At 67.7% G+C, this 54,101-nt stretch carries 61 protein-coding genes (2 of these 61 cut by a window edge); 27 read left to right on the top strand and 34 right to left on the bottom strand.

What is annotated here, in order from left to right:
• On the top strand, window positions 1-138 hold the end of the coding sequence (locus KZ810_RS10395) for a pyrroline-5-carboxylate reductase family protein (RefSeq protein WP_219768996.1). It extends 663 nt beyond the left edge of the window; only the last 138 of its 801 coding nucleotides appear in the window; its start codon lies off the left edge, out of view; the stop codon is at window positions 136-138.
• An 18-nt stretch (window positions 139-156) separates the two neighbouring features.
• Here KZ810_RS10395 and KZ810_RS10390 read toward each other — a convergent pair whose 3' ends face one another.
• Window positions 157-660 (bottom strand): MarR family winged helix-turn-helix transcriptional regulator, encoded by a 504-nt coding sequence (locus KZ810_RS10390; protein ID WP_219768995.1) that lies wholly within the window; start codon window positions 658-660, stop codon window positions 157-159.
• 73 nt (window positions 661-733) lie between these two features.
• Here KZ810_RS10390 and KZ810_RS10385 point away from each other — a divergent pair, with 73 nt between their 5' ends.
• Together KZ810_RS10385 and KZ810_RS10380 are read left to right on the top strand one after the other, a co-directional pair.
• Entirely contained in the window at window positions 734-1,813 is a 1,080-nt protein-coding gene (locus KZ810_RS10385) for a branched-chain amino acid aminotransferase (RefSeq protein ID WP_219768994.1), read from the top strand.
• Window positions 1,814-1,888: 75 nt separating this feature from the next.
• Window positions 1,889-2,767 (top strand): MBL fold metallo-hydrolase, encoded by an 879-nt coding sequence (locus KZ810_RS10380; protein ID WP_219768993.1) that lies wholly within the window; start codon window positions 1,889-1,891, stop codon window positions 2,765-2,767.
• Window positions 2,768-2,805: 38 nt separating this feature from the next.
• Here KZ810_RS10380 and KZ810_RS10375 read toward each other — a convergent pair whose 3' ends face one another.
• Window positions 2,806-3,993 (bottom strand): acetyl-CoA C-acyltransferase, encoded by a 1,188-nt coding sequence (locus tag KZ810_RS10375; RefSeq protein WP_219768992.1) that lies wholly within the window; start codon window positions 3,991-3,993, stop codon window positions 2,806-2,808.
• 101 nt (window positions 3,994-4,094) lie between these two features.
• Here KZ810_RS10375 and KZ810_RS10370 point away from each other — a divergent pair, with 101 nt between their 5' ends.
• From KZ810_RS10370 to KZ810_RS10360, 3 genes are read left to right on the top strand one after another with little or no spacing between them, the layout of a single operon-like run.
• Window positions 4,095-4,844 (top strand): prepilin peptidase, encoded by a 750-nt coding sequence (locus KZ810_RS10370; protein ID WP_308461533.1) that lies wholly within the window; start codon window positions 4,095-4,097, stop codon window positions 4,842-4,844.
• On the top strand, window positions 4,841-5,287 hold the full coding sequence (locus KZ810_RS10365; RefSeq protein ID WP_219768990.1) for a hypothetical protein: 447 nt from the start codon (window positions 4,841-4,843) through the stop codon (window positions 5,285-5,287). The genes KZ810_RS10370 and KZ810_RS10365 overlap by 4 nt, the downstream gene beginning before the upstream one ends.
• Window positions 5,288-5,313: 26 nt before the next feature.
• Window positions 5,314-6,723 (top strand): coniferyl aldehyde dehydrogenase, encoded by a 1,410-nt coding sequence (locus KZ810_RS10360; protein WP_219768989.1) that lies wholly within the window; start codon window positions 5,314-5,316, stop codon window positions 6,721-6,723.
• Window positions 6,724-6,794: 71 nt separating this feature from the next.
• Here KZ810_RS10360 and KZ810_RS10355 read toward each other — a convergent pair whose 3' ends face one another.
• A complete protein-coding gene (locus tag KZ810_RS10355) occupies window positions 6,795-6,953 on the bottom strand; it encodes a YdcH family protein (RefSeq protein WP_219768988.1) in 159 nt (52 codons plus the stop codon).
• A 184-nt stretch (window positions 6,954-7,137) separates the two neighbouring features.
• Between KZ810_RS10355 and KZ810_RS10350 the strand changes: the two genes are divergently transcribed.
• Entirely contained in the window at window positions 7,138-7,332 is a 195-nt protein-coding gene (locus KZ810_RS10350) for a YdcH family protein (RefSeq protein ID WP_219768987.1), read from the top strand.
• Between the two features lie 81 nt (window positions 7,333-7,413).
• Window positions 7,414-7,875, top strand: coding sequence for a DUF1465 family protein (locus KZ810_RS10345; RefSeq protein ID WP_219768986.1), 462 nt, complete (start codon window positions 7,414-7,416; stop codon window positions 7,873-7,875).
• A gap of 13 nt (window positions 7,876-7,888) precedes the next feature.
• Here KZ810_RS10345 and KZ810_RS10340 read toward each other — a convergent pair whose 3' ends face one another.
• Together KZ810_RS10340 and KZ810_RS10335 are read right to left on the bottom strand one after the other, a co-directional pair.
• On the bottom strand, window positions 7,889-8,866 hold the full coding sequence (locus KZ810_RS10340) for an NAD(P)H-dependent flavin oxidoreductase (protein WP_219768985.1): 978 nt from the start codon (window positions 8,864-8,866) through the stop codon (window positions 7,889-7,891).
• A gap of 40 nt (window positions 8,867-8,906) precedes the next feature.
• Window positions 8,907-9,431 carry a gamma carbonic anhydrase family protein gene (locus tag KZ810_RS10335; protein WP_219768984.1) on the bottom strand — a complete coding sequence of 175 codons (525 nt, stop codon included), beginning with the start codon at window positions 9,429-9,431 and terminating at the stop codon, window positions 8,907-8,909.
• 103 nt (window positions 9,432-9,534) lie between these two features.
• Here KZ810_RS10335 and KZ810_RS10330 point away from each other — a divergent pair, with 103 nt between their 5' ends.
• Entirely contained in the window at window positions 9,535-9,702 is a 168-nt protein-coding gene (locus KZ810_RS10330; RefSeq protein ID WP_219768983.1) for a hypothetical protein, read from the top strand.
• Between the two features lie 7 nt (window positions 9,703-9,709).
• Here KZ810_RS10330 and KZ810_RS10325 read toward each other — a convergent pair whose 3' ends face one another.
• Window positions 9,710-11,029 (bottom strand): MFS transporter, encoded by a 1,320-nt coding sequence (locus KZ810_RS10325; protein WP_219768982.1) that lies wholly within the window; start codon window positions 11,027-11,029, stop codon window positions 9,710-9,712.
• Between the two features lie 368 nt (window positions 11,030-11,397).
• On the opposite strand from KZ810_RS10325, the gene pgsA reads away from it, so the two are divergent.
• From pgsA to KZ810_RS10310, 3 genes are read left to right on the top strand one after another with little or no spacing between them, the layout of a single operon-like run.
• Entirely contained in the window at window positions 11,398-11,964 is a 567-nt protein-coding gene (pgsA, locus tag KZ810_RS10320) for a CDP-diacylglycerol--glycerol-3-phosphate 3-phosphatidyltransferase (protein WP_219768981.1), read from the top strand.
• Window positions 11,965-11,968: 4 nt separating this feature from the next.
• Entirely contained in the window at window positions 11,969-12,220 is a 252-nt protein-coding gene (gene moaD, locus KZ810_RS10315; RefSeq protein WP_219768980.1) for a molybdopterin converting factor subunit 1, read from the top strand.
• Window positions 12,221-12,231: 11 nt separating this feature from the next.
• Window positions 12,232-12,663 (top strand): molybdenum cofactor biosynthesis protein MoaE, encoded by a 432-nt coding sequence (locus KZ810_RS10310; RefSeq protein ID WP_219769086.1) that lies wholly within the window; start codon window positions 12,232-12,234, stop codon window positions 12,661-12,663.
• A 1-nt stretch (window position 12,664) separates the two neighbouring features.
• On the opposite strand, the gene KZ810_RS10305 is transcribed toward KZ810_RS10310, so the two are convergent.
• Window positions 12,665-13,567, bottom strand: a complete 903-nt coding sequence (locus KZ810_RS10305; RefSeq protein ID WP_219768979.1) for a hydrogen peroxide-inducible genes activator — start codon at window positions 13,565-13,567, stop codon at window positions 12,665-12,667.
• Window positions 13,568-13,639: 72 nt separating this feature from the next.
• Window positions 13,640-14,410, bottom strand: a complete 771-nt coding sequence (locus KZ810_RS10300) for a sulfite exporter TauE/SafE family protein (protein WP_219768978.1) — start codon at window positions 14,408-14,410, stop codon at window positions 13,640-13,642.
• Between the two features lie 144 nt (window positions 14,411-14,554).
• Here KZ810_RS10300 and epsC point away from each other — a divergent pair, with 144 nt between their 5' ends.
• Entirely contained in the window at window positions 14,555-15,235 is a 681-nt protein-coding gene (gene epsC / locus KZ810_RS10295) for a serine O-acetyltransferase EpsC (protein WP_219768977.1), read from the top strand.
• Window positions 15,235-15,579 carry a DUF2794 domain-containing protein gene (locus KZ810_RS10290; RefSeq protein WP_219768976.1) on the top strand — a complete coding sequence of 115 codons (345 nt, stop codon included), beginning with the start codon at window positions 15,235-15,237 and terminating at the stop codon, window positions 15,577-15,579. Before epsC ends, KZ810_RS10290 begins: the two co-directional genes overlap by 1 nt.
• Window positions 15,580-15,706: 127 nt before the next feature.
• Here KZ810_RS10290 and KZ810_RS10285 read toward each other — a convergent pair whose 3' ends face one another.
• From KZ810_RS10285 to KZ810_RS10245, 9 genes are all read right to left on the bottom strand, one after another.
• Window positions 15,707-16,606 (bottom strand): SDR family NAD(P)-dependent oxidoreductase, encoded by a 900-nt coding sequence (locus tag KZ810_RS10285; RefSeq protein ID WP_219768975.1) that lies wholly within the window; start codon window positions 16,604-16,606, stop codon window positions 15,707-15,709.
• Between the two features lie 80 nt (window positions 16,607-16,686).
• Window positions 16,687-17,202, bottom strand: a complete 516-nt coding sequence (locus KZ810_RS10280; protein WP_219768974.1) for a hypothetical protein — start codon at window positions 17,200-17,202, stop codon at window positions 16,687-16,689.
• A 127-nt stretch (window positions 17,203-17,329) separates the two neighbouring features.
• Complete coding sequence (gene phoB, locus KZ810_RS10275) at window positions 17,330-18,022, bottom strand: phosphate regulon transcriptional regulator PhoB (RefSeq protein ID WP_219768973.1); 693 nt, start codon at window positions 18,020-18,022, stop codon at window positions 17,330-17,332.
• Between the two features lie 6 nt (window positions 18,023-18,028).
• Complete coding sequence (gene phoU / locus KZ810_RS10270) at window positions 18,029-18,733, bottom strand: phosphate signaling complex protein PhoU (protein ID WP_219768972.1); 705 nt, start codon at window positions 18,731-18,733, stop codon at window positions 18,029-18,031.
• Between the two features lie 11 nt (window positions 18,734-18,744).
• Window positions 18,745-19,512, bottom strand: a complete 768-nt coding sequence (gene pstB / locus KZ810_RS10265; RefSeq protein ID WP_219768971.1) for a phosphate ABC transporter ATP-binding protein PstB — start codon at window positions 19,510-19,512, stop codon at window positions 18,745-18,747.
• Window positions 19,512-20,807: a phosphate ABC transporter permease PstA gene (gene pstA / locus KZ810_RS10260; protein ID WP_219768970.1), complete on the bottom strand. Its 1,296-nt coding sequence runs from the start codon at window positions 20,805-20,807 to the stop codon at window positions 19,512-19,514. Before pstA ends, pstB begins: the two co-directional genes overlap by 1 nt.
• A complete protein-coding gene (gene pstC / locus KZ810_RS10255) occupies window positions 20,800-22,176 on the bottom strand; it encodes a phosphate ABC transporter permease subunit PstC (RefSeq protein ID WP_219768969.1) in 1,377 nt (458 codons plus the stop codon). Before pstC ends, pstA begins: the two co-directional genes overlap by 8 nt.
• The gene (locus tag KZ810_RS10250; RefSeq protein ID WP_219768968.1) at window positions 22,176-23,243 is read right to left on the bottom strand and encodes a substrate-binding domain-containing protein; all 1,068 of its coding nucleotides are present in this window, start codon (window positions 23,241-23,243) and stop codon (window positions 22,176-22,178) included. Before KZ810_RS10250 ends, pstC begins: the two co-directional genes overlap by 1 nt.
• 108 nt (window positions 23,244-23,351) lie before the next feature.
• Window positions 23,352-24,557: a sensor histidine kinase gene (locus KZ810_RS10245; RefSeq protein WP_219768967.1), complete on the bottom strand. Its 1,206-nt coding sequence runs from the start codon at window positions 24,555-24,557 to the stop codon at window positions 23,352-23,354.
• A gap of 187 nt (window positions 24,558-24,744) precedes the next feature.
• Here KZ810_RS10245 and KZ810_RS10240 point away from each other — a divergent pair, with 187 nt between their 5' ends.
• The 4 genes from KZ810_RS10240 (at window position 24,745) to KZ810_RS10225 (ending at window position 27,317) form a co-directional block, all read left to right on the top strand.
• On the top strand, window positions 24,745-25,155 hold the full coding sequence (locus tag KZ810_RS10240; RefSeq protein WP_219768966.1) for a hypothetical protein: 411 nt from the start codon (window positions 24,745-24,747) through the stop codon (window positions 25,153-25,155).
• Between the two features lie 97 nt (window positions 25,156-25,252).
• Window positions 25,253-25,435, top strand: coding sequence for an HPr-rel-A system PqqD family peptide chaperone (locus KZ810_RS10235; protein WP_258044699.1), 183 nt, complete (start codon window positions 25,253-25,255; stop codon window positions 25,433-25,435).
• Window positions 25,432-26,286, top strand: a complete 855-nt coding sequence (locus tag KZ810_RS10230; RefSeq protein WP_219768964.1) for an HprK-related kinase A — start codon at window positions 25,432-25,434, stop codon at window positions 26,284-26,286. Before KZ810_RS10235 ends, KZ810_RS10230 begins: the two co-directional genes overlap by 4 nt.
• Window positions 26,283-27,317, top strand: coding sequence for a nucleotidyltransferase domain-containing protein (locus KZ810_RS10225; RefSeq protein ID WP_219768963.1), 1,035 nt, complete (start codon window positions 26,283-26,285; stop codon window positions 27,315-27,317). The genes KZ810_RS10230 and KZ810_RS10225 overlap by 4 nt, the downstream gene beginning before the upstream one ends.
• On the opposite strand, the gene KZ810_RS10220 is transcribed toward KZ810_RS10225, so the two are convergent.
• Both KZ810_RS10220 and KZ810_RS10215 read right to left on the bottom strand, forming a co-directional pair.
• Window positions 27,277-27,636 carry a VanZ family protein gene (locus tag KZ810_RS10220; protein ID WP_219768962.1) on the bottom strand — a complete coding sequence of 120 codons (360 nt, stop codon included), beginning with the start codon at window positions 27,634-27,636 and terminating at the stop codon, window positions 27,277-27,279. The two genes, KZ810_RS10225 and KZ810_RS10220, sit on opposite strands and share 41 nt — an antisense overlap.
• On the bottom strand, window positions 27,633-28,301 hold the full coding sequence (locus KZ810_RS10215; RefSeq protein WP_219768961.1) for an HAD hydrolase-like protein: 669 nt from the start codon (window positions 28,299-28,301) through the stop codon (window positions 27,633-27,635). The genes KZ810_RS10220 and KZ810_RS10215 overlap by 4 nt, the downstream gene beginning before the upstream one ends.
• A gap of 105 nt (window positions 28,302-28,406) precedes the next feature.
• Between KZ810_RS10215 and glmU the strand changes: the two genes are divergently transcribed.
• Both glmU and glmS read left to right on the top strand, forming a co-directional pair.
• Window positions 28,407-29,774, top strand: a complete 1,368-nt coding sequence (gene glmU, locus KZ810_RS10210) for a bifunctional UDP-N-acetylglucosamine diphosphorylase/glucosamine-1-phosphate N-acetyltransferase GlmU (RefSeq protein ID WP_219768960.1) — start codon at window positions 28,407-28,409, stop codon at window positions 29,772-29,774.
• Between the two features lie 121 nt (window positions 29,775-29,895).
• Window positions 29,896-31,719, top strand: coding sequence for a glutamine--fructose-6-phosphate transaminase (isomerizing) (gene glmS, locus KZ810_RS10205; protein WP_219768959.1), 1,824 nt, complete (start codon window positions 29,896-29,898; stop codon window positions 31,717-31,719).
• 45 nt (window positions 31,720-31,764) lie between these two features.
• Here the strand turns inward: glmS and KZ810_RS10200 are convergent, their stop codons facing one another.
• Window positions 31,765-32,676: an alpha/beta fold hydrolase gene (locus tag KZ810_RS10200; protein WP_219768958.1), complete on the bottom strand. Its 912-nt coding sequence runs from the start codon at window positions 32,674-32,676 to the stop codon at window positions 31,765-31,767.
• Between the two features lie 105 nt (window positions 32,677-32,781).
• Here KZ810_RS10200 and KZ810_RS10195 point away from each other — a divergent pair, with 105 nt between their 5' ends.
• The 4 genes from KZ810_RS10195 to KZ810_RS10180 all read left to right on the top strand — a co-directional run bounded on the left by KZ810_RS10195 (window position 32,782) and on the right by KZ810_RS10180 (window position 37,946).
• Window positions 32,782-33,225: a MarR family winged helix-turn-helix transcriptional regulator gene (locus KZ810_RS10195; protein WP_219768957.1), complete on the top strand. Its 444-nt coding sequence runs from the start codon at window positions 32,782-32,784 to the stop codon at window positions 33,223-33,225.
• Window positions 33,222-34,139, top strand: a complete 918-nt coding sequence (locus KZ810_RS10190; RefSeq protein WP_219768956.1) for an ROK family protein — start codon at window positions 33,222-33,224, stop codon at window positions 34,137-34,139. Before KZ810_RS10195 ends, KZ810_RS10190 begins: the two co-directional genes overlap by 4 nt.
• Before the next feature lie 67 nt (window positions 34,140-34,206).
• Window positions 34,207-36,090, top strand: a complete 1,884-nt coding sequence (locus tag KZ810_RS10185; protein ID WP_219768955.1) for a putative bifunctional diguanylate cyclase/phosphodiesterase — start codon at window positions 34,207-34,209, stop codon at window positions 36,088-36,090.
• Entirely contained in the window at window positions 36,090-37,946 is a 1,857-nt protein-coding gene (locus KZ810_RS10180) for a sensor histidine kinase (RefSeq protein WP_219768954.1), read from the top strand. Before KZ810_RS10185 ends, KZ810_RS10180 begins: the two co-directional genes overlap by 1 nt.
• 24 nt (window positions 37,947-37,970) lie before the next feature.
• Here the strand turns inward: KZ810_RS10180 and KZ810_RS10175 are convergent, their stop codons facing one another.
• The 10 genes from KZ810_RS10175 to cyoA form a co-directional block, all read right to left on the bottom strand.
• The gene (locus KZ810_RS10175; RefSeq protein ID WP_258044698.1) at window positions 37,971-38,333 is read right to left on the bottom strand and encodes a hypothetical protein; all 363 of its coding nucleotides are present in this window, start codon (window positions 38,331-38,333) and stop codon (window positions 37,971-37,973) included.
• 202 nt (window positions 38,334-38,535) lie between these two features.
• Complete coding sequence (locus KZ810_RS10170) at window positions 38,536-39,666, bottom strand: SET domain-containing protein (RefSeq protein WP_219768953.1); 1,131 nt, start codon at window positions 39,664-39,666, stop codon at window positions 38,536-38,538.
• A 113-nt stretch (window positions 39,667-39,779) separates the two neighbouring features.
• On the bottom strand, window positions 39,780-40,355 hold the full coding sequence (locus KZ810_RS10165; protein WP_308461532.1) for a cysteine hydrolase family protein: 576 nt from the start codon (window positions 40,353-40,355) through the stop codon (window positions 39,780-39,782).
• Between the two features lie 76 nt (window positions 40,356-40,431).
• Window positions 40,432-40,962 (bottom strand): response regulator transcription factor, encoded by a 531-nt coding sequence (locus KZ810_RS10160; RefSeq protein ID WP_219768952.1) that lies wholly within the window; start codon window positions 40,960-40,962, stop codon window positions 40,432-40,434.
• Window positions 40,959-42,251, bottom strand: a complete 1,293-nt coding sequence (locus KZ810_RS10155) for an ATP-binding protein (protein ID WP_219769083.1) — start codon at window positions 42,249-42,251, stop codon at window positions 40,959-40,961. Before KZ810_RS10155 ends, KZ810_RS10160 begins: the two co-directional genes overlap by 4 nt.
• An 8-nt stretch (window positions 42,252-42,259) precedes the next feature.
• The gene (locus tag KZ810_RS10150) at window positions 42,260-42,967 is read right to left on the bottom strand and encodes an SURF1 family protein (RefSeq protein WP_219768951.1); all 708 of its coding nucleotides are present in this window, start codon (window positions 42,965-42,967) and stop codon (window positions 42,260-42,262) included.
• Window positions 42,964-43,395, bottom strand: coding sequence for a cytochrome o ubiquinol oxidase subunit IV (gene cyoD / locus KZ810_RS10145; RefSeq protein WP_373369149.1), 432 nt, complete (start codon window positions 43,393-43,395; stop codon window positions 42,964-42,966). Before cyoD ends, KZ810_RS10150 begins: the two co-directional genes overlap by 4 nt.
• Window positions 43,392-44,027, bottom strand: a complete 636-nt coding sequence (gene cyoC, locus KZ810_RS10140) for a cytochrome o ubiquinol oxidase subunit III (protein ID WP_219768950.1) — start codon at window positions 44,025-44,027, stop codon at window positions 43,392-43,394. Before cyoC ends, cyoD begins: the two co-directional genes overlap by 4 nt.
• Window positions 44,028-44,030: 3 nt before the next feature.
• Window positions 44,031-46,037 carry a cytochrome o ubiquinol oxidase subunit I gene (cyoB, locus tag KZ810_RS10135; protein ID WP_219768949.1) on the bottom strand — a complete coding sequence of 669 codons (2,007 nt, stop codon included), beginning with the start codon at window positions 46,035-46,037 and terminating at the stop codon, window positions 44,031-44,033.
• A 5-nt stretch (window positions 46,038-46,042) separates the two neighbouring features.
• Window positions 46,043-47,188, bottom strand: coding sequence for a ubiquinol oxidase subunit II (gene cyoA / locus KZ810_RS10130; RefSeq protein ID WP_219768948.1), 1,146 nt, complete (start codon window positions 47,186-47,188; stop codon window positions 46,043-46,045).
• Window positions 47,189-47,299: 111 nt separating this feature from the next.
• Between cyoA and KZ810_RS10125 the strand changes: the two genes are divergently transcribed.
• Both KZ810_RS10125 and KZ810_RS10120 read left to right on the top strand, forming a co-directional pair.
• Window positions 47,300-48,628, top strand: coding sequence for an MFS transporter (locus tag KZ810_RS10125; protein ID WP_219768947.1), 1,329 nt, complete (start codon window positions 47,300-47,302; stop codon window positions 48,626-48,628).
• A 180-nt stretch (window positions 48,629-48,808) separates the two neighbouring features.
• Window positions 48,809-50,104 carry an MFS transporter gene (locus tag KZ810_RS10120; RefSeq protein ID WP_219768946.1) on the top strand — a complete coding sequence of 432 codons (1,296 nt, stop codon included), beginning with the start codon at window positions 48,809-48,811 and terminating at the stop codon, window positions 50,102-50,104.
• Here KZ810_RS10120 and KZ810_RS10115 read toward each other — a convergent pair.
• Window positions 50,091-50,627, bottom strand: coding sequence for a (2Fe-2S)-binding protein (locus tag KZ810_RS10115; RefSeq protein WP_219768945.1), 537 nt, complete (start codon window positions 50,625-50,627; stop codon window positions 50,091-50,093). The two genes, KZ810_RS10120 and KZ810_RS10115, sit on opposite strands and share 14 nt — an antisense overlap.
• Window positions 50,628-50,730: 103 nt before the next feature.
• Between KZ810_RS10115 and KZ810_RS10110 the strand changes: the two genes are divergently transcribed.
• Window positions 50,731-52,026, top strand: coding sequence for a sugar MFS transporter (locus tag KZ810_RS10110; RefSeq protein WP_219768944.1), 1,296 nt, complete (start codon window positions 50,731-50,733; stop codon window positions 52,024-52,026).
• Between the two features lie 53 nt (window positions 52,027-52,079).
• Here the strand turns inward: KZ810_RS10110 and KZ810_RS10105 are convergent, their stop codons facing one another.
• The 3 genes from KZ810_RS10105 to KZ810_RS10095 all read right to left on the bottom strand — a co-directional run.
• A complete protein-coding gene (locus KZ810_RS10105; protein WP_219768943.1) occupies window positions 52,080-53,204 on the bottom strand; it encodes a CaiB/BaiF CoA transferase family protein in 1,125 nt (374 codons plus the stop codon).
• Window positions 53,205-53,265: 61 nt separating this feature from the next.
• Window positions 53,266-53,613, bottom strand: a complete 348-nt coding sequence (locus tag KZ810_RS10100) for a DUF6285 domain-containing protein (RefSeq protein WP_219768942.1) — start codon at window positions 53,611-53,613, stop codon at window positions 53,266-53,268.
• Window positions 53,610-54,101 carry the end of a phosphotransferase family protein gene (locus KZ810_RS10095; RefSeq protein ID WP_219768941.1) on the bottom strand. The gene runs 537 nt beyond the window's last position, so 492 of the gene's 1,029 nt are visible here — the last part of the coding sequence; its start codon lies beyond the right edge, outside the window; it ends in the stop codon at window positions 53,610-53,612. The genes KZ810_RS10100 and KZ810_RS10095 overlap by 4 nt, the downstream gene beginning before the upstream one ends.

Genomic DNA, 54,101 nt, shown 5'->3' with positions numbered 1-54,101 from the left:
AGTCCCGGCGGCATGACGCGGCGGGGTCTGAACGTGCTCGATGCCGACGCAGCGCTCAACGGATTGCTGACGCGCACGCTGGACGCCGCGATCCGACGCGGGCGCGAAATGGCCGAGGAACGGCGCCGCCCGGTCTGAGCGGCGGTCAGGTATCGATCAGCGGCGCAGCGCCTCGACCCGCGGCATTTCCTCGGGCGGGATCAGCCCTTCGAGTACCGCCCAGAACCCCGTCACCGCATTCATCCCGGCGCGCGAATAGGCGGCGGACAGCCGTTCACGCAGCGCCTCGAACAACTGCGCCTCCAGTGCTGCACCTTCCTCGGTCAGTCGCAACAGCCGTTGGCGCCGGTCGCGCTCGCCCGGTCGCGTCTCGACCATGTTGCGCTCGATCAATTCGTTGAGCACGCGGCCGAGCGATTGCTTGGTGATGTTGAGCAACGCGAGCAGCTCGCTGACCGGCATGTCGGGCCGCCGCGCGATGAAATAAAGCGCGCGGTGGTGCGCGCGGCCGAGCCCCTGTTTCGCCAGCCCGCGATCGATCGCGCGTGTAATGTGGCTGTTTCCGAAGTAGAGCAGCTCCATGCCCCGACGCAGCTCGGGCTCCCGAAGAAACTGCGGCGACGCGATCTGGGAAGGGGCGGGCTGGGGTGGGGCAGTCATGTTGACCGGCTTTGCCATCGCCCATAACCGACCGCAACCCGCTTTGCGGCGCATCATACCTGGAGGAACCGCCGTGTTCGCGCTTGAACGTCATCCCACGCCCGTCTCGAACGAGGACCGCACCGCGCGACTGGTGGACCCGGTGTTCGGACGCGTGTTCACCGATCACATGGCGGTCATGCTCTACAACGAGGAACAGGGCTGGCACGACGGGCGCATCACCGCGCGCGCGCCGCTGACGATGGATCCCGCATCCGCCGTCCTCCACTACGCGCAGGAAATCTTCGAGGGCATGAAGGCGTACCGGCAGGAGGACGACAGCGTCTCGCTGTTCCGCCCGCGCGCCAACGCCGAGCGTTTCCGCGCCTCTGCGCGTCGCATGGCGATGCCCGAACTGCCCGATGAGCTGTTCCTCGCCTCGATCCATGAACTGGTGAAGACCGATCGCGACTGGATCCCGACCAGCGCCGAAGGATCGCTCTACCTGCGTCCCTTCATGATCGCGTCGGAGGTGTTTCTGGGGGTCAAGCCTGCCGCGCAGTACATCTACATGGTGCTTGCCTCGTCGGTCGGCGCGTATTGGAAGGGCGGCGCGCGCGCGATTTCGCTGTGGGTCAGCCACGATTACACACGTGCGGGCGCGGGCGGCACAGGCGCGGCGAAGTGCGGCGGCAATTACGCGACAAGCCTCGTTGCGCAGCAGGAGGCGATCCGTCGCGGCTACGATCAGGTCGTCTTCCTCGACGCGGCGGAGCGCCGCTGGATCGAGGAGCTGGGCGGCATGAATATCTTTTTCGTGTTCGACGACGGCTCGATTCAGACCCCGCCGCTGACCGGGACGATCCTCCCCGGCATCACGCGCGACTCGATCCTCACCCTCGCGCGCGACGAGGGGCTGGTGGTGCGTGAACAACCCTACTCGATCGAGCAGTGGCGCGACGACGCGGCGAGCGGCCGCCTGGTCGAGAGCTTCGCCTGCGGCACCGCCGCGGTCGTGACGCCGATCGGTCGCGTCGCGGGGCCCGGTTACGAGTTTACGATCGGCACCGGGTCAACCGGGCAGACGACGCAGCGCATTCTCGACACGCTGAACGCGATTCAGCGTGGTCGCGCGCTCGATCCGCACGGCTGGCGCGAACCCGTGCTCGTCTGAGAGTGCGGGCGGCGCGCTGGGAACGCACGCGCGCGCCGGTCATTTCGGCTCTGCCATCTGCAGAGGACCCGTTCGATGATCCGCCCACTCGCCTCGCTCGCGCTCGGTGCTGCCTTCGCCGCGGTCGCGGTATCCGCCGCGCCGCGGGTTGCCGCGCCCGCCGCCACCCCGTTTCGCGTCGGCGCGGTCGAGGTCGTCTCGCTGCGCGACGCGAAAAACGTCGTGGCGAACGACGGGCAGACGTTCGGCATTGGTCATCCGACTGCGGACGTCGCGGCGGTATTGCGCGCGCGGGGTGCGCCCGCCGATCCGATCACACTCGGCGTCGACCAGCTTCTCGTCCGTCTACCGGGTCGCGTGGTGCTGATCGACAGCGGTTTCGGCGCGAAGATGAACGGCGTGCTGGTGCGCAGCCTCGCCGCCGCCGGGGTCACGCCCGATCAGGTAACCGACGTGCTGATCACGCACGGCCACCCCGATCACGTCGGCGGCCTGGTCGATGCGAACGGCAAACCCGCCTTCCCCCGCGCGACGATGCGGATGTCAGCGCCCGAATGGCAGTCATTACAGCAGGGCCGCGCCGCCGCGGTCGCGCCGGTGATCAAGGCGCAAGTGAAAACCTTCGCACCGGGTGCGCAGGTGATGCCCGGCATCACCGCGGTGGCGCTTCCCGGCCATACGCCGGGCCACAGCGGCTATCGCATCAGCTCGGGGAAGCAGAGCCTGCTCGTCATCGGCGACACCGCACACAGCGCGATCGTCTCGCTCGCCGAGCCGGCGTGGCGGATCCAATATGACGGCGACAAGCAGCAGGGCGCACGGACACGCGAGCGCGAACTCGCACAACTGGCAGCGACGCATCAGCGCATTTTCGCCGGGCATTTCCCCTATCCCGGCATCGGCTACGTTGTCCGATCGGGCGCGGGCTACGCCTTCCAGCCCGAGCAGCGTTGAACCGCCGCCCCTCCCGCATCGGGAGGGGCGACGATCCGTCAGTTCATCAGTTCGACCGCCATCGCGACCGCCTCGCCGCCGCCGATGCACAGCGACGCGAGCCCGCGCTTCTCGCCGCGATTCTCCATCGCACCGAGCAACGTCGCGAGCACGCGCGCGCCCGAGGCACCGATCGGGTGACCCAGCGCGCACGCGCCGCCGTTGACGTTGAGCTTCTCGTGATCGATCCCGAGATCGCGCATCGCGATCATCGCGACACAGGCGAACGCCTCATTGACCTCGAACAGGTCGACCTCATCCTTGCTCCAACCTGCGCGTTCCAACGCCTTGCGCATCGCCGCGACCGGCGCGGTGGTGAAGCGGGCGGGGGCGTGCGCGTGCGCGGCGTTGGAGACGACGCGCGCGACCGGCTTCAGCCCCAGCCGCTCGGCGACCGACAGCCGCGTCATCACCAGCGCGGCCGCACCGTCGGAAATCGACGAAGCGTTGGCGGCGGTGATCGTGCCGTCCTTCGCGAACGCCGCCTTCAGCGTCGGGATCTTGGCGACATCGCCCTTCGCCGGCTGCTCGTCGAGGCTGACCGTTGTGCTGCCCTTGCGCCCGGCGACCTCCACCGACACGATCTCACGGTCGAACGCGCCCGACTTCTGCGCCGCCTGCGCGCGCTGGAGCGATTTGATCGCGTAATCGTCCTGCGCCTCGCGCGTGAACTGATATTCCTGCGCGGTCTCCTCGGCGAACACACCCATCGCCTTGCCCGGCTCGTACGCATCTTCGAGCCCGTCGAGGAACATGTGATCGAACAGGCGATCGTGCCCGATCCGCGCGCCGCCGCGGTGCGCCTTCGAAAGATAAGGCGCGTTGGTCATGCTCTCCATGCCGCCCGCGACGAGCAGGTCGATCGACCCGGCGCCGAGTGCTTCGGCCCCCATGATCGCCGCCTGCAGCCCCGACCCGCACATCTTGTTGAGTGTCGTCGCCTCGACATGCTCGCCCAGTCCCGCGAAGATCGCGGCCTGACGCGCCGGCGCCTGGCCGAGGCCCGCGGACAGCACGTTGCCCATATAGATCCGCTCGACCGCTTCCGCGCTCACGCCCGCGCGCTCGACCGCCGCCTTCACCGCGGTTGCGCCCAGTTGCGGCGCGCTCGCACCCGCCAGGGTCCCCTGCATCGACCCCATTGGGGTACGAGCGTAGGAAAGAATGACGACGGGATCGCTAGCCATGACATGCTCCTGCTGGGCGGCCGGCCTGCATGGAGCCGGCGCTGGTTGTTGCACCGCACCTAAGATATGCGACACGCGATTGCCAGAGGTGGGAGACACGCGTGACGGTGGCATCATGGGTCGTGCTTCTTGCCATTGCCGGCGCGATTGCTGGCAGTTTCCTGTCGACCATCGTCGTGCGCTGGCCAGAGGGTCGCTCGGTGCTGCGCGGCCGATCGGCGTGCGATGGCTGCGGGCGCGCCCTCGCGGCGTGGGATCTCGTTCCGATCGTCAGCGCGGTCGCAGCGCGTGGATGCTGCCGCACATGCCACGCGCAGATCGACCCGCGGCACCTTGGGATCGAGCTGGGCTGCGCTGCGATCGGTGGCATCTCCGCGTTCGCCGCGCCGGGGTTGGCGGGCGTGGCGGGTGCGTTCCTTGGCTGGCTACTCCTGACGCTCGCTGCGCTCGACGCGGCCGAACTGTGGCTGCCCGACCCGCTCGTCGTCGTGCTCGCGCTCGCCGGTGTGCTGAGCGCGGTCTGGTGCGCGCCGCCGCTCGGCGATCGGTTGATCGGCGGGGTAGGGGGCTTCGCCGTCTTGTGGCTGATCGCTGCCGCTTATCGCCGGTTGCGCGGGCGCGAGGGGCTGGGCGGCGGTGATCCCAAGCTGTTCGGCGCGATCGGGCTGTGGCTCGGCTGGCGGATGCTGCCCGCGGTGCTGCTGTTCGCCGGGCTGATCGGCTTGGGGCTGGTGCTGGTCCAGGCCATGCGCGGCCGCGCGGTCGCCGCCGACGATGTGTTGCCGTTCGGGACGTTTCTCGCCGTGGCGGCTTACCCGGCGTGGCTCGTCATGATAATCCTGGCGCCATGATCTCCGCGCTTCTCGCCGCGCTACTGCTCGCACCCGGTGCCGCCGAGCCGCGTCCACCCGCCTCGATCGACGGTTATCCGATCGGCGGCATCGGGCGGCAGTCGCTGCCCGCGAAGGGGTGCGCGGCCTATCTGTTCAGCACGGGTGAGACGCGGACGCTGGTCGCGATGGCGGGCGCGGAGGCGGGTGTGCTGCGGATCGCGCTCGACGGGCAGGTACGCGACTATGCGCGCGCCGCGACCGGCGCTGCCGTTGACCTCGGGTTCGCCAGCCAGACGCGCTACGTTGCAGGGGACACCGCAGTGACGCTCACCATGACGATCACGCGCCGGCCCGATCTGGCGCAGGGTGCGATCGTGTCCGACGCGACGCTGCTCGTCGAACGCGGTGACAAGGACGGGGTGATCATGCCCCTCGCCGGGATGATCGGCTGCGCGAGTTAGACAAACATACAACAGGGGAGAGTGTGATGCGTGACGTATTGGATGCTCAACGTGCCGCGTTCATGGCGGCGCTTCCCGAACCCCTGGCGACGCGGCGCGATCGGCTGAGCCGCGCAGCCGCGATGATCGCTGACCATGCCGACCGCCTGTGCGACGCCTTATCGGAGGATTTCGGCCATCGCAGCCGCGAACAATCGATGATGACCGATATCGCGAGTTCGGTCGCGCCGATCCGCCACGCGTTGAAGCATCTCGAAACCTGGGCCCGCCCGGAAAAACGTCGCGTGCAATTCCCGCTCGGGCTGCTCGGCGCGAAGGCCGCGGTCGAATATCAGCCCAAGGGTGTCGTCGGCGTGATCGCGCCGTGGAATTTCCCGGTCAATCTCGTCATGTCGCCGCTCGCGGGCATTTTCGCCGCGGGCAATCGCGCGATGGTCAAGACGAGCGAGTTCACGCCCGTTACCGGCGCGCTGATGGCTGAGATCGCGCGGCAGTATTTCGACGCGGCCGAACTCGCCTTCGTCGAGGGCGGGCCGGAGGTCGGCAAGGCGTTCGCGGAACTGCCGTTCGATCACCTGATCTTCACCGGCGCAACGGGGATCGCGCGTCACATTCTCCACGCCGCGGCGGATCACCTCGTGCCCGTCACGCTCGAACTCGGCGGCAAGTCGCCGGTGATCGTGGGAGAAAGCGCCGACGTCGCGCGCACGACCGAGCGCGTCGCGCTCGGCAAGATGCTGAACGCCGGGCAGATCTGCCTCGCCCCCGACTATATGCTCGTCCGCCCCGAGCAGGAGGAAGCGGTGGTCGCCGGGCTCAAATCGGCGGCGTCGGCGATGTACCCGACGCTCCTCACCAATCCCGACTACACCGCGATCATCAACGATCGCCACCACCAGCGCCTGACCGACTGGGTCGAGGATGCGCGATCGAAGGGCGCACGCGTCGAGGTCGTCAACCCGGGACACGAGGATTTCGGCGCCACCAACAGCCGCAAGATGCCGCTGACGATCGTCCGCGACGTGACCGACGACATGACGCTGATGCAGGAGGAGATTTTTGGCCCCGTCCTGCCGATCCGCCGCTACGATACGCTGGATGGCGCGATCGATCTGGTCAACCGGCGCGACCGTCCGCTCGCGGTCTATTATTTCGGCGACGACGAACGCGAGCAGCGGCAGGTCCTCGACCGCACGATCTCGGGCGGCGCGACGATCAACGATGTGATCTTCCACGTCTCGATGGAGGATCTGCCCTTCGGCGGCGTCGGTCCGTCGGGGATGGGCAGTTACCACGGGCTCGACGGCTTTCGCACGTTCAGCCACGCGAAGGCGGTGTATCGGCAGCCGAAGATCGACGTTGCCAAACTGGCTGGTTTGAAGCCGCCCTACGGCGCGGCGACGAGGCGCGGCATCGCGCAACAGATGAAACGCTGAGTCCCGTCGTCGCCGGTGGTCGGCGTATCGAAAAGCCCGGCGGATCAGCACCGCCGGGCCACGTCAGAGCCTCAATGCGCCGCGGTGATTTCTTCCTTCAACCGCAGCTTCTGCTTCTTCAGATCCGCGAGCACGGCGGCGTCGGGCAGGGGGCGCTGCGACTCGGCGTGGATCCGTTGATCGAGTGTGGCGTGCTTCGCCTCCAGGGCCTGCATATGGGCAGTCTGCATCGCTCTTTCCTCCTTCGTGGTTGAACGAGACTGGGGAGTGAACCACCAATCGACGCGAAAGTCTCGCTACAAATCGTGACCTTGCGACGGATCGCGGCGACTGCGCGATGACGTGCGATTTGCTGCACATGCGCAGTATCGCCGGCTATAAGAGCGGGGAAGAGCGGTCTGGGGGCGCAACCGAGTGGACGAACAGCATATTCTCGCGCGGCTCAACCTGCTGCGGATCGAGCATCGCGATCTCGACAGTGCGATCGCCGCCTTGTCGGACGGTGTACCCGACCAATTGCAGCTTGCGCGGTTGAAGAAGCGAAAGCTGAAGCTGCGCGACGAGATCAGCACGCTCGAGGATTATCTGCTGCCCGACAGCATCGCCTGATCCGAAATGAGACTGGCGCCGCCGGTACCGCGCGCAGGCACCCGTGGCGCGTTCTCGCGCGCTATGGCACGATCCTGACCCATGCTGCACCGCTTTCCCGACGACCGAATTCATCGCCGGCTGATCGACTCGGTCTATGTCGAGGCGATGCTGCTCGCCGACGAGGCACGCAGCTATTTCGACGAGGTCGGGCGGCTCGAGCGGGAGATGCTGTCGCCGATGACTCGCGTGTCGTTCAGTTGCGAGTCGCTCAAGGTGACGACCCGGCTGATGCACGTGATCGCGTGGTTGCTGACTCAACGCGCGGTGATCGCGGGGGAACTGTCAGCAGCGCAGGCGCTGGAACCGTCGCGGCGGCTGGGCGAGGCCCCCGATACCGACGCGCACGTCGCCGACGACATGCCCGCGCAGGCGCAGCGGATGATCGCGGCGAGCATCGACCTCCATCGCCGCGTGTCGCGGCTCGACGCGGCACAGGGGCGCGGCGCGTACGAACCGAGCCCCGCCCGCGCGATGCTCGATCGGTTGGCGACCGCGTTCTAGGCGTTCGCGTGGTTCAGGCCGCAGCGGCGCCGAGCCCGAGCCGCGCGCGCGCGCGCTGATATTCGCGCTCGAGGCGATCGACGCGCGCCGCGACCGTTTCGACCTTGTCGACCGAGCCGATGCCCTGGCCCGATCCCCAGATGTCGCGCCACGCCTTCGCCTTGCCGGCATTGTCGCCGCCGCCGAAGTTCATCGTCTTATAGTCGCCCGCGGGCAGGTTGTCGGGGTCGAGCCCCGCCGCCTCGATCGACCCGCGCAGGTAGTTGCCGTGCACGCCGGTGAATAGGTCCGAATAGACGATGTCGGCGGCGCGCCCCTCGACGATGCCCTGCTTGTAGCGGTCGTCGGCGTTCGCTTCCTCGGTCGCGATGAAGATCGATCCGGCGTAAGCAAAATCGGCGCCCATCGCCTCCGCCGCCAGAACCGCGTCGCCGGTGCCGATCGATCCCGACAGAGCCAGCGGACCGTCGAACCATTGCCTGATCTCGCTCACCAGCGCGAACGGCGACGTGCGCCCGGCATGCCCGCCCGCGCCCGCGGCGACCGCGATCAGTCCGTCGGCACCTTTCTCCACCGCCTTGCGTGCGAAGCGGTCGTCGATGACGTCGTGCATCGTGATCCCGCCCCAGGCGTGGACGGCCTGGTTCAGTTCGGCACGCGCGCCGAGCGAGGTGATCGTAATAGGCACCTGCCACTTCTCGCACACCGCTAGATCCTGCTCGAGCCGGTCGTTCGACTTGTGCACGATCTGATTGACCGCGAACGGCGCGGCGGGGCGATCGGGATGCGCGCGGTTGTGCGCGGCTAGTTCCTCGGTGATCCGATGCAGCCATTCGTCGAGCAGCGCCGCCGGACGCGCGTTCAGCGCGGGAAACGACCCCACGATCCCCGCCTTGCACTGCGCGATGACCAGCTCCGGACCGGAGATGATGAACAGCGGCGAACCGATGATCGGCAGGCGCAGGCGGCTGAGGATGGCGGGCTTCGACATAATTCGGGTTATGCAGACGCGGTCGCGCCTGTCCAGCGCGCTATTCTACCTCGTGCAACTCCACCGCCGCTGCCCGCCCGTTCGCGACATAATGCGCTGCTGACACCTTCAGCATCGCGATCGCGCGCTCGTCGAGCGCGCGTACCGCCTTGGCGGGGCTGCCGACGATCAGGCTGCCGGCGGGAAAGGTCTTGCCCTCGGTCACCAGCGCGCCGGCGCCGACCAGGCAGTCGTCGGGGATGACCGCGTTGTTGAGCACGGTCGCCCCCATGCCGATCAGTACGCGGTTACCGATCGTGCAGCCGTGAAGGATCGCGTGGTGCCCGATCGTCACGTCCTCGCCGATCGTCAGCGGTGAATTTGGATCGGAATGGAGCATCGCGCCTTCCTGGACATTGCTGCGCGCGCCGATCGGGATCGGCGTATTGTCGGCGCGGATCACCGCGCGGAACCACACGCTCACGTCCTCGCCGAGGATCACCTCGCCGATCACGTCGGCGCTGGGGGCGACCCAGGCGGTTGCGTGGCGGGTCGGGCGCTTCCCCTTGAAGGCGTAGAGCGGCATCAATCTCTCCTAACGTGTCCCGTTCGGGTACGTCCCGTTTCGGTACGGGCGTTAACCAAGGGGTTTAATCGACCAAATCGTAAACGTCGCGTTTACCAGCGCCATGAAGCGCAGACTTGTTCTCACCAACGAAGCCGCCGGCCACCCGTTTCGCCGCACCCTGCCGCCGCCCGCGCCTGCGCGGAAGGTACGTTCCGACGACAATGACGTGAAGCTGTTCGTGCTCAGCTTCGCCGCCTTCTTCACCTGTTTCTACACGCTGATTTTCTAACCCCGGATCAGCCGGCGCAGTCCGTCGCCGGGCAGCCGTCATCGCACGCACGGTGCAGTTTCTGCGCCAGCCACGCGCTCACCAAACACATTCCGGCGACGACGAACAGCAGGTCCTCGGCGGTGACGCCCGCCATGCTGATACCGGTCACTACCGCGGCGCCCGTTACCATCGCCGCGGAATTGACGACGTTGTTCGCCGCCACCGTGCGCGCGGTCTGATCCTCCTTCACCGTGGTGGTGAGGAAGGCGTAGAGCGGGACGACGAACATGCCCCCCGTCACCGCGATCGCAAGAAGAACGATCAGGACCAGTGCGGCGCGCGGCTGCGCGATGAATGCGGTCCAGTCGTACAACTGCCCGGCGGGTGCCGGCTCCCACGTGCGGACCAGCAGCGAGAAGATTACCACGAACACCCCCATCGCGATCACCGAGGCAGGCGCGTATTTCGCCGAGATACGGCCTTTCAGCATCGTGTTGATGACGACCGATCCGATCGCGATCCCGATCGACAGCGTTCCGGTGAAGATGCTCGCGACCTGCTGGCTAGTCGTCAGCACGTTCTTCACCAGCGGCGGGAAGATGATGATCAGCACCGCGCCGATCGTCCAGAAAAAGCTGATCGAACAGATCGCGAGGAACAGCCGCGGGATGTGCAGCGTCGCCGAGACCAGCCGCCACGACGAGCGGAACGGGTTCAGATCGAGCGGGATCGGCGGCCCGAGCCGCGGTGCCGGGGGCACCTGCCGCCCGGAAAGCCAGCCGATGCCGGCGATGATCAGCACGCCGATCGCCGCGCTGTGCGGGCTTATCCAGCCCGCGACGACCGTACCGGTCAAGATCGCCAGATACGTCCCCGCCTCGACCAGCCCGGTTCCGCCCAGCACGTAGCCGCGCGCCAGATGCTGCGGCAGGATCGCGTATTTGATCGGGCCGAAGAATGTCGAGTGCATCCCGAGCAGGAACACCGCACCCAGCATCAAGCCGATCCCCGTCGTCTGCCAGGCGGTATGCGCTACCAGCAGCCCAGTCGCACCCACCAGCATGATGCCGATCTCCGCCGTCTTCACGATGCGGATGATCCGCGCCTTGTCGTGGCTGTCCGCCAATTGTCCGGCAAGCGCGGAGAACAACAGGAACGGCAGCGTCGACAGCGCGGTCGCGAGCGCGTTGAAGCTCTGTTCGACCTTGGGATCGTTGAAGATCGCGTAGGTCGCGAACAGGACCATCGCCTGTTTGAACAGGTTGTCGTTGAAGGCGCCCAGAAACTGGGTGGTGAACAGCGGCAGGAAATTGCGGCGTTTCAGGAGCCCGAGGGCATTGATCATGACGCGAGAAAGGGCCCGTCCTGTGGCGAAACTGCCGCTGGCATAGCGGCTTCGTAAGCGCGGACCAATGCCGATTGTACGGCGGCGATCCGGGGGGCACGTGAACGCAGTGGCAACCGTGACGCCGGCGCGGCGGTCGGTCGACGGCGTGGCGGGGGGAGGAATGCTAGCAATCCGGGTCGCTATTCGACGCGTGAACCGAAGCCCGGTCCATCTACGCGAACAGGAACGGCGCCGGGATCCCGTCCGGCATGGCGAGGAAAAGCAGCCTTCGGATAAACCGATCGCCACGCATGGCCCGTCCGCGTTCCTCACACGATCGACCCGCCCCTTGCACCCCGCGCCGACGCGGTCCAAGCGTAGGCGCGATGTTGTCGCTTCCGAACCTGCTCACTTTGTCGCGCATCGTGGCGGTGCCACTGCTCGTCGGATTGCTGTGGTGGCCGTCCTGGGCAGCGGGGTTCGGGATCGCCTTCGCGCTCTACTGCCTGATGGGCGTAACCGATTATTTCGACGGCTATCTCGCGCGCGCGCAGGGTACCGTGTCGAAACTCGGCGTGTTCCTCGATCCGATCGCGGACAAGATCATGGTCGCCGCCGTGATCCTGATGCTGGTCGGAACGCGGCACGAGGACACCGCGGTCATCACCGGGGTACACATCATCGCCGCGCTGGTGATCCTCTTGCGTGAAATCGCAGTATCGGGGTTGCGCGAATTCCTCGCGGGACTGCAGGTTTCGCTGCCGGTTTCCAAATTGGCAAAGTGGAAGACAACGCTGCAACTCGTTGCGTTCGGGGCGCTGATCCTCGCCGGTGCGCTGCCGGCGGATGCGTGGATCAAGCTCGTTGGGCTCGCCTGCCTGTGGGGCGCGGCGGCGCTGACGCTGATCACCGGCTGGGATTATCTGCGTGTCGGTATCAGGCATATGGATTAAGCGCATGCAATTGCTGTATTTCGCCTGGGTCCGCGAACGGATCGGCATGGGTGGGGAAGAGGTGTCCCCGCCCGAGGCCGTCGAGACGGTAGCGGATCTTGTCGCGTGGTTGTCGTCACGCAGCGACGGGCATGCCGCTGCCTTCGCGAAGCCTGCGCGGTTACGCGCGGCGGTCGATCAGGCGTTCGTCCCGCTCGATACGCGCATCGCGGGTGCCCGCGAGATCGCGATCTTCCCACCGGTGACCGGCGGATGAGCGACGCTGCGATGATCCGCATCCTTGTCACCACCGACGCGATCGATATCGCGGCGGAGCAGGTGTCGCTCGAACAGGGCGGGGCGGTCGCGACCTTCACCGGTCTGGTCCGCGCCGACGACGGGGTCGCAACGCTCGAACTCGAACATTATCCCGGTGCGACCGAGGCGGCGTTGCTCCGGCTCGCCGAGCAGGCGGTGGCGCGCTGGTCGCTCTCGGCCGCGACGATTGTCCACCGCGTCGGCCCGATGCATCCGGGCGAGCGGATCGTCTTCACCGGTGCGGCATCCGCCCACCGCGCCGCCGCGCTCGAGGCCTGCGCGTTCCTGATTGACCGGTTGAAAACCGATGCGCCATTCTGGAAACGCGAAGTCGTCGCGGGCAAGGGGCGCTGGGTCGAGGCACGCGAGAGCGACGACCACGCCGCGGATCGCTGGCGCTGAGCTAGCGCGCGGTTTTCAGAACTTCGGCGAGGAGCTGGAAGTCACGCTCGCGCGGTGATGCGCGCCGCCACACGAGCGCGAGCGTGCGGTCGGGATGCTCGGCATCGAGCGGCCGCGCCGACACGCGCGTATGTTCGAGGATCCCTGCATCGAGCGCGATCTTGGGCAGCATCGTAACGCCCAAGCCGTTGTCGACCATCTGCACGACGGTATGCAGCGAGGTGCCGAGCATCGTCGCTTCGGCGCGCAGTTCAGGCCGGTTGCACGCCGCGAGCGCGTGATCCTTCAGACAATGCCCGTCTTCGAGTAAAAGCAGCCGCGTCTCGTCGATGTCGGCTGGCTGGACCGCGGCGGGAGAGGCCGGCATCTCGCCCTCGGGAAAGGCGAGATACAGCCGATCGTCGAACAACGGTGCGACCGACACGTCGCCGCAGGCATAGGGAAGCGCCAGCAGCACACAATCGGCGCGCCCGTTGGCCAGCGCCTCGCACGCCGGGCCGCTCGGCTCCTCGCGCAGGAACAGTTTCAGGTCGGGATAACTCTCCCGCAGCCGTGGCAGGATGCGCGGCAGCATGAACGGCGCGATCGTCGGAATGACGCTCATCCGCATCTCGCCCGACAACGGACGTCCCGCAGCGCGTGCCATGTCGCCCAGTTCCTCCGCCTCGCGCAGCACTCGTCTCGCCTTGGCCGCGATCTGATCGCCCAGCGGAGTGAAGCGCACGACGCGGCGTGTCCGCTCGACCAGCGTGACGCCGATCAGCGTCTCGAGCTCGCGCAGACCCGCCGACAGCGTCGACTGCGTCACGAAACACGCGTCTGCCGCGCGGCCGAAATGGCCGTGATCCTTCAGCGCAATCAGATATTGCAACTGCTTGAGCGTCGGCAGGTAAGTGGCTGACATTCTTCGCTCCGCCCGATCGGAGCGCGCAGGCATACGCGCTTCCATCGATCAGGCAAGCAAAGCCCGCCCCGGCTACAGCAATACCGCGACGACGAACCCGTAAGTGCTGGTGATCGTCAGCACCGCCCCGACCAGGATGAGCAGTGCGCGCGTCGGGATCCGCTTGGCGAGGATCGCGCCGAGCGGTGCCGCCGCCACCCCGCCGACCAGCAGTCCCAATGTCGCGGTGGCGAAGTCCCTGAGGCCGAGGTGATAGATGAATGCGGCCGACACCGTCAGCGTCAGGAAGAATTCGACCGAGTTGACCGTGCCGACAACGCGGCGCGGCTCGACGCCCTGTACGAGCAGGTTGGACGTGACCATCGGACCCCATCCACCGCCGCCTACCGCGTCTAGAAAACCGCCGATCAGCCCGATCGGCGCGACGATCTTCGCCCGACCGCGCTGCGGGGCGGCCATCAGCCCGCGAATTAGCAGGTAGATCCCCATCGCGACCAGATAGGCGAGCACGAACGGCTTCACGACGCTGCCGTCGATGCTCGTCAGCACATAGGCACCCGTCACCCCGCCGATCAGGCCGGGGATCAGCAGGCGGACGAACAGTTTCCGGTCGATGTTGCCGTGAAGCGCGTGGCTGATTCCCGACACCGCCGTGGTGAACGTCTCGACGATGTGGACGTTGGCGGATGCGCGCGCGGGGGCGACGCCCACTACCGCGACCAGCAATACGTTGCAGATCACCCCGAATGCCATGCCCAGCGCACCGTCGACCAGTTGCGCGGCAAATCCGATCCCCACGAAAGGGAGGATGGCGGCGAGGTCTATCTGGCTGATATCTGGCATGAAGTCACCTTGGCGGTACTTGGCAGCGCGGTCGAGCCGTAAATCCGATGGCTGGACTAGGGTTTGTTCGCGCGTTGTTCGGCGCTGGAAAAGGTCAGGGGGTGCACCTAAGTGCGGGGTTCACGCGTATAGGGGCGCGGTACCATGTCACTTCTCTCATACATTGACTCGATTCGCGCGCGTGATCCGGCACCGCGCAGCCGCGCGGAGATTCTCACATATCCGGGCGTCTGGGCACTCGGCTGGCACAAGCTCGCGCACCGACTGTTCCGTGCCCGCCTGTTCTTTCTCTCACGGTGCGTGAACCACTTCTCGCGCGCGACCACCGCGATCGACATTCACCCCGGCGCCACGATCGGCCGCAACTTCTTTATCGACCACGGTTTCGTCGTGATCGGCGAGACCGCGGTGATCGGCGACAACGTGACGATCTACCAGTGCGTGACGCTTGGCGGGACCAGCCCCGACAACGGCGTGGGCGGCAAGCGGCACCCGACGATCGCCGATGGAGCGATCATCGGGTCGGGCGCGCAGGTGCTGGGGCCGATCACGGTCGGCCCGCGCGCGCGCGTCGGCGCCAACGCGGTAGTAACGCGCGATGTGCCCGAGGGTGCGGTGATGGTCGGTATCCCCGCGCGTCCGACGATGGTCGAGGGCGGGCAAGCGCCCGAGCGTCGCTTCGTCCCCTACGGCACGCCGTGTTCGGAGATGTTCGATCCCGCCACGCAGAAGGTGGAGCTGCTCCGCTGCGAGTTGGAGGCGATGCGCAAGCGGCTGGACGCGTTGCTGGAGGAACAAGACAGCGATCGGCGTAACCGCGCCTGATGGGTACCGTCACTCCGTTTCCGAAGCCGGCCGGCGCACCGTCGCAGGTCGCGTTCGACCGACAGGAACTGACGCGTATCCTCGACCTCTACGGCCGCATGGTCGCGGCGGGGCACTGGCGCGATTACGCGATCGATCTCGGGCGCGAAGCCGCCATCTTCTCGGCGTTCCGCCGCGCGACCGAACGGCCCGAGTTCCGCGTCGAGAAACGCCCCAGCCTACGCCAGCGTCAGGGCATGTGGACACTCGTCGGGGAGGCAGGGCAGGTGATCAAACGCGGGCACGAATTGGGACCCGTCCTCGCCCCCGTCGAGCGGCGTTTGCTCAAGCTGGTCGAGGAATGACGCTCTGATTCGATCGAGACGTCATGCGCCGTTGCGCCGCTTCACACCGTCACACGATCCGCGCAAGGCGGCACTGACGTAAAGCCAGAACGGGCGCCTCCGAAACGAAAGGCACCCGTGTCTCTGATCAGCCTTCCTGCAGCTTCTTGCCGATCAGCATCGCCTGCGCCGAACCGGAATCAGGTACGATTTCCCCGGTGCGATCGGTGATCTGCGCCCAATGCGCCGCGATCCCCTCGGGCGAGAGATCGTTGCCCTTGAGTGCTACGCCCTGCGTCAGCGTAACGTAGCTCGCCTGGAACACCCCGGCGCCCGCACCGAGGATCTGGTTGGTCGGCGCGTCCTCGCTGACGAGGAACAGCGCGGCTGGCACGACCTTGTCGGGCGAGAAAGCGTCGAACAATTGCTCGGGGAAGATGTCCTGCGTCATCCGCGTCCCCGCGGTCGGCGCGAGCGTGTTGACCTTGATGTTGTTCTTCGCACCTTCGAGGTATAACGTCTTGGTCAGACCCGCGAGGCCGAGCTTCGCCGCGCCGTAATTCGCCTGGCCGAAATTGCCGAACAGGCCCGTCGACGACGCAGTCATCAGCACGCGGCCGTAATTCTGCTCGCGAAACGTTTCCCAGCACGCCTTGGTCGCGTTGGCCGACCCGATGAGGTGGACCTTGACGACGAAATCGAAATCCGCCGGCTCCATCTTCGCGAACGTCTTGTCGCGCAGCACGCCTGCGTTGTTGATCAGGACGTGGACGCCGCCCCATTTTTCTTTTGCCTGTGCGACCAACTCGACCATCTGGTCGTATTCGGTGACGCTGGCACCATTGGCGATCGCCTGACCGCCCGCGGCCTCGATCTCCTCGACGACCTTTTGCGCGGCATCCGACGCGCCTTGGCCGCTGCGGTCGCCGCCCAGATCGTTGACGACGACCTTCGCGCCGCGACGCGCGAGTTCGAGCGCATATTCGCGCCCCAGACCGCCGCCGGCGCCGGTGACGATCGCGACCTTGTCATCGAAACGGATGGACATGGAAAAGGCGCTCCTTCGTGTAGATAGAGCGCCTTCCCATACTCATCATTCAAACGGGCGCAACCGCCCGCTTGTGTCGCTTAGCGACGGCGGCGCGGCGCCTTGCGCGTGCCGCGTGCGTCGCTCGCCTGCGTGCAGCCGTCATACTGACCCTTCTTGCAGATCGGGTAGCTCGCCTTGGGCGCCGGCGGCGGATAGGCGGTGTTCGGATCCTGCGCCGCCTGGTAGCGGACGGTCGCGCCCGGTGCCATCTGGCCGCTCATCGCGGGCTGCGACGGCTGATAACCACCCGGCGGGGTCGAACCCGCCGGCGCCGCCATCGTGCCGTCACCACCGGTCGTCGGTGCGGGCATCGTCTGCGACTGGTCGGTCGGCGCGCTCGGCGTCGTACCCTGCATCGGCATGTTGGGATCTGACGCGGTTGGCGGCGTCGACATCGCGGGGTCGCTCGGCGTCGTCGTTGTGGTGGTCGAATCGGTCGTGGTGGTCTGGTCCTGCGGCATCGATGCGCCGTTGTCGGCCGGAGCCGGGGTCGTGGTCTGCGCAATGGCGGGTGCCGCGATAAATGCGGCCGCTGCGAGAAGGATAGACTTCATGAGAACTCTCCTGCCGAATGTCGGTCGTGTGAAAGACACGCGGTCGGGGGAACGTGCGATCAGCAGGAAGGGTCCATCGTTGCGTTACCGATCCGACGTTTGCGGTCGAACCGGTGCCGGCGAGCGTCTAGTGCCCGGCGTCGAGCGCGTAGCCGGCCGATCGCACCGTCCGGATGATGTCGGGACGCCCGCCCTCGTTGATTGCCTTGCGCAGCCGGCGGATGTGGACGTCTACCGTACGGCTCTCGATGTCGCTGTCGTGGCCCCAGACGCTGTCGAGCAGCCGCTCGCGCGAGAACACGTGGCCGGGATGTTCGAGGAAATGCTTGAGCAGCCTGAACTCGGTCGGCCCCAGCGGGATCACCTCGCCGCCGCGCCGCACCTTGTGGCCGACCGTGTCCATCTCGAGGTCGGAATAGCTCAATGCCTCGCCCGCCAGCGCCGGGCGCACGCGGCGCAGCACCGCGCCGACACGCGCCACGAGCTCGCGTGGCGAGAACGGCTTGGTGACGTAATCGTCCGCCCCCGTCTCGAGCCCGCGGACGCGGTCCTCCTCTTCGCCGCGCGCAGTCAGCATGATGATCGGGACGTTCTGCGTCTCGGCGGCGCGGCGCAGCCGGCGGCAGACCTCGATGCCGGAGATACCCTCAACCATCCAGTCGAGCAGCACGATGTCGGGCGGCGTCTCGCGCGCGAGCAGCAGCGCCTCCTCGCCGTCGATCGTGTGCTGGACGTCGAAATTCTCGCGGGCGAAATGCCAGACGAGCAGTTCGGCCAAGCTGGCGTCATCCTCGACCAGCAACATGCGTGCGCGTGCCATCGTGGGTCAGCTCCTCGGTGAAAAAGTAGGTTCGGCGCGCTCGCGGTCGGCGATCGGCGTGCCGTGCGCGGCGAAGTGGATCATCTCGGCAACGTTGGTCGCGTGGTCGCCGATCCGCTCCAGATGCTTGGCGACGAACAGCAGGTGCGCGCACTGGCTGATCGTTTTCGGGTTCTCGACCATGTAGGTGACGAGCGTGCGGAAGATGCTGTCGTAGAAATCGTCCAGCGCATCGTCGCGCTCGCAGATCGCGATCGCGGCATCGGGATCGCGCGCGGCGAAGGCGTCGAGCACGTCGCGCACCATGTCCGCCGCCATCCGCGCCATCGCGGGCAGGGTGGAGATCGGGTCGATGCGGTATTCGCTGTCGATCTGCGGCACGCGCTTCGCGATGTTCTTCGCATAGTCGCCGATCCGCTCGACCACCGTCGCGATCTTCAACGCGGCGACGACCTCGCGCAGGTCGTTCGCCATCGGCGCACGCAGCGCGATGATGCGCACCACCGCGCGCTCGACCTCGTGCTGGATCGCGTCGATCTTCTTGTCGTCGGCGCGCACCTGCGCGGCGAGTTCGTGGTCGCCGCGCTGGAGCGCGAGCATCGCGTTGCCGATTGCGGCCTCCGCGAGCCCGCCCATCTGTGAGATCAATCCGCGCAATTGCCCGATGTCCTGGTCGAACGCCTTGACCGTATGTTCCTGGCTGCTTGCCATCTGCCTGCCCCTCAGCCGTACCGGCCGGTGATGTAATCCTTGGTCCGCTCCTGGCGGGGATTGGTGAAGATGTCGGAGGTGTCGCCGTATTCGATCAACTGCCCGAGGTGGAAGAAGGCGGTCCGCTGGCTGACGCGCGCGGCCTGCTGCATGTTGTGCGTGACGATCACGATCGCGTAGCGGCCGCGCAGGTCGTGGATCAGTTCCTCGATCCGCGCGGTGGCGACGGGATCGAGCGCGGAGCACGGCTCGTCCATCAGGATGACTTCCGGGTCGACCGCGATCGCGCGCGCGATGCACAAACGCTGCTGCTGCCCGCCCGACAATGCGGTGCCCGAGTCGGACAAACGGTCCTTCACCTCGTTCCACAACCCCGCGCGGCTGAGCGAACGTTCGACGATGCGGTCGAGCTCGGCCTTCGACTGCGCCAGCCCATGTATCTTCGGGCCATAGGCGACGTTCTCGTAGATCGACTTGGGAAACGGATTGGGTTTCTGGAACACCATGCCAACCCGCGCGCGCAACTGCACCACGTCCATCTCGCGCGCGTAGATGTCGTCGCCGTCGAGCCGGATGTCGCCCGACACGCGCGCACCCGGGATCGTGTCGTTCATCCGATTGAGGCTGCGCAGAAAGGTCGATTTGCCGCAGCCCGACGGGCCGATGAAGGCGGTGACGTCCTCCTGACACACGTCGATCGACACGTCGCGGATCGCATGGTTCGCGCCGTAATAGACGTCGACGTGGCTGGCGGTCATCTTTGGCGGGTTGTTGCTCATTACCAGCGCGTCTCGAAACGATTGCGTAGAAAAATCGCGACGCCGTTCATCGCGAGCAGGAAGACGAGCAGTACGAGGATCGCCGCCGACGTCTTCTCGACGAAGCCGCGGCTGACCTGATCGGACCATAGGAAGATCTGCACCGGCAGCGCGGTCGCGGGATCGGTCAGCCGGTCGGGCGGCGCCGCGATGAAGGCGCGCATCCCGATCATCAGCAGCGGCGCGGTCTCGCCCAGCGCGCGCGCCATGCCGATGATCGTGCCGGTCAGGATACCGGGCGCGGCGAGCGGTAGCACGTGGTGCGACACGACCTGGATTGGTGACGCGCCGACCGCGAGTGCGGCGTCGCGGATCGACGGCGGCACCGCGCGGATCGCGTTGCGCGACGCGATCACGATCACCGGCATCGTCATCAGCGCGAGCGTCAGCCCGCCGACGAGCGGTGCGGAACGCGGCAGGTGGAGCGTGCCGAGGAATACCGCCAGCCCAAGAAGCCCGAACACGATCGAGGGTACGGCGGCGAGATTGTTGATCGACACTTCGAGGAAATCGGTCGCGCGGTTCCGCGGCGCATATTCCTCGAGATAAATCGCCGACAGCACGCCGACCGGGAAGGCGAGCGCGAGCGTGACGAACATCGTCAGCAGCGATCCCTTGAGCGCACCCCAGATGCCCGCGCGCGTCGCGTCGGTCGAATCGGCACCGGTCAAGAAATCCCGCGCGATCCCTCGCGACAGATGCGCGCCGAGCGCGGCGACGGTTCGCTCCGCGGCAGGCGTGCCGTTGCCCTTCGCCGCGACGTCGATCGCGCTCGCGACCGGCAGATCCAGCGTGAACGGCCGGCCAAGCAAATGTGGATCACGCTTCACCGCATCGCGAACGCGCAGCCACGCGCCGTCGGACAACAAGGCCGCGCCGCCTTCCGTCGCAAAGGCACGGTTCGCGGCCGCGTCGACCGCGCGCTCCAGCCCCGCGCCCGCCAATGCCAGATCGGCGCCCGGCCCGCGCAACCGCTCCGCGGTCAGGCCGAGCCGCGCCTGCCGCAGATCGAGCGGCAGCGTGACTCGCGTCTCAACAAAACCCAGGTGACCTTGCGCGATCATCACGATCAGCAGGAACGCGAGGAACCCGGCTGAGACGACCACCGCGCCCAGCCCCATCAGGCGGAACCGCCGCTCGGCGGCGTAACGGCGGCGGACGCGCCGCTCCATCGCGTCGCTGCGCCAGTCGGTCGGCCGATGCGGCGCGACCTCGGCGGCGCTTACCGGCACGTGCGGGACGAGCGACTTACTCATACGCCTCGCGGTAACGGCGCACGACCATCAGCGCGACGACGTTCAGGAGTAGGGTGACGACGAACAGCGTGAGCCCGAGCGCGAAGGCGGCCAGCGTCTTCGCCGAGGCGAACGCCGCCTCGCCGGTCAGCAGGTCGACGATCTGCTTGGTGACGGTGGTGGTGCTGGCGAAGGGATTGAGCGTCAGCGTGGCGACGCCCGATGCCGCCATGACGACGATCATCGTCTCGCCGACCGCGCGGCTGACCGCGAGCAGCACGCCGCCGATCACGCCGGGCAGCGCGGCGGGCACCAGCACGCGCTTGATCGTCTCCGCGCTCGTCGCCCCCATGGCCAGACTGCCGTCGCGCATCGATGCCGGGACGGCGGCGAGCGAATCGTCGGCCATCGACGACACGAACGGGATGATCATGATTCCCATCACCAGTCCGGCGGCGAGCGCGCTCTCCGACGAGGCCGACGTGACACCGATCGCCGCACCGGCCTGCCGCACCGCGGGCGCGACCGTCAGCGCGGCAAAATATCCGTAGACGACCGTCGGCACCCCCGCGAGCACCTCCAGCAGCGGCTTCATCCAGCGGCGCGCGCGCGGGGTCGCATATTGCGTCAGGTAGATTGCGCTCATCAGCCCGAGCGGGACCGCTACCGCCATCGCGATCACCGCGCCGATGAAGAACGTGCCCCAGAACAACGGCAGCGCGCCCAGCGTCGCGCCGGGATCGCGCGGGTCGATCACGCCCGGGTTCCACCGCGTGCCGAGCAGGAAATCGCCGACCGGCACGATGCGGAAGAAACGCGCGCTCTCGACCAGCAGGCTCAGCACGATCCCGACCGTCGTGGCGATCGCGACCAGCGACGCGGCGAGCAGCAACACCATCACCAGCCGCTCGTTGCGCGTCCGCGCGGAAAAGCCGGGGCGCACGCGCATGAACGACCAAGCGCCGCCGACGAACATGAGCAGCAGCGCGATCACGGTGCCGATCGCGTCGAACCGCGCCTGCGCCGCGGCATAAGCCGGGGCGAGCGCGTCGGCGAGCGGGGTGAACGCGCCGTACGCGCGCCCCGCCGCGATCTCGCGCGCCTCGGACAGGATCCCCGCGCGATCGAACCCCGCGGGCGGCAGCGCGGCGGCGCGCGGGGTGGCGAGCACCGCGTCGGTCACTAATGCGGGCGAGACGAAATACCAGATCAGCAGAAACGTCAGCGCGGGCACGACCGTGCACAATGCGACGTACCAGCCGTGATGCTGCGGCAGCGAACTGAACCGCTGCCGCGCGCCGCGCCGGAACCGACGGGCGCGCGTTCGCGCCAGCACCCAGGCGACGAGCCCGAGTGCGGCGATCACGAACAGGAGCGTCAGCGACGACATCAGCCGATCACGCCAGCGTCGAGCGATCGCGGATCGAGCGGGCGATCGTGCGAGATCGTGTCGGCGGCGCGCGCGCGGACGCTCACCGGGCTGGGGATCAGCCCCCGCCGGGTAAGCGCGCCGCCGGGCGCCCAATTGGCGGCATAGAGTGCCAAGAACCGCCGCAGCCCCGGCACCGCGCGCAGGTGTGCGCGCTTGACGTAGACGTAGAGCGCGCGCGAACCGGGATAGCTGTCGTTGGCGATCGCGCCATAGCTCGGCTCGACCCCGTTGATCGCGACGCCGCGCACCGCGTCGGTGTTCTCCTCCAGATAGCTGTAACCGAAGATGCCGATCGCGTCGGGATTGGCGCCCAATTTCTGGACGATCAGATTGTCGTTCTCGCCCGCGTCGACATAGGCGCCGTCGTCGCGCACCGCGAGGCAGCGCGCATCGAATGCGGCACGGTTGCGCTCACGTAATGCGGCCAATTCGGGTTTCAGCGTCTCGCACCCACGCGCGAGGATCAATTCGGCGAATGCCTCGCGCGTCCCGCTCGTCGCGGGCGGGCCGTAGACGCGGATCGGGGTCGCCGGCATTTCGGGATCGAGATCGCGCCACGTGCGGCTATCGTTGGGCCTGCCGTCCGGGGCGGCGGCGAGCGCGCGGAAGATCAGCGCAGGGGTCAGCCGCATCGGCGGGCCTTGCCGCGCTTCGGCGAACGCGATCCCGTCGATGCCGATTTGCACCTCCATCAGGTCACCCGCGCCGTGGCGCGCGCACTCGTCATATTCGCTGCGCTTCATCCGGCGCGACGCGTCGACGAGGTCGGCATAGGAGGCCCCGATCCCGGCACAGAACAGCCGTATGCCCGCACCTGTCCCGGTCGATTCGATCACCGGCGGGCGTGCGTTCGGATTGGCGGCGAGATATTGTTCGGCGATCAGCGTCGTGAACGGGTAAACGGTCGACGAACCGACGACGCGGATCTGGTCGCGCGCGCCCGCGCCGCCGCCCGCCGCCTGATCCACGCAGGCACCGAGCGCGACCGGCAGCCATGCCGCGAGCGCCAGGACGATACGACGCATCGATTCCCCGAATTCCGATCGCGCCCCCGCGGCGTCGACCCGCACGCGCCGCCGTGTGACACTCGCGTTACCGCTTGATGACAACGCCTTACGAAGCGCGCGCCCGGTTCAGCGCCCCGCCGCGCGCAGCGTCACCGTCACGCGTGTCCCCTTGCCGACGGTGCTCGCAATATCGAGCCGCCCGCGGTGCCGCTCGACGATATGCTTGACGATCGCGAGACCGAGCCCGGTCCCGCCGAGCGAGCGGCTGCGCCCCGCATCGACGCGGTAGAAGCGTTCGGTCAGCCGCGGGATATGCTCGGGCGCGATCCCCTCGCTCTCGTCCTCGATCCGCACCAACACCGCGTCGCGCGCGCCGCCCGCGACGGTGACGGTCACCGGCGTGCCGTCGCGACCATATTTCATCGCGTTGCCGATCAGATTGTGGAGTACTTGCGACAATTGCACGCGGTCACCCGCGACCGGCGGCACGTCGTCCCCCAGCCGCAGCACGACATCCTCGCCGCGCGTGCCGCGACTGTGGCGCAGCGCCTCGTGCACCTCGACCGCGAGCACGCCCAAGTCGACCGTTGCAGAGGGCAGGCGGAATTTCTCCGCTTCGATCCGCGAGAGACTCATCAGATCTTCGACCAGCCGCTCCATCCGCGTCGCCTCGTCGAACACGATGCCCAGGAAACGGCCGCGGATCGCCGGGTCCTCGCCCGCTTCGTCGCGCAACGTCTCGACGTAGCCTAGGATCGACGACAACGGCGTGCGCAATTCATGGCTCGCATTGGCGACGAAATCGACGCGCATCCGCTCGGCGGCGTGCTGCCCGGTCTGGTCGAGCAGGTGGACGATCTGCGTGCCCGGCGCGGTGTCGGTCGCGCGCATCTGCCAGCGGCGGTCCTGCGCGCCCAGCCCGACCAACTCGATCGGCGCGTCGCCGCGCTCGTCCGCGGACATCGACAGGTAATCGCTCGCGGCGGGATGGCGGATCGCGGTGCGCACGTCCTCGCCGATGATATGGTGCCCGAGCAGCACGCGCGCGGGCGCGTTCGCCGCGATCACGCGACCGTCGCGCACCATCACGACGGGGTCGAGGATCGCCTCCAGCACCGGCGCGAGCTCCAGCGGCGCGTCGCTGTCGGTCGGCGCATCGGGCTCAGCCAGGTCGTTGTCGCCGATACTGCGCGCGATCACGGTCGCGGTCGCGCCGCCGACCAGCACGATGAGTGCGAGCTGCACGTCGCGCGCATAGGCGAACACGATCGCGGCGGTGACGACGGCGATCGTGCCGGCAAGCCAGGTGCGGAGCGCGAAACCTTCGATCACGCCGCGCTGACTAGCCGGTTCCACGGTAGCGGCAAAGGGGGCGGGGCGAGCGAGCGGGCCACGAGGGTGGGGAGGGAGGGCGCGCCGTGGTTAACGTACCCGAATGGCACGATTGTCCGCCGCTCCCGCGCGCGCCCTTGTCGCCGCATTAGGAATGTGGAAGGGCAAAGCAGCATAGACGAGGCCCATGGACGACGACGCTTCACCCGATGCCGACAATCAGGCAGGTCGCCCGACGCGGCGGCGCGCGCTGATGCTCGGTGCGGTCGGTGCGGCCTCGGTCGTGTCGATCCGTCCGGCACTGGCGCAGACCGCGGGGTCGGTGCTCGCGTGTGACATTCCGGTGCCGGATGCGGGCCGCGCGGGCAAATATATCAGCGCGGACGGTAATGTCGTGCCCCCGGGCACGGCTGGCGCGTTCCCGCCGCCGGGGCGGCCGCTCAAGGGCGAGGAGGTACGTCGCGCGCTCGCAGGCGGGTCGAACCTGCCGGGATACGATTACGAGCGCAGCCGCGCCTATCTCAAGTACGTGCAGCGGCTGCAACGGGGCACCGCGGGGTTCACCTGCTTCGCCTCCGTCCAGATGTTGCGGAAATAGTCGCGTGTCCGCGACGCGCTTGCGCGCGCCGCCCGCCGATGCCTTTTTGATTTGCGAACTCGGCGGATTATTCGCGCTCTTTCATCGTCCCTCGGGCATGACGCATCTGCTTGCCTCGCCCGCGCCCGAATTGCTCGAGCTGCTCGGCGAGCGCGCGCTGACGAGGCATGAACTGCTCGCCGCGCTCAACGCCCGCTACGAGGTGACCGACGCCGCCGACGACCTGCTCGACGCGCGGCTGGACGAACTGATCGCGGTCGGGCTGGTTCACGCGGTGTGAGGCACGCGACCTCGATCCGCGTCGGGCCGATCGGCTTTCGCATCGGCAGCGACTTTGCCGCGCCGATCGCGGCACTCCGCGCGCTCTATGCCGATTACCCGAAATCCACGATCGCGCATTTTTCGGTACGTCTGCCCGCCAGTGCGCCGTGGCGATGGCTGATCAGGCCCGCGGTCGCGATCGAGGGCGACTATATGCTCCCCGACGCCGCGCCACTCCCGCTCGCGCAGGGACTGCTCGCGGCCGAGATGGCGATGAACCTTCAGGTCGCACTCGGACATCGCCGTCACCTGCTGCTTCACGCGTCCTGCGTCGAACGCGACGGCCGCGCACTGCTGATGACGGGCGAGTCGGGGTCGGGCAAGTCCACCCTCGCGGCACTGCTCGGCACGCGCGGCTGGCGGTTCATGGGCGACGAATTCGTACTAATCGCGCCCGAGAGCGGCGATGCGTACGCTTTCCCGCGCGCGATCAGCCTCAAGAATCAGGCGATCAACGTCGCCGAGCGCGCGTGTCCGACCGAACGGTTCGGGCCCCGGCTGATCGCGACGCCCAAGGGCGACATCCGCCACATGGTGCCGCCCGCGGACGCGATCGCGCGAATGGACGAGCCCGCACGCCCCGCGCTGTTGCTGTTCCCAACCTTCGGCGAGCAACGCGACGTCCGCCCCGTGGGTGCGGCGGAGGCGTTCGTGCGGCTGACGCAGGCATCGACCAATTACACCGCACTGGGCGAGCGCGGTTTTCGCACGCTCACCGATCTGGTCGAACGCGTGCCCGCGCGCGCGATCGATTATCCCGACAGCGACAGCGCGATCGCGCTGGTCGAAACGCTGTGGCGCGATCTGTGACCGCGGCGTCGTTGCTCGCCCGCGTGCTCGCCGAGCCGGATCGCGCAGCCGGGCTCGACCCGACCGCGTGGAACGCGCTGATCGCGGCCGCGCGCGCGGAGCAATTGATCGGCTCGCTCGCACTGCGCGTCGACCTCGCCGCCGTACCGCCGACCGTTGCCGACGTGCTCCACGACGCGCGCGATGCCGCCATCGAACAGCGCCGCACCGCCCTGTGGGAGGCGGAGATGACGCGCCGCGTCCTCGCGCCGCTCGGCGTGCCGCTGGTGCTGCTGAAAGGCACCGCCTTCGTCGCCGCCGGACTGTCGGCGGGGCAGGGACGCCACATCGGCGACCTCGACCTGCTTGCGCCGCGCGGTGTGCTGCCCGCGGTTGAGCAGGCGTTGCTGGAGGCCGGCTGGGCGTGGGCGAAACCGGACGCCTACGACGACGATTATTACCGCCGCTGGATGCACGAGCTGCCGCCGCTGATCCACCGCGAACGCGACCGGATGATCGACGTGCACCACACGATTCTGCCCCCGACCGCGCGCCCGATCCCCGATGCCGACGCGCTGATCGCGGGGGCGGTGCCGCTCGGCAACGGTTTGAGCGTCCTCGCTCCCGCCGACATGGTGATCCACGCCGCGCTCCACCTGTTCGCCGACGGCGATCTGGCGGGCGGTCTGCGCAACCTGTGGGACATCGACCACTTGCTGCGCGAGTGCGCCGACGACGACGCCGACTTCTGGCTCAAGCTCCACGCGCGCGCTGCCGAGCATCAGGCGAGCGCCTATGTCGCGCGCGCGGCGCGGTTATCAGCGCGCCTGTTCGGCACGCCCATCCCGTCCGCGTGGAACCGGCCGCGCATGAGCGACCAGCTCTTCGCGCGACGCCTGCTCGCGCGCGACGATTGGGGACGCGAGACGCGCCCCGCGACGCGCCTCGCCTTCTACGTCCGTTCGCACTGGATCCGTATGCCGCCGCTGCTGCTCGCGCGGCATCTGCTCATTAAGGCGCGACGTCGCGCCGCCGACGCCCGAGCGCGATGATCGCGAGCACGACGGCGATGATGAACGTGTCGGCAATCCAGTCCATCACGTCGCAGTCGCGGTGGAGCGACGGGATCGACTGGAACACCTCGATCAACGCGCCGAGGAACGACAGCCGCTCGCCGATCTTCAGCAGCGGCGCCGCGGGGAATGCCAGCGCGTAGAGGATCGTCAGCGTACCGAACGCGGCCATGTGCTGATATTTGTCACCGACCTCCGCGACATTCGGCGGATGCGGCAGCAGCGCCATCGTGACTGCGAAGATCGTCGCGGCGGCGAGCAGCAGCCGCCAGACGAGCGTGGCACGCGGGTTCGTCATAGTTGCTCCAGCGTGGCGACGAGCTGGGCGTAATCATCGACGACCGCGTCGGCGCCGAGATGGTCGACGCCCTCGCGCGTGAAGCCGCCGCGGTTGATGATCGCGGGCACGCCGGCGGCATGCGCGGCCGACACGTCATAGATCGAATCGCCGACGAACGCCGCCCGCCCGCCGCCGGCGCGCGCGATCATCGCCTGGATCGGCACGGGCGATGGCTTGGTCATTCCCGCCCCCAGCGTATCGCCGCCGATGATCGCGGCGAAGCGGGACGTGAGCCCAAGCTGCTCGAGCAGCGCGTGGGTGAATCGTTCGAGCTTGTTGGTCGCGACCGCCAGCGTGACCCCGCGCGCGACGAGCTCGTCGAGCGCGGCGACGACCCCCGGATAAGGCGCCGACTCGATGCAGATGTTCGCCGCATAATGATCGAGCAGCACGTCGTGCAGCCGGTCGAGTTCGCCCTCGTCGCACCTGCCGGTGGCGCTGAGCGCCTGCGCGAGCATGTGGCGCGCGCCGCCGCCGATCATCGCGACGATCTGCGGCACGGGCAATCGCGCGCGACCGGCGGACGCCAGCGCGTGGTTGACCGATGCCGCCAGGTCGCGCGACGTGTCGACCAGTGTGCCGTCTAGATCGAAACCGACGATGTCGAACGGAAATGATGCCATCGTCGCGCCCGTGCCCGCCGGGCGGTGGCATGGCAAGCGCCGACGTGCTGGCGTCCCGCCCGCAGCCGCTGGAAATCGCACGCGGTTGATGGCAGGGCGCGCGGCATGAGCCAGCCGCCTCTCGCCATCGTCATCCTTGCCGCGGGCAAGGGGACACGCATGAAGTCCGACCTGCACAAGGTACTCCACCCGCTGGCGGGCAAGCCGATGCTCATCCACCTGATCGACACCGCAGAGGCGCTCGCGCCCGAGCGGACCGTGGTGGTCGTGGGCGCGGGGCGCGAGCAGGTCGAGGCGGCGGTGACGCCGCGCGGTGCGGCGATCGCGCATCAGGCGGAGCAGCTCGGCACCGGCCACGCAGTCGCGCAGGCGGAAACCGCGCTGGCGGGGTTCGAGGGCGACGTGCTGATCCTCTACGGAGACGTGCCGCTGGTGCAGGCCGCAACGATGCAGCGGATGCTCGATCGGCTGCACGGCGCCGATGCGCCCGCCGCAGTCGTGCTCGGCTTCCGTCCCGCCGACGCCGCGGCGTACGGCCGCATCATCACCGAGCCGGACAGCGACCGCATCGCCACCATGGTCGAATTCAAGGACGCGACGCCCGCCGAACGCGCCGAGACCCTGTGCAATTCGGGACTGATGGCGGTGTCCTCGCGCGACCTGTTCGCGCTGCTCGCGCGCGTCGGGAACGACAATGCCGCGGGCGAATATTACCTGCCCGACATCGTCATGCTCGCGCGCGCTGACGGCCGCGTCACCGCGGTGATCGAGACGAGCGAGGGCGAGGTTGCCGGCGTCAACAGCCGCGCCGAACTCGCGGTTGTCGGAGCAGCGTGGCAGGTCGAGCGCCGCGCCCGCGCGATGGCGGACGGCGCGACGCTGATCGCGCCCGAGACGGTCTGGTTCGCGCACGACACCGTGATCGGCCGCGACGTCGTGATCGAGCCAAACGTGTTCTTCGGCCCCGGCGTGCGCGTCGCGGACGGCGCGACGATCCGTGCGTTCAGCCACATCGAGGGGGCGGAGATCGGCGCGGGCGTCGAGGTCGGCCCCTACGCGCGGCTCCGCCCGGGCGCGGTGCTCGAGGAGGGCGCGAAGGTAGGCAATTTCGTCGAGGTGAAGAAGGCGCGGCTCGGACGCGGCGCGAAGGCCAACCACCTGACCTATCTCGGCGACGCTGAGGTGGGCGCGGGCGCGAACGTCGGTGCGGGCACGATCACGTGCAATTACGACGGCTTCTTCAAGTACAAGACGGTGATCGGCGCGAACGCGTTCATCGGCTCGAACTCGGCGCTGGTCGCGCCGGTGACGATCGGCGACGGCGCGATCGTCGCGGCAGGGTCGGTCGTCACGCGCGATGTCGAGGCAGACGCGCTGACGCTCGTCCGGCCCGAGCAGGTGAGCAAGCCCGGCTGGGCCGCACGCTTCCGCGAGCAGATGCGCGCGCGCAAGGCGGCGAAGGCGGGCAAGTGACCGCATGTTCACGTGCCGGCAAGCGGGTGGTTGCGTGAACAAGGTATGGGCGACTAGGCCGGCATGACGGCAAGGGGGCGCGGCAGTCTGCACGCGCCCGTGTAAGGACGGGATTGATCGCATGTGTGGCATCGTCGGCATCGTGGGGCAGGACGAGGTAGCGGATCGGCTGCTCGACGGGCTCAAGCGGCTGGAATATCGTGGCTATGATTCCGCGGGTATCGCGACTGATCACGACGGCGCGATCGAGCGGCGGCGTGCGTCGGGCAAGCTCGTCAATCTGGCGCGCGAACTTGCCGAGCACCCGCTGCCAGGCCGCACCGGCATCGCGCACACGCGCTGGGCGACGCATGGCGGCCCGACCACCAACAACGCGCACCCGCACGCGACCGACGAGGTTGCGGTGGTTCACAACGGCATCATCGAGAATTTCAAGCCGCTGCGCGACGAGCTGATCGCTCGCGGCCGCGTCTTCACCAGTGAAACCGATACCGAGGTCGTCGCGCATCTGGTCAGCGAGCAGGTCGAGGCCGGGCTCGACCCGCAGAGCGCGGTGCGCACGATCCTGCCCCGACTGCACGGCGCCTTCGCCCTCGCGATCCTGTTCCGCCGTCACCCCGACCTGCTGATCGGCGCGCGGCTCGGCTCGCCGCTGGTCGTCGGGCACGGCGACGGCGAGACCTATCTCGGGTCCGACGCGCTGGCACTCGCGCCGCTGACGCAGCGGATCGCGTATCTCGAGGAAGGCGACTGGGTCGTCTGTACGCGCGACGGCGCGCAGGTGTTCGACCGCGACAACAATGCGGTCGAGCGCGCGGTCACCATTTCGGGGGTGACGGGTGAGCTCATCTCCAAGGGCAACCACCGCCACTACATGCTCAAGGAGATCTACGAGCAGCCGATCGTCGTCGCGCAGACGTTGCGTTCGTACCTGCAACGCATGGACGAGACGATCACGCTGCCGATCCCTGAGTTCGAGCTGTCGGGTATCAAGCGCGTCACGATCGTCGCGTGCGGCACCAGCTTCTATGCCGGGATGGTCGCCAAATACTGGTTCGAGCAGTTCGCGCGCGTTCCGGTCGATTTGGACGTCGCGAGCGAGTTCCGTTACCGCGCGCCGGTGATGGAGGCGGGGGGGCTCGCCCTGTTCATCAGCCAGTCGGGTGAGACCGCCGATACGCTCGCCGCGCTTCGCCATGCGCGCAGCGAGGAGCAGACGATCGCGGTCGTCTGCAACGTGCCGACCAGCTCGATGGCGCGCGAGGCCGACCTGCTGCTCCCGACCCACGCCGGCCCCGAGATCGGTGTCGCCTCGACCAAGGCGTTCACCTGCCAGCTCGCAGTCCTCGCGGCACTCGCCGCCAATCTCGCACGCGCCAAGGGGCAGTTGAAGCCGGGGGAGGAGCGCCAGATCGTCCGCCACCTGGGCGAGGCGCCCGCCGCGATCAACGCCGCACTCGCCTATGACGAGGCGATCGAGGCGATGGCAGGCGTCATCGCCGCGGCGCGCGACGTCCTTTATCTAGGCCGCGGCACCGATTACCCGCTCGCGCTCGAGGGTGCGCTGAAGCTGAAGGAAATCAGCTACATTCACGCCGAAGGTTATGCCGCGGGTGAGATGAAGCACGGCCCGATCGCGCTGATCGACGACGCGGTGCCGGTCGTCGTGATCGCGCCCTCGGGGCCGCTGTTCGACAAGACCGTCAGCAATATGCAGGAAGTGCAGGCGCGGGGCGGCAAGGTCGTCCTGATCAGCGATTACGACGGTATCCAGGCGGCGGGCGAGGGCTGCGTCGCGACGATCACGATGCCCAAGGTTCACCCGCTAATCGCGCCGCTGGTCTATGCAGTGCCGGTGCAGTTGCTCGCCTATCACGTCGCGGTCGCGAAGGGCACCGACGTCGATCAGCCGCGCAACCTAGCGAAGAGCGTCACGGTCGAATGACCTTAGCGCCGGCGCGTCGCCGCGGCGGCGCGCCAATGCTCGATCTCAGGCGGCGCGCGCCATTGCGCGACTGCCCGCAGCACTGCCGATATGCTCGTCGATCGCCTCGACGATCCGCGGCAGGATCTGCGGCGGCAGCGTATGGCCCATGCCGTCGATCTCGAGCAGCCGCGCGCCGGGGATCGCGCGCGCGGTTTCCCGCCCGCCCGCGACCGGCACCAGCGGGTCGTCGCTGCCATGGATCACCAGCGTCGGCGCGGTGATCCGCGCGAGCCGCTGGCTGCGGTCGCCGTCGGCGATGATCGCCGCCATCTGGCGCACGAACCCGGCGGGGTGACGGTTGCGCAGCGTCTCGCTGCGGATCCGCTCGGCAAGGAACGCGTCCTCCATCGGGAACCGCCCGCCCACGACATTGGCCGCGAGCGTGCCGTGCGCGACGATCGCCTCCAGGTCGTCGCTGCGCGGATGCCGCAGCAGCACCGCGGTCGCGCGCATCGTCGGGCGCGAACAATCCGAACGCCCGGTCGTCGACATGATCGAGGTGAGCGACAGCGTCCGCTCGGGCCAGGAGGCGGCGACGAGCTGCGCGATCATCCCGCCCATCGACGCGCCGACGATGTGCGCGGCCTCGATGCCCAGCGCGTCCATCAGCCCAACCGCGTCCGCCGCCATGTCCTGCAACGTGTAGGGTATCGGCGGGGTGCGACCGAACTGCTGGATCATTGCGGTCCAAACGATGTTGGGCGTGCCGGCATGATCGAATTTCGACGACAGACCGACGTCGCGGTTGTCGAACCGGATCACGCGATAACCGCGAGCGACGAAGTCGTCGACGAGCTCGATCGGCCAGCGCACCAGCTGCGCGCCCAGTCCCATGATGAGCAGGACGGGCGGCGCGTCGACGTCGCCGTAATCCTCATATTCGATCGTGATGTCGTTCGCGCGGATTTGTGCCAATTCTTCCTCCGCCGCCTAAATGCGGAACCTGTCATGAAAACGCAATGAACGGCGGCATGTTCCGGCGCTTTGCGTCGGGGGCGGTGCGTGTTAGCCACAACGCTTATGGCCGATCGCCTGATCCTCGACGAATTCGTCCCGTTCCTGCTCTCGGTCACGTCCAACCGCGTCAGCAGTCGTATCGCCACCGCCTATGAAGCGCTGTTCGGGCTCAGCATTCCCGAATGGCGGCTGATCACGGTGGTCGCCGAAGGCCAGGCGATCACGCAGGCGGAGATCGGCGAGCGGACGCGGATGGACAAGGTGACGGTCAGCCGTGCCGCGATCGCGCTCACCCAGCGCGGGTTGCTCGAGCGCAGACCCAACAACCAGGATCGCCGCTCGCACCACCTGATGCTCAGCAACGCGGGCCGGACGCTCTACGGAGAAGTAGTGCCGAAAGCGAAGGAACTGGAGGCACACATCTTTTCCCGCTTCGACGATGACGAGATCGCGCAGTTCACCACCATGCTGCGCCGGATCGATGCCGCCGCGGAGGCGAGCGAGTGAGCGACACGCCGCTCGTCGCCGCGCTTGAACTTGGCGGCACCAAATGCGTAGCGATGCTGGCGAGCGGGCCGGGCGCGATCCACGACGAGGTGCGCGTGCCGACGACCCGGCCCGAGGAAACACTCGCCGCGCTCGAAGCGGTGCTCGACGGCTGGCGCGGGTTCGCCGCGATCGGCATCGCCAGCTTCGGGCCGATCTCGATCGATCGCCAGTCGCGCGATTACGGTGAGATCACCTCGACGCCCAAGCCCGGCTGGGCGAGCACCGATGTCGCGCGCCGGTTCGCTGCGCGCTACGACGTTCCGGTCGGTTTCCACACCGATGTGGTGGGGGCTGCGCTGGGCGAGGCGCGCTGGGGCGCGGGGCAGGGGCTCGACGCGCTCGCCTACGTGACGGTCGGCACCGGCATCGGTGCCGGACTGATCGCGCGTGGTCAGCCGGTCGACGGGCTGACGCATGCCGAACTCGGCCATATCCGCGTGCCGCGGCTCAGCGATGACGATTGGGGCGGGGTCTGCCCCTATCACGGCGCCTGCGTCGAAGGGCTCGCGTCCGGTCCCGCGATCGCGGCACGCACGGGGTTGAAGGGGGAGGATATTCCCGCGGATCACCCCGTCTGGGACAGCGTGGTCGGCGCGCTCGCGACGCTGATGGGCACGCTGACGCTGACCGGTGTGCCGCGCCGGATCGTGCTCGGCGGTGGGGTCCTGGTCGGCAATTCGCATCTGCTGCCCCGGCTGCGCGCGGCGACCCGATCAACCCTCAACGGTTATGTCGCGCGGCCCGAACTGGAGGACATGGACACGTTCCTCGTGCCCGCCGCGCTCGGCGCCAATGCGGGGCCGATGGGCGCGGTCGTGCTCGGTCAACAGGCGCTGGCGGAGCGCAGCGCTTTGCCCTTTACGCGCGTTTAACCCTCCTCGCTTACCGTCTTTCGACGCGGACCGGGCCTCCGGTCGCGCGACGATGAGGCGACGACGCATGCGAATTCTGATCGTGGACGACGAACCGGCGATGCACGACAGCTACCGGCGCAGCTTCGCGCCCGTGGGCGGTGCCGAGGCCGGCGCGCTGTCCGCGATGGCCGCCGAATTGTTTGGCGACGAGGTGGGCAACGGCGGCGAGCCAGACCGCGCCGACGACGCGATCACCTTCGACTGCGTCCACCACATGCAGGGCGCCGACGCCGTTGCCGAGATCGAGCGCGCGCAGGCGGGTGACCAGCCCTTCGCGGTCGCGTTCATCGACGTGCGGATGCCGCCCGGCATCGACGGCAAGGAAACCGCGCGCCGCATCCGCGCGCTCGATCGCGACATCAACATCGTGATCGTCACCGGCTATTCCGATTTTTCGCCAGTTGAGATCAGCAAGGTCGCGGGGCCCGCCGACAAGATCTTCTACATCGCCAAGCCGTTCGAGGTCGCCGAGATCGTCCAGACCGCGACCGCGCTCGGCCAGCGCTGGGAGGCCGATCGCGCGCTGCGCGCCGCACGCGAGCAATTGTCGCGGCAGGTGATCCAGCTCGAGGAGCAGGCCGCTGAACTCGCCGCCAACGAGATGAAGGCGATTCACGTCGCCAACCACGATTCGCTGACCGAGGCACCCAATCGCCTCGCCTTCCTGCGCGCCTTGGGTGAGCGATCGAAGCAGCCGGGGCGGTTCGCGGTCGGGATGATCGACCTCGATCGCTTCAAGCTCGTTAACGACACGCTCGGCCATCTGGCGGGTGACGAATTGATCCGGGAAATCTGCGCGATCCTCCAGGCGACGGTGCCGTCGGGCGGCCTCGTCGCCAGGCTCGGCGGCGACGAATTCGGGCTCCTGTTCGAAACCGCCGGAGAGCAGGCCGCGGAAATGGCCTGCGCGCGCGTCGTCCACGCCTGTTCGGTTGAATTGAAAGTGCTCGGCCACGCGGTGCAGGCGGCGGCTTCCGCGGGCGTCGTCACCGCGGGTGAGGCCGACAACCGCGACCCGATCGACCTGATCCGCCGCGCCGACCTCGCGCTCAACGATGCCAAGCGCCACGGCCGCGGCGTCGCGCGTCTCTTCGACGAGAGCATGGACGAGGGCGTCCGCGTCCGCCGCCGGATCGAGACCGGGCTCTCGCAGGCAATCGCCCGCGACGAACTCGCGCTCGTCTACCAGCCGATCGTCGCGCACGGCACCTTCGAGGTCGTCGGGTTCGAGGCGCTGCTGCGCTGGAACACTCGCGAGTACGGCCCGATCAGCCCCGCCACCTTTATCCCGATCGCCGAGGAATCGAACCTGATCCACGAGCTCGGCGACTGGGTGCTCGAACAGAGCCTGAAGGTGCTCGACACATGGCCCGGGCAGTATGTCTCGGTCAATTTCAGCCCGCGCCAGTTCCGACGCCACAATTTCGTCGGCTACATCGTCGAGCGTTGCCAGCGCGCGGGTGTCGCGCCGCAGCGGCTCCAGATCGAGATCACCGAAACCGCCATCTTCGACGATGCCGACCGCGCGGCGGAAACGCTGTACCGGCTGCGCCAGATGGGCTTCCGCATCGCGCTCGACGATTTCGGCACCGGCTATTCCTCGCTCTACAACATCCGCAAGTTTGCGCTCGACGCGCTCAAGATCGATCGCAGCTTCATCGACGGCATGTCGCGTGAACGCGAATCCGCGGCGATCGTCCGCTCGATCGTCCACCTCGCGCAATCGCTCAACCTGACCGTCATCGCCGAAGGGGTCGAGACCGCGGCGCAGGTCGATCTGCTCCGCGTCGCGGGCGCCAGCCACCTGCAGGGCTATCATTTCGCCAAGCCGCTCGCCGAGCCGCTCGCGCGCGACATGGCGCACGCGCGCTTCATCGAGGTGGAGCCCGCGACGGGCACGCTCGGCTGATGGCAGCACACGTTCGGCGCCACGTCGGAGCGCTCCGCAACCCGCGGTCGCTCGGCACGCGGCTGGTCCTGATCCTGACGATGGTCGGCGCGGGCGGCGCGATCGCGATCACGCTCCTGCTCGCCGCGGTGATCACGCCCAGCTTCGGCAAGCTCGAACGCCGCTCGGTCGAAGCGCATGTCGACCGGACCCACGCCGCACTCGCCGAATACGCCAACAAGGTGGAGAGCGCGGTCAAGGATTACGGTGACTGGAACGACAGCTACGACTACATGGCGCGCCCGACCGCCGCGTTCGAGCGCGAGAGCTTCTCGCCGCTCGCGATGGTCAATCTCGACGTCAACGCAATGGCCTATGTCGCGAACGACCGCCGCATCGTGATCGCGCGCTGGATCGACGAGGCGCAGCACGACCAGCCTGCGATGCGCGCGCGCCTCGTGCGGATGATCGCGGGGCTCAACCTGCCTAGGTTGCTGCGCGGGCGCAGCGCGACCAATTTCTACGCGCGGATGGGCGGGGTGGTCGCCGCGGTCGGCGTCGCGAAGGTCCGCCGCAGCGACGGGACCGGGGACCCGCGCGGCTTCGTCCTGATGGCGCGCGAGATCAGCTCGCGCCAGCTAGCCGCACTCCTGCAACTCGATGCGACGATCGACCTGACGCCAGCGCGCGGCGAGGTGGTGCAGCAATCGCGCGCGTGGATGACGATCACCGTGCCGATCGACGGCGCGGGCGGCGCACCCGTCGCGAGCGCGCGTTTCGCGGTGCCGCGCGACGTCTCGATGCTCGGGCAGCGGATGCTGCTGCTCGCGGTCGCGGGATCGGTGCTCTTGCTGCTCGTCGTGCTGATGATGCTCCGGCGGATGATCGAGCGGCTGGTGCTCACCCCGCTCGCGCGCGTCGAACGCCACATGGAACGCGTCCGCGCGTCGGGTTCGCTCTCGCTGCTCGAGGATGACGGCCGCCGCGACGAAATCGGCTCACTCGGCTTGAGTTTCAACGCCATGCTCGCACAACTGAAGGACCTGCGTGAACAGATCGAAGCGCAGAGCTTCGCACTCGGCCGGTCGGAGAGCGCGGTCGCGGTGATGCACAACGTCCGAAACGCACTGTCGCCGATCTCGACCGTGATCAGCCACGGCATCGGCCGTGCGGCGCCGGTCGACCAGGCGATGCTCGCGCGCGCCGCGGAGGAATTGGGGAAGGCTGACGTGCCCGCTACGCGGCGCGAGAAGCTCGCCGCCTTCGTCGGCGCGGGCGTCGCGGCGATGGAGACGGCGCGGCGCGAACAGGTCGAGCAATTGGGGATCGGCCGCGACGCGCTCGGCCACGTGCTCGACATCATCGGGCAACAGCAGGCCGCCGCGCACGAGCGTCCGCAACTTTCAGCCTGCGACATGACCGACGTGATCGCGCAGAACGCGACCATCGCGCGCTATTCGGGCAAGACGCACATCGCGTTCAGCTATCCCGCCGAACCCTGCCCGGTGCTCGCCAACCGTGTGATCCTGAGCCAGGTGGTCGGCAATCTGTTCGCCAACGCGGCCGAGGCGATCGCCGCGGCGGGCCGAAACGGGGGCCGCATCACCGTCGGCTGCGCGCGCATCGACGATCGTATCGAGGTGCGGATCAGCGACGACGGCGAAGGCTTCGATCCCGCGGTCGGCGCGACGCTGTTCCAGCGCGGCTATTCTACCCGCGCGCACAAGTCGGGCGGGCTGGGCCTCCACTGGTGCGCCAATTCGATGACCGCGATGGAGGGGGCGCTGCGGCTCGAGAGCGACGGACGCGGAACGGGCGCGACCGCGGTCCTGACGCTGCGCGCTCCCGCCGCCACGACCCTCGACGCCGTGGCCTGACACGCGAACCTCCGATTGGCGTGATCAGAGCGGAGAGGCGGGGTCGGTCAGGATACCGCACCCCGCCGCCGCCTTGCCGACCTCGAGCGCGACCTTGGGGTCTTTCACCTGGCCCGCGACGCGGACGAAATCGCTCGCGGTCAGACGGCCGGGCGTCGTGTCGCCCTCGCGCGCGGCACGTGCCGCGCGCCCGAGTTGCTGCAATTGGCCGAGCGACAAGTTCGCCTCCAGCCGGTCACCGACACACTGCGATTGGGTCGGCTGGAAACCATACCCTTCGAGCGACCCCGCGATTTTCGCCGACGGATTGACGCAGGCCGCGAGGCTCAGCGCCGCCGCCAGCGCCATGGTCGGTGTGGTCGTGCCGGGCAAAGAACGAATATCCATGACGGTGATCCTCTCGCTCGACATCGCTCGTCCCGGCTGTCACCCGTCCGGCACCCGAAGTCTTGAACGCGAACACGCGATGGCACCGCCGATATCCCGATCGGCGTTGCACTAGTACTTTTACGCGCGGAGCAATCGGAAAACTTGTCGAACGGGGCGGAGATCACAGCAGAATAGGAGAAAGGTAAGCGTCAATGTCCGGTCACGCCGCGACGTTGCTTCGCTGCGGCCGCAGATAGGGCGCGACGACATTGTGCGACAAATACCAATGCTGGCGCTCGGGGGCTAGCGTATCGAACGCCGCGATCACGCCGCGACAATCCGCCGCGCCGCACGCGCACGTCATGCGCCAATGCGGGTCCGACAGCGTCGTCGAATAATCCCAACTGATCTCCTCGCCCGCCGCGATGTCGCGCAACGCGACGAGGACGGGGGCGTCGTGCTCGAACCGAAGCCCGGCGTTGGGCGCGCAGCTATGGTTGATCAGATCGTCGATCGCGCCCGAGGGGCCGAGATAAGTGTCGCGCGCGATCTGCACGAAACGATCCGCCGGACCGCTCAAGTGGCGCGGCAACCGCTCGGCCGACAGACGACGCCCGGTGAAGGTGACGATTGCGTCGCCCGCGCGGAAACCCTCGGCGGCGAACACCGCCTTGCCCAAATGCGTTTCCGCGATCGCGAACGGGTTGGTCGCGGGGGCATAAGCATCGAGCACGCGCAACCGCCCCTCGCGCCAGCCGAACGAGCGCAGTGGATTGACCGTGGTCAGTCCGATCATGAACCAGACGCTAGCGTGGCAGCCGAGCTCGACCAGGATGTACGCATATTCGCCGATGCCCTGCCCACCGGTTCGCGTCGCCAGCATCAACGTGGCGAGGTCGCCGATCGACCACAGCCCCCAGGCGGGCGAGCGTTCGCGCGCGCGGTCGGCCCAGACGCTGCGCCACGTCGGCCAGAAGCTGACCGGCACGACCGCGACGACGAGCATATGTGCCCAGAACGCCTCGCGAAAGACAAGCCACAAGAGGATCGCGGCGAGCGACGACCCCATGCAGATGCCCTCGAGCAGATCCGGAGCCGCCCAGCGCGAACGCCGCCACAAGGCGACCGCGATCGTTACGCACGCGGCGGCGGAGAACAGGAAGACGATCGCCTGCGGCGTACCCGGATTGACCGCGGCATAGGTCACCGCCTCCACCAATGTCGCGCTGCTCCAGATCAGCCACGACGCGCGGTTCGGCTCGACCAGGCGGCAGCGCAGCCCGGCCAAGTAGATGGCATAGCCCGTGAAGCTGGCGACGACGGCGAGGAGGAACCAGGGATCGGTGATCATGCTCGCGGCCAGACAGGGTTAACACGAGCGTAACGATCACCCCGCGCCGCGTCCAGCCATCAGCGATGGCACGTGCCACCCGTCACCGCCCCGTCCATCACCGCGCTACTCGATTAGTCGTCGCCGGCCGCGACGATCCAGTCGGCCAGCGCCAGCTCGCTCGTCGGCGCGACCTCGGCGCTCAGTGTGTCGCGCATGATGTCGATCGCCCATGCGGTGCGGTCGGGGCTGACCCCCGCGATCGCGTCGGCGGGTATCCACAAAACGTATTCGAGCATGTGCGCGTCGGCGGCGGTGAACAGCACGCAAATGTCGGCCGCGACCCCGGTCAGGATCAGCCGCGATACGCCGAGCCGCGGCAGGATAGCGGGCAGGTTCGTCGCGTAGAACCCTGAGAATTCCGGCTTTATCACGAGATAGTCGCTCCCGCCGGGAGCCAAGCGTCGCGCGATCTCGCCCCCGGTCGGATTGTCGCCGATTAATTGGTCGATCAACTGCTCGGGGGTCGATTGCCACTGGCCGTAATTGTCGTTGACGTAGATCACCGGAACGTCCGCGGCGCGTGCCTCGTCCCGCCGGCGGGCGAGCGCGCCGGTGGCGCGGTGCGCGGCCTCGACTAGCGGGCGAGCGTCATCGAAATCGAAGCGGTTGAGCATGTCGATGATCAGCAATGCCGCCTTGTCTACCACGCGTACCCCCTCGAATTACCGGTAGACCGCATAGGCGTACGGCAGGCCACGCGTGATGACGCAGGTTAGCGCCCCGTCACGGCATATGCCGTTTGTCGAGCTTGCGCGCGAGCGTGCGGCGGTGCAGCCCCAGCCTCCGCGCCGCCTCCGACACGTTGAAGCCCGTGTCGGCCAGCGTCTGGTGGATGTGCTCCCATTCCAGCGTCTTGATCGAGGTGGGGCGGGTGGACAGGTCGGCCTGCGCGTCGCCTTCGGTGCGCGCGAACGCGGCTTCGATATCGTCGGTATTGGCGGGCTTGGTCAGGTAATTGGTCGCGCCCAGCTTGATCGCCTCGACCGCGGTCGCGATGCTGGCGAACCCGGTCAGCACCACGATCCGCGTCGTCGCGTCGCGCCGGTGCAGCTGCTCGACGCACGCCAGACCCGACGCACCCGCGAGCCGCAGGTCGACCACTGCGTGATCGGGACGGAACGCCTCCGCCACTTCGTCGAGCCGCTCGGGGCCGTTCAACACCTCGACGCGGTAGCCGCGCCGCTCGAACGAGCGCGTCAGCGTCCGCGCGAACACCGCATCGTCCTCGATGATGAGCAATCGCGGCTGGCTCACGATCCCGCCTCCTCCTCGATCAGCAGCGCGGCGAACGGCATCCGCAGCGTCACCTCCGCACCGCCGTCCAACAGGTTGCGCGCCTCCAGCGTTCCGCCGAGCGTGCGCAGCACGTTGGTCGACAGGAACAGCCCCAGACCGGCGCCGCGGCGATCCTTGCTGCTGTGATACGGCTTGCCGATATTCCCAAGGATCGAAGGGGGAAAGCCGTTGCCGTTGTCGCGCACGCGCAGCACGAGCACGTCCTCCTCGCGCAGCAACGTGACCCGCACCGCGGTCGCGCCCGCTTCCGCTGCATTGTCGAGCAGATTGGTCAGTGCCTGCGCGAGCGCGCGGTCGACGACGATCGTCGCGTCTTGCGACAGCCGGTCGTCGAGCGTGACCGACATCGAACCCGTCCACCCCGCGATCGTGTCGCCGATGAAGCGGCGCAGTCCGGTTCGCGCGGGCGCCTCGCCCGTCACTTCGCCCGCCGCGAACAGGATGCCGGCGAGGATGTCCTTGCAGCGCGCGACCTCGACCCGCATGTCCTCGACCTCGGCGGCGAGCGAGGCGTCGCCGCGGATCGCGGGCTCGCGCGTCCAGTCGCCGAGCGCGACCGACAGCGAGGCGAGCGGGGTGCCGAGTTCGTGCGCCGCGCCGCTCGCGAGCAGTCCCATGCGTACGATATGCTCTTCCTCGACGGCGCGCTGGCGTAGCCGCGCGAGCCGCGCGTCGCGGTCGCGCAGATTGTGCGCGATCCGGGTCACGAACGCGACCAGCAGCACCGCGGCGAGCGTGAAGTTGAACCACGACGCGAACAGATACGGCGGCGACAGGTGGCTGGCGTAGAAGCCCGGCAGCGGCACCGGGCGAAAGACCGCCGTCAGCGCGGCGAAGGCGGCACTGGTGATCGCGACCAGCAACCAGCTCGACCACGCTTCCAGCAACACCGCACCCAGCACGACCTGCAGGAGGAACAACGTGACGAACGGGTTGGTCGCACCGCCGCTCAGGAACAATTGCAGCGTCAGGCACGCGACGTCGACGATCAGCCCGGCGAGCAACTGGAGATTGGTCGGCGTGTGCCGCCGCTCCGCGATCAGCACCAGCAGGTTCAGGACGACGAGCAGCATCGTCGTCATCAGCATCGTATGGACCGGCAGCGGGATGCCGAGCAGGTAGCGCACCGCGACGATCGTCGCGACCTGACCCCCGACCGCTAGCCAGCGTAACTGCACCAGCAGCATGAAATTACGCCGCAGCGCGTCGTCGGGACTGGTGTCGAACGCAGCCGCGCGGTGGAACATCGCCACGCCTAATCGTCGCGCCGGTCGGTACGCAGCGCGCGCGCGAGCAGCACCGCGACGAGCGCGGCGAGCCCGAACCACGTCAGCGCGTAGACGAGGTGGTTGTTGGGGAAACGCACCACGGTCAGCCCGCCGCGCGGCCAGTCGGACCGCACGGGCTCGCCCGCGCGGGCGTCGGCATCGATGAAATAGGGGGCGACGCGCACGAGCCCGCGCTTAGCGGCGATCGCGACGACGTCGCGCGAGTACCAGCGGTCGGCGGCGGGATCGTTGTGCCGCAGGAAACCGCCGCCCGGCTCAGTGACGCGCAACAGGCCCGTGACGCGTTGCTCGCCCGCCGGCGCCGGATGGCGTCCGCGTTCGCGCGCCGGCACGAAGCCGCGGTTGACCAGCACGGTCCACCCGCCGGTATCGAGCGGCGTGATCACCCAGTAACCCGCCCCCAGTTCGGTGGTCGCCTGCGTATATGTATCCGCGCCGATGCGGAAACGACCGGTCGCAACCACCCGCGTGTAGGCGTCGTCTTTCCCGATCTGCCGCCACCGTGGCGGGGCAGGGGCCGCGACCGGCGCGGCGTTCAGCCGGTGCTCGACACGCGCGATCAGGTCAAGCTTCCACGCGCGCCGCTGAACCTGCCATACACCCAGCGCGATCAGCACCGCGATCGCAGCGGCGCCGAGCGCAAGCGGCAGGACGCGGACGCGCGCGAGGCTCACATCTGGTCCGACATCTCCGCCGCCGAGGTCGGGTTCATCGGCGGCATCATGTTCTGGTTCATGTGGAACATGACCCACAGCGACCCCGTCAGCGCGATCACGACGATGATGATCGTGAAGATCAGCGACATCAGCGTCCAACCGCTCTCCGACTTGCGGTTCATGTGAAGGAAGTAGATCATGTGAACGACGATCTGCACGATCGCGAGCACCATGCAGATGCCCGCCACCACCGACTTGTCGCTGATCACCCCCGACATGACGAGCCCGAACGGTATCGCGGTCAGGATCACCGACAGCACGAACCCGGTGACGTAGCTGCCGCGCGAGCCGTGCGCCGCACCACCGTCGACATGGTCGCTGGTGCCGCGGTCGTGCGCGTGGCTCTCCATGTCAACCGCCTGGTGCTGGTTGGTCGGCGCGCTCATCGCAGCACTCCCAGAAGATAGACAAAGGTGAAGACGCCGATCCAGATGACGTCAAGGAAGTGCCAGAACAGTGATAGGCACTGGAGCCGCCGCATGTTCGCGTCGATCAATCCCTTGCGCGATACCTGCACCATCAGCGTCACCAGCCAGATGATGCCGAAGGTGACGTGCAGGCCGTGCGTGCCCACCAGGGTGAAGAACGACGACAGGAACGCCGACCGCCATGGCCCAGCACCCTCGGCGATCAGGTTCGAGAATTCGTACAGCTCAATGCCAAGAAAACAGAGGCCGAAGACGCCCGTGATGGCGAGCCAGCCGAGCGTCGCGCCCTGTTTCTTCTCGTCCGCCGCCAGCATCGCGAAGCCGTAGGTGATCGAGGAGAATAGCAGCATCGCGGTGTTGACCGCGACCAGCGGCAGCTCGAACAGCTCGGACGGGCGCGGGCCGCCGGCATAGCTGCCGCCGTAGACGCCCCACGCCGCGAACAGCATCGCGAAGATGAGGCAATCGCTCATCAGGTACAGCCAGAAACCGAGCATGGTGCTCTGGCCCGGCGGATGCTCGTGCGGGTCGGTGTCGTAGAAGGACACCGCGTCCTGCGCGCCGGGGGGCACGTTCGTCGCGCTGGTCATGCCTCAGGCCCCCGCGGCTGCATTGGCGAGGATGCGCGTGCGCTCCTCCTCGGTCCGCGCCACCTCATCCGCGTGGATGTGGAAATCGCGGTCGTAGTTGAAGGTGTGGAAGATCGACACCGCCAGGATACCCGCGAAGCTCAGCGCCGACAGCCACCACATGTACCAGATCATCGACAGGCCGAACGCGACCGACAGCCCGGCGAGGATCACCCCCGTGCCCGTGTTCTTGGGCATATGGATGTCGCGGAAACCCGTCAGCGGGCGACCCGCGTTGCGTGTCTTCATGTCGTAATAAGCGTCCAGGTCGTGGATGACGGGGGTGAAGGCGAAATTGTACGCCGGCGGCGGCGACGAGGTCGCCCACTCGAGCGAGCGGCCGTCCCAGGGATCGCCGGTCCAGTCGCGCAACCGCTCGCGGTCGCGGAAGCTGACGAAGATCTGTATCAGGAAGGCAGCGATGCCGACCGCGATCATCACGACGCCGACGGCGGCGATGATGAACCAGATCTGCAGGCTCGGATCGTCGAAGTGGCGCAGGCGGCGCGTCACGCCCATCAGGCCGAGCACGTAGAGCGGGGTAAACGCAACCCAGAAGCCGACGACCCACGACCAGAAGCTGACCTTACCCCACCACGGATCGAGCTTGAAGCCGAACGCCTTGGGGAACCAGTAATTGATCGCGGCAAAGGCGCCGAACATCACGCCGCCGATGATCACGTTGTGGAAGTGCGCGACCAGGAACAGCGAGTTATGGAGCTGAAAGTCCGCGGGCGGCACCGCCAGCAGCACGCCCGTCATCCCGCCGATGACGAAGGTCAGCATGAACGCGACGGTCCACATCATCGGCAGTTCAAACCGGATGCGCCCCTTGTACATCGTAAACAGCCAGTTGAAGATCTTCGCTCCCGTCGGGATCGAGATGATCATCGTCGTGATGCCGAAGAAGCTGTTGACGCTCGCGCCCGACCCCATCGTGAAGAAGTGGTGCAGCCATACGAGATAGGCGAGGATGCAGATGACGAGCAGCGCGTAGACCATCGACGTATAGCCGAACAACCGCTTGCCCGAGAAGGTCGAGGTCACCTCGCTGAACACGCCGAACAGCGGCAGAATCAGGATGTACACCTCCGGGTGACCCCAGATCCAGATCATGTTCACGTACATCATCGGGTTGCCCCCGCCGGTGTTCGTGAAGAAGTGCGTGCCGACGTAGCGGTCGAGACTGAGCATCGCGAGCACCGCGGTCAGCACCGGGAAGGCGGCGACGATCAGCACGTTGGTGACGAGCGCCGACCAGGTGAAGATCGGCATCTTGAACATCGTCATGCCCGGCGCGCGCATCTTGACGATCGTCGCGATCAGGTTGACGCCCGATAGCAATGTCCCGACGCCCGCGATCTGCAGCGCCCAGACATAATAGTCGACCCCCACGTCGGGCGAGTAATCGAGCCCCGACAATGGCGCCATCGCGAGCCAGCCGGTGCGCGCGAACTCGCCGACGAACAGGCTCGCCATGACGATGACCGCACCCGCCGCGGTCATCCAGAAGCTGAAATTATTGAGGAACGGGAAGCTCACGTCGCGCGCGCCGATCTGCAACGGCACCACGTAGTTCATGATGCCGGTGACGAACGGCATCGCCACGAAGAAGATCATGATGACGCCGTGGGCGGTGAACACCTGATCATAGTGGTGCGCGTTCAGATATCCCTCGTTCGCGCCGAACGCCATCGCCTGCTGCGCGCGCATCATGATCGCGTCGGAGAATCCGCGCAAAAGCATAACGGTGCCGAGGATCATGTACATGATCCCGACCTTCTTGTGGTCGACGCTCGTGAACCACTCGGTCCACAGCCACTTCCACAATTTGAAATAGGTGATCGCGCCGACGAGCGTGATGCCGCCTAGCATCACCGCGATGAACGTGCCGAGAATGATCGGCTCGTGTATCGGGAAGCTCTCCAGCGTCAGCCGGCCGAAGATGGTCTTGAGCAAGGTGTCGGACATATCGCTTAGCCCTGTGCCGATGCCGCGACGCCGGGGCGGTGCGCGGGTTCCAGGCGGGTCATGTTACGGTTGCTCGGCGCACCGCGTTCGCCAGACCCCTCGGCGGGACCGCGCGGCGCGGTGAGGTGAGGGGCCGCGCCCTTCTCGTCTGCGTCCTTGCGCAGCGCACCCTTGGGTGCGTCGACCGGCGGGCGGTCGTTGACGGGGGCGTGGCTGCCGGGCTCGGCCATGTCGTGCGACATGACGTCGCTCATGCACGGCGTGCCCGGCTTCACGCACATCTGCGTGATGCGGCGGAATAGGTCGCCGTTGACGCCGCCGAAGCGGATCGGCTGCACGTTCTCGCTCGGCTGCTCAAGCTTCAGATAGGTCGCATCGGTCAGCCGCGCCTGCGCCGCGCGGGTCTGCGACGCCCAGCGCGCGAAGCCCTGATCGTCGACCGAGTAAGTCCAGAACGTCATGCCTGAAAAACCTGCGCCGCTGTAATTGCCCGAGCGCCCTTCGAAGCGTCCCGGCTTATCAAGCACCGCGTGAAGCTTCGTCTCCATCCCCGGCATCGTGTAAATCATGCCGGCCATCGCGGGCACCCAGAAGGTGTTCATCACCGACGATGAGGTCATCCGGAAACGGACCTGACGGTTCATCGGCAGGACCAACTCGTTGACGGTCGCGATCCCCTGCTCGGGGTAGATGAACAGCCACTTCCAATCGAGCGCCACCACCTGCACCTCGAGCGGGCGGTCGTTGGCGGCAAGCGGCTTGTCGGGCGCAAGCCGCCCGAGCGGGCGATACGGATCGAGCAGGTGGGTCGACACCCAGGTCAGCGCGCCCAGCGCAATGATGATCATCAGCGGCGCGGCCCAGATCACGAGTTCGAGCCCGGTCGAATGGTCCCAGTTGGGCGCGTATTCGGCGTCCTTGTTGGTGGCGCGATACTTCCACGCGAACAGCACCGTCAGCACCATGACGGGCACGATGATCAGCAACATCAGCGCGGTCGACCACAGGATCAGATGGGCCTGCTGGCGCGCGACGTCGCCCGCGGGGTTCATGACCACCATGTCGCAGCCCGACAACGTTCCCGCCGCGCCGATCGCGAGCAGGGGAGCGAGCCAGGCGGAGCGCCGGTGCAAGGAGGGCCGGTTCTTCATCACGATCGAGCTAGGCTCCGTTGTGCGGCTGCGAAATAGGACAATTTGTCCTATCCCACCCCGCGCGCATGGAACCTAAAGCGTCCAGCTAGCTTCGGAGTTTCATAACTTATGGCCCAGTCGATCGCTTCGTCCGCGCCGCTCGAGCGCGATGCCCGCGCCGTCAACACGCGTGACGAGCACGGCGCCAATCCGGGCGAGATCGCTATCGGCGTCATCATCGGGCGCACGAGCGAATTCTTCGACTTTTTCGTCTATGCGATCGCCTCGGTCCTTGTGTTCCCGCAGATCGTGTTCCCGCAGCTCGACCGCGTGTCGGGCACCTTGTGGTCGTTCGGGCTTTTCTCGCTCGCGTTCATCGCACGTCCGATCGGCACGCAGATATTCATGCGGATCGACCGCGAGCTCGGCCGCGGTACCAAGTTGACGATCGCGCTGTTCCTGCTCGGCACATCGACGGTCGCGATGGCGTTCCTGCCGGGGTATGCCTCGGTCGGCATCTTCTCGCCGCTGCTCCTCGCGCTGTTCCGCATCGGGCAGGGCATCGCATTGGGCGGCGCATGGGACGGGCTCGCTTCGCTCCTCGCACTGAACGCACCCGACAAGAAGCGCGGCTGGTGGGCGATGGTACCGCAGATCGGCGCGCCGCTCGGCCTGATCGTCGCTGCCGGATTGTTCGCCTTCGCGCTCGGCACGCTGTCTCCCGCCGATTTCCTGTCGTGGGGCTGGCGCTACCCGTTCTTCGTCGCCTTCGCGTTGAACGTGGTGGCACTGTTTGCGCGGCTGCGCATCGTCGTGACGCCCGAATATACCGACATGTTCAAGTCGCGCGAGCTGACACCTTCGCGGGTCACCGCGACGTTGAAGGCGCAGTGGCGCAACATCATCATCGGTGCGTTCGCTCCGCTCGCCAGCTTCGCGCTGTTCCACATGGTGACGGTGTTCCCGCTGTCGTGGGTCGCGCTCAACACCAGCGAGAACATCACGCGCTTCCTGCTCATCGAGATGTTCGGCGCGACGGTCTGCGTCGGCGCGATCGTCGCCTCGGGACTGCTCGCCGATCGAATCGGCCGCCGCTCGCTGCTCGGTTACACTGCGGCTGCGATCGCGGTGTTCAGCGGGTTCGCCCCGCAGCTGCTAGACGCCGGATACGTCGGCGAGGCGATGTTCATGGTCAGCGGTTTCGTGCTGCTCGGCCTGTCGTTCGGTCAGTCGTCGGGCGCGGTCACCAGCAATTTCCCCAAGCGCGCACGCTACACGGGCGCGGCGCTCACGTCCGATCTCGCCTGGCTGTTCGGCGCCGGCTTCGCGCCGCTCGCCGCGCTGGTGCTGGCGGAGGAGTTCGGGCTCGTCGCCGCGGGCACTTATCTTCTTTCGGGCGCGGTCGGCACGCTGGTGGCGCTCGGGCTCAACAAGGAACTGGCGCGCCGCCTCGACTGATCGGCGCGACGACGCCTGACGCACCCGCCGCGCGCGGCGGGTGCTGGTATCGCGTTCGTCACGATGGCATGGCTACCCCGTTGAAGCGGGAGGGGCCATGCGGACGGCGATCACCACGGAACGGCGTAGCCTGACCAGCCGAGGCGGTGCGCGTCGCCCACGCGATCAGGCACGCGCCGCGTGAGCGACGATCGGGCGCGTCGGCTGCGATCGATCCTCGGCGGGTCGGCGGGCAACCTCGTCGAATGGTACGACTGGTACGCCTATTCGTCGTTCACGCTCTATTTCGCGGCGCAATTCTTTCCCGCGTCCGACCAGACCACGCAGCTGCTCAACAGCGCGATCATCTTCGCGGTCGGCTTCGTCATGCGTCCGGTCGGCGGCTGGATCATGGGCATGTACGCCGACCGTCGCGGGCGCAAGGCCGGATTGACGCTGTCGGTGACGCTGATGTGCGCGGGCTCACTGATGATCGCGCTTACCCCGACCTACGCCACGATCGGCTGGCTCGCCCCCGCGATCCTGACGATGGCGCGGCTGATGCAGGGGCTGTCGGTCGGCGGGGAATATGGCGCGAGCGCGACCTATCTGTCCGAGATGGCGGGCAGGGACCGACGCGGGTTTTTCTCCAGCTTCCAATATGTCACGCTGATCGCGGGGCAGTTGACCGCGCTATGCGTGCTGCTGCTGCTCCAGCACGTGATGAGCGAGGCCGCGCTCGAGGCATGGGGCTGGCGCATCCCGTTCGCGATCGGCGGCGTGCTCGCGGTGGCGGTGTTCTGGTTGCGCCGCCGCCTCGCCGAGACCGAGAGCTTCACTAAATCGCAGGAGCGCGGCGCGCAGGATACGGCTGCCCACGCGTCCAGCCTGACCGCGCTGTTGCGGCAGCACCCGCGCGAGTTCGTGACCGTGCTGCTGCTGACCGCGGGTGGTACGCTCGCCTTCTATGCGTACTCGATCTACATGCAGAAATTCCTCGCGAACTCGGCCGGCTTCTCGCGTCAGACCGCGACGTGGATCAGCGCAGGGACATTGTTCGTCTTCATGTGCCTGCAACCGCTCGCCGGCGCTCTGTCGGACCGGGTCGGGCGCAAGCCGTTGATGGTGGCGTTCGGCATCGCGGGCGTGATCTTCACCTGGCCGATCTTCTGGGCGCTCGAACATACCGGCAGCGCGGCGGTCGCGTTCGCGATCGTGCTGTTCGCGCTGGTGATCGTCACCGGCTACACCTCGATCAACGCGGTGGTGAAGGCGGAGCTGTTCCCCGCGCACATCCGCGCGCTCGGCGTCGCCTTTCCCTACGCGGTCGCGAATGCCGTATTCGGCGGCACCGCGGAGGCGATTGCCTTGAAATTCAAGCAGGCTGGCTGGAAACAGGGCTTCTACTGGTATCTGACCGCGATGATCGCGGTGTCGCTGGTCACCTATCTGCGCATGCCCGACACGCGCGCCACCAGCCGGATCAGCGAGGACTGAGCGCGGGCACCGCGCGCGCCGCGTCCGCGGGGTCGATACCGGGGCGCGCGCCTGCCGGGATCGTCTCGTCGCCGCGCATCGCGCGTCCCGCGCGCTGGATCGCGGCGATCAGCCGGGGATAGATGCCGCACGGGCAGATGTTGGTGATCGTCGCCTTGATCTCCTCTTCGCTCGGCAATACATTGCGTTTCAACAGTGCGGCGGCGGCGATCACGATGCCCGGAATGCAGAAACCGCATTGCGTCACGTTCTCCGCGATCAGCGCGAGCTGGACCGGGTGATCGCGCTCGCGCGATAATCCCTCGATCGTCGTGACGAACGCCCCCTCGCAGCGCGACAGCGGCAGCTGGCATGCGCGCACCGCGCGGCCATCGACGTCGACGGTGCACGCGCCGCAGCTTCCGGTGCCGCAGCCGTATTTTGCGCCGGTCAGGTTCGACCCGTCGCGCAGCGCCCACAGCAACGGGGTGTCCGCGACCATCAGATACTCGACCGGTTCGTTGTTGACGGTTAGACGGGTCATGAACGATGCCATAGCGCAAGTCGCGGTCGGGGCATCGCTTTGTTACGGCAATAAGGGGCGGACACGTCGACGGCGTGGCGCGCGAAGGGGAGTATAGGAGCGCATGCAGGCAATGAATTCCGCACCCGCGGCGAGCGGGGATGCGAGCCACGGCTACGATGCGCCCGACCTGCGCATCTTCGTTTTCGCGCTGTTCTTCATCTTCGGCGGCATCACCAGCCTTAACGACATCATCATCCCGAAGCTGAAGGAGCTGTTCACGCTCACGCACGCCTCCGCGATGCTGGTGCAGACCGCCTTCTTCTTCGCCTACGCGCTCTTCTCGCTGCCCGCTGCCGGGATCGTGCGCCGCTTCGGCTATATGCGCACCGCCTCGATCGGGCTGGTGACGATGACCGCGGGATGTCTGCTGTTTATCCCCGCGTCCGCCAATGCCGCGTTCGGGCTGTTCCTCCTCGCGCTGTTCGTGCTCGGCGCGGGCATCACCATCGTGCAGGTCGTCGCCAACCCGCTGATCTCGTTGCTCGGCAAGCCGCAGAGCGCGTCGAGCCGGCTGACCTTTGCGCAGGGGTTCAACTCGCTCGGCACCACGCTCTTCCCGCTCGCAGGGTCGGCGCTGATCCTGGGCGGCCTCGCCAACCAGAGCGCGTCGACGCTCAGCGGCGCGGCGCTCGACGCCTACCGCGCGGAGAGTTCGCGCACGATCGTCCACACCTATCTGGGTCTCGCGGTCGCGCTGCTGGTGATCGCGGGAGTCGTGTGGACGCGGCGTAACCGGCTGAACGAGGAGCAAGAGGATGCAGGCAGCATCTTCCACGCGCTCACCCTGCTAAAGCGTCCGCGCTTCGCCTGGGGCGTCGCGTGCATCTTTCTCTACGTCGGCGCAGAGGTGTCGATCGGGTCGCTGATCGTCAATTACCTGATGCAGCCGGGCGTCTGGGGCGTCGCCGACAAGGTGGCGGGCGATCACGTGCCGTTCTATTGGGGCGGGGCGCTCGTCGGCCGGTTCATCGGCGCGTGGGTGCTGACCAAGGTGTCGCCGGGCAAGGTGCTGGCCGCGGTCGCGGTCGCCGCGATCACGCTGATCCTCGTCTCCGCCAACGCGCAGGGCGCGATCGCGGGCTGGTCGCTGCTCGCGATCGGTCTGGTCAATTCGATCATGTTCCCGACGATCTTCAGCCTCGCGAGCGAAGGGCTGGGCAAGCGCGCGGCCGAGGGGTCCGGCGTGATCGCGACCGCGATCGTCGGCGGCGCGATCGTGCCGTATCTGACGGGGCAGCTCGCCGACACAAGCGGCAGCCTTCAGTTCGCGCTGATCCTGCCCGCGCTCTGCTACCTCGTGATCGCGGCTTACGGCGTGTTCGCGCGCAAGCCCGCGCCGGAACTAGCCGCGGCCTGATCGCTCCCCCGGGTGCGCTGTCCGCCGCGTGGCAGGCAGCGCATCCCCTCGAGTCAGTGACCCAGTGCGGCGATCTCCGCGTCGCCGAAGCCCAGCTCGCGCAGCAGCCCCGCGTCGTCGCGCGCGCCCGCCATCTGCGGCACGACGGTGTCGCTCACCGAATAGCGCGGTGCGGGGGCCGGCTGGGACACGCCGCCCGCCTCGACGAACGCGCCGCGCGCGACATTGTGCGGATCGGCGCGCGCCTCGTCGAACCCGAGCACGGGCGCAAAGCAGATGTCGTGTCCCTCGAACAGCGCCACCCATTCGTCGCGGCTGCGAGTACGGAACAGCGCGGTCAGCTCGTCCTTGAGCGCGGGCCAGCCGCCTTGGTCCATCTGGCGATCCCATTTGGCGTCATCCAGGCCGGCGACGCGGCGGAACTCGGCATAGAATTGCGGCTCGATCGCGCCGAGCGAGACGTATTTGCCGTCGCTCGTCTCGTATGTGTCGTAGAAATGCGCGGCGGTATCGAGCAGATTGGTGCCGCGCTCGTCGCGCCAGCGTCCCATCGCGCGAAATCCCCACATCATCGACATGAGCACCGACGATCCCTCGGTCATCGCCGCGTCGACCACCTGACCCTCGCCGGTGCGCTGCGCGTGGAGCAAAGCTGCGAGCATCCCGAAGGCGAGAAACATTGCGCCGCCGCCGAAATCACCCGCGAGGTTGATCGGCGGCGTCGGCTTCTCGCCAGCGCGGCCGAGCGCGTGGAGCACGCCCGACAGCGCGACATAGTTGATGTCGTGCCCCGGTTCGTGCGCGCGCGGTCCCGTCTGCCCCCAACCGGTCATCCGTCCGTAGACGAGCCGCGGATTGTCGCCGAGCAGCACGTCGGGGCCGAGCCCGAGGCGTTCCATCACGCCAGGGCGGAATCCCTCGATGATCGCGTCCGCGTCGCGGACGATCCGCCGCACCGCCGCAATCGCGTCGGGGTTCTTCAGATCGAGCGACACCGACCGGCGGCTGCGCAGCAGCGGGTCCTTCGCATCGATCGCGAGCGACAGGCCGCCCGGCCTCGTACGGTCGATGCGGATCACCTCCGCACCATGGTCCGCCAGCATCATCCCCGCAAATGGCCCCGGCCCGATACCGGCGAACTCGACCACGCGTATGCCCGAGAGCGGTGGCTTGCCCATTCATTCCTCCCCGATCGTTTCAGGCAAGCCTATAGCCGCACCGTGAGCAGCACAACAAAAGTTATGGCGTAAGTTGGTGCGCGTAACGCGGCTGGTCGATCGCGAGCGTATCGAGCGCACATTGCCGCAGATGCTCGATGAGGGCGGGCTCGTCGGGCGCGATCGTGCCGCCGCGGATCGCCGCCACCAGCGCGCGGTCGAGTTCGTCGCGCGTCCCTTCCTGTCGCAGCAGCGCGCGCATCCGTGCGGCGGCGCGCGCGTCGGCGTCGGGGCCGAGCATCAGGTCGCGGCCTGCGATCTCCAGCGCGTTGCGCGCGACGCGCATCGCGAAGGGCGGGGCGCTGCCGTCGACGGGCATCCAGGCGGCGACCCCCGCGACGAGCTCGGCGGCGGTTGGGTGCGTGATCACTGGCGTGCCGCCTCGATGATCGCGACGATGTCGGCCTCGGCTTCGGACAGACGGCGGCCGATCACGCCGCGCTCGGGCCCGGCGGCGGGGTCGGCGGCGAAGGTCGCGTACATCATCGTCGTCATCACCCCCCATTTCAGGCTGCCGAGCATCGACCAGAATTCGACGCGCGCCGGATCGATCGGTTCGCCGCCCGCCTCAGTGTAGCCCGCAAGCAGATCGTCCACGTCGCCGAAGCCGCCGACGCGGCGATGTGGTTGCCCGAAGCGCCAGCTCGCGGTGCACAGCCAGCCGAGATCTTCCGCCGGGTCGCCGACGTGCGCGAGTTCCCAGTCGAGCACCGCGACCAGCCCGTTGGCGGGATCGACCATCAGATTGCCGTTGCGAAAATCGCCGTGGATCAGTCGCGGCGCGACCGCGTCGCGTGGCAGCCGCCGCTCGAGCCAGCGAAACGCCGCCTCGATCGTCGGGCGGACCGCACCCGACGC

The organism is Sphingomonas citricola (genome assembly GCF_019429535.1).
GTDB lineage: Bacteria > Pseudomonadota > Alphaproteobacteria > Sphingomonadales > Sphingomonadaceae > Sphingomonas > Sphingomonas citricola.
Note: the sequence above shows the minus strand (reverse complement) of the source record. Positions and strands in the feature narration are given on the sequence as shown.

Bases quoted from the DNA above. Each gene is read 5' to 3' on its own strand.
- KZ810_RS10390 (WP_219768995.1), bottom strand. From the start codon at position 660: ATGACTGCCCCACCCCAGCCCGCCCCTTCCCAGATCGCGTCGCCGCAG.
- KZ810_RS10380 (WP_219768993.1), top strand. From the start codon at position 1,889: ATGATCCGCCCACTCGCCTCGCTCGCGCTCGGTGCTGCCTTCGCCGCG.
- KZ810_RS10375 (WP_219768992.1), bottom strand. From the start codon at position 3,993: ATGGCTAGCGATCCCGTCGTCATTCTTTCCTACGCTCGTACCCCAATG.
- KZ810_RS10365 (WP_219768990.1), top strand. From the start codon at position 4,841: ATGATCTCCGCGCTTCTCGCCGCGCTACTGCTCGCACCCGGTGCCGCC.
- KZ810_RS10360 (WP_219768989.1), top strand. From the start codon at position 5,314: ATGCGTGACGTATTGGATGCTCAACGTGCCGCGTTCATGGCGGCGCTT.
- KZ810_RS10355 (WP_219768988.1), bottom strand. From the start codon at position 6,953: ATGCAGACTGCCCATATGCAGGCCCTGGAGGCGAAGCACGCCACACTC.
- KZ810_RS10345 (WP_219768986.1), top strand. From the start codon at position 7,414: ATGCTGCACCGCTTTCCCGACGACCGAATTCATCGCCGGCTGATCGAC.
- KZ810_RS10340 (WP_219768985.1), bottom strand. From the start codon at position 8,866: ATGTCGAAGCCCGCCATCCTCAGCCGCCTGCGCCTGCCGATCATCGGT.
- KZ810_RS10335 (WP_219768984.1), bottom strand. From the start codon at position 9,431: ATGCCGCTCTACGCCTTCAAGGGGAAGCGCCCGACCCGCCACGCAACC.
- KZ810_RS10330 (WP_219768983.1), top strand. From the start codon at position 9,535: ATGAAGCGCAGACTTGTTCTCACCAACGAAGCCGCCGGCCACCCGTTT.
- KZ810_RS10325 (WP_219768982.1), bottom strand. From the start codon at position 11,029: ATGATCAATGCCCTCGGGCTCCTGAAACGCCGCAATTTCCTGCCGCTG.
- pgsA (WP_219768981.1), top strand. From the start codon at position 11,398: ATGTTGTCGCTTCCGAACCTGCTCACTTTGTCGCGCATCGTGGCGGTG.
- moaD (WP_219768980.1), top strand. From the start codon at position 11,969: ATGCAATTGCTGTATTTCGCCTGGGTCCGCGAACGGATCGGCATGGGT.
- KZ810_RS10310 (WP_219769086.1), top strand. From the start codon at position 12,232: ATGATCCGCATCCTTGTCACCACCGACGCGATCGATATCGCGGCGGAG.
- KZ810_RS10305 (WP_219768979.1), bottom strand. From the start codon at position 13,567: ATGTCAGCCACTTACCTGCCGACGCTCAAGCAGTTGCAATATCTGATT.
- KZ810_RS10300 (WP_219768978.1), bottom strand. From the start codon at position 14,410: ATGCCAGATATCAGCCAGATAGACCTCGCCGCCATCCTCCCTTTCGTG.
- epsC (WP_219768977.1), top strand. From the start codon at position 14,555: ATGTCACTTCTCTCATACATTGACTCGATTCGCGCGCGTGATCCGGCA.
- KZ810_RS10290 (WP_219768976.1), top strand. From the start codon at position 15,235: ATGGGTACCGTCACTCCGTTTCCGAAGCCGGCCGGCGCACCGTCGCAG.
- KZ810_RS10285 (WP_219768975.1), bottom strand. From the start codon at position 16,606: ATGTCCATCCGTTTCGATGACAAGGTCGCGATCGTCACCGGCGCCGGC.
- KZ810_RS10280 (WP_219768974.1), bottom strand. From the start codon at position 17,202: ATGAAGTCTATCCTTCTCGCAGCGGCCGCATTTATCGCGGCACCCGCC.
- phoB (WP_219768973.1), bottom strand. From the start codon at position 18,022: ATGGCACGCGCACGCATGTTGCTGGTCGAGGATGACGCCAGCTTGGCC.
- phoU (WP_219768972.1), bottom strand. From the start codon at position 18,733: ATGGCAAGCAGCCAGGAACATACGGTCAAGGCGTTCGACCAGGACATC.
- pstB (WP_219768971.1), bottom strand. From the start codon at position 19,512: ATGAGCAACAACCCGCCAAAGATGACCGCCAGCCACGTCGACGTCTAT.
- pstA (WP_219768970.1), bottom strand. From the start codon at position 20,807: ATGAGTAAGTCGCTCGTCCCGCACGTGCCGGTAAGCGCCGCCGAGGTC.
- pstC (WP_219768969.1), bottom strand. From the start codon at position 22,176: ATGTCGTCGCTGACGCTCCTGTTCGTGATCGCCGCACTCGGGCTCGTC.
- KZ810_RS10250 (WP_219768968.1), bottom strand. From the start codon at position 23,243: ATGCGTCGTATCGTCCTGGCGCTCGCGGCATGGCTGCCGGTCGCGCTC.
- KZ810_RS10240 (WP_219768966.1), top strand. From the start codon at position 24,745: ATGGACGACGACGCTTCACCCGATGCCGACAATCAGGCAGGTCGCCCG.
- KZ810_RS10235 (WP_258044699.1), top strand. From the start codon at position 25,253: ATGACGCATCTGCTTGCCTCGCCCGCGCCCGAATTGCTCGAGCTGCTC.
- KZ810_RS10220 (WP_219768962.1), bottom strand. From the start codon at position 27,636: ATGACGAACCCGCGTGCCACGCTCGTCTGGCGGCTGCTGCTCGCCGCC.
- KZ810_RS10215 (WP_219768961.1), bottom strand. From the start codon at position 28,301: ATGGCATCATTTCCGTTCGACATCGTCGGTTTCGATCTAGACGGCACA.
- glmU (WP_219768960.1), top strand. From the start codon at position 28,407: ATGAGCCAGCCGCCTCTCGCCATCGTCATCCTTGCCGCGGGCAAGGGG.
- glmS (WP_219768959.1), top strand. From the start codon at position 29,896: ATGTGTGGCATCGTCGGCATCGTGGGGCAGGACGAGGTAGCGGATCGG.
- KZ810_RS10195 (WP_219768957.1), top strand. From the start codon at position 32,782: ATGGCCGATCGCCTGATCCTCGACGAATTCGTCCCGTTCCTGCTCTCG.
- KZ810_RS10185 (WP_219768955.1), top strand. From the start codon at position 34,207: ATGCGAATTCTGATCGTGGACGACGAACCGGCGATGCACGACAGCTAC.
- KZ810_RS10180 (WP_219768954.1), top strand. From the start codon at position 36,090: ATGGCAGCACACGTTCGGCGCCACGTCGGAGCGCTCCGCAACCCGCGG.
- KZ810_RS10175 (WP_258044698.1), bottom strand. From the start codon at position 38,333: ATGGATATTCGTTCTTTGCCCGGCACGACCACACCGACCATGGCGCTG.
- KZ810_RS10170 (WP_219768953.1), bottom strand. From the start codon at position 39,666: ATGATCACCGATCCCTGGTTCCTCCTCGCCGTCGTCGCCAGCTTCACG.
- KZ810_RS10155 (WP_219769083.1), bottom strand. From the start codon at position 42,251: ATGTTCCACCGCGCGGCTGCGTTCGACACCAGTCCCGACGACGCGCTG.
- cyoD (WP_373369149.1), bottom strand. From the start codon at position 43,395: ATGAGCGCGCCGACCAACCAGCACCAGGCGGTTGACATGGAGAGCCAC.
- cyoC (WP_219768950.1), bottom strand. From the start codon at position 44,027: ATGACCAGCGCGACGAACGTGCCCCCCGGCGCGCAGGACGCGGTGTCC.
- cyoB (WP_219768949.1), bottom strand. From the start codon at position 46,037: ATGTCCGACACCTTGCTCAAGACCATCTTCGGCCGGCTGACGCTGGAG.
- cyoA (WP_219768948.1), bottom strand. From the start codon at position 47,188: ATGAAGAACCGGCCCTCCTTGCACCGGCGCTCCGCCTGGCTCGCTCCC.
- KZ810_RS10125 (WP_219768947.1), top strand. From the start codon at position 47,300: ATGGCCCAGTCGATCGCTTCGTCCGCGCCGCTCGAGCGCGATGCCCGC.
- KZ810_RS10115 (WP_219768945.1), bottom strand. From the start codon at position 50,627: ATGACCCGTCTAACCGTCAACAACGAACCGGTCGAGTATCTGATGGTC.
- KZ810_RS10110 (WP_219768944.1), top strand. From the start codon at position 50,731: ATGCAGGCAATGAATTCCGCACCCGCGGCGAGCGGGGATGCGAGCCAC.
- KZ810_RS10105 (WP_219768943.1), bottom strand. From the start codon at position 53,204: ATGGGCAAGCCACCGCTCTCGGGCATACGCGTGGTCGAGTTCGCCGGT.